The organism is Pontibacter toksunensis (assembly GCF_042686245.1).
GTDB lineage: Bacteria > Bacteroidota > Bacteroidia > Cytophagales > Hymenobacteraceae > Pontibacter > Pontibacter toksunensis.
The window spans coordinates 115343-173013 of sequence record NZ_JBHUOX010000006.1; the positions used below are offsets into that span (position 1 = coordinate 115343).

46 protein-coding genes (2 of these 46 running past the window's edge) are annotated in these 57671 nt (G+C 49.3%); 29 read left to right on the forward strand and 17 right to left on the reverse strand.

Annotation, left to right across the window (positions count from 1 at the left end; all coding sequences use genetic code 11):
- The 14 genes from ACFS7Z_RS09965 to ACFS7Z_RS10030 all read left to right on the forward strand — a co-directional run.
- A protein-coding gene (locus ACFS7Z_RS09965; RefSeq protein ID WP_377483941.1) for a pectate lyase family protein crosses the window boundary here: on the forward strand, nucleotides 1-150 show its 3' end. It extends 1344 nt beyond the left edge of the window; 150 of the gene's 1494 nt are visible here — the last part of the coding sequence; the start codon falls outside the window, past its left edge; it ends in the stop codon at nucleotides 148-150.
- A 99-nt stretch (nucleotides 151-249) separates the two neighbouring features.
- On the forward strand, nucleotides 250-1533 hold the full coding sequence (locus ACFS7Z_RS09970) for a DUF4861 domain-containing protein (protein WP_377483943.1): 1284 nt from the start codon (nucleotides 250-252) through the stop codon (nucleotides 1531-1533).
- Nucleotides 1534-1573: 40 nt separating this feature from the next.
- Nucleotides 1574-2983: a pectate lyase family protein gene (locus ACFS7Z_RS09975; RefSeq protein WP_377483945.1), complete on the forward strand. Its 1410-nt coding sequence runs from the start codon at nucleotides 1574-1576 to the stop codon at nucleotides 2981-2983.
- Complete coding sequence (locus ACFS7Z_RS09980) at nucleotides 2980-3924, forward strand: pectinesterase family protein (RefSeq protein WP_377483948.1); 945 nt, start codon at nucleotides 2980-2982, stop codon at nucleotides 3922-3924. Before ACFS7Z_RS09975 ends, ACFS7Z_RS09980 begins: the two co-directional genes overlap by 4 nt.
- 150 nt (nucleotides 3925-4074) lie before the next feature.
- The gene (locus ACFS7Z_RS09985; RefSeq protein ID WP_377483950.1) at nucleotides 4075-5307 is read left to right on the forward strand and encodes a glycoside hydrolase family 88/105 protein; all 1233 of its coding nucleotides are present in this window, start codon (nucleotides 4075-4077) and stop codon (nucleotides 5305-5307) included.
- Between the two features lie 94 nt (nucleotides 5308-5401).
- Nucleotides 5402-6388 (forward strand): pectinesterase family protein, encoded by a 987-nt coding sequence (locus ACFS7Z_RS09990; RefSeq protein ID WP_377483952.1) that lies wholly within the window; start codon nucleotides 5402-5404, stop codon nucleotides 6386-6388.
- A 62-nt stretch (nucleotides 6389-6450) separates the two neighbouring features.
- Nucleotides 6451-8169, forward strand: coding sequence for a glycoside hydrolase family 43 protein (locus ACFS7Z_RS09995; protein WP_377483955.1), 1719 nt, complete (start codon nucleotides 6451-6453; stop codon nucleotides 8167-8169).
- Nucleotides 8170-8181: 12 nt separating this feature from the next.
- A complete protein-coding gene (locus ACFS7Z_RS10000; protein WP_377483957.1) occupies nucleotides 8182-9954 on the forward strand; it encodes a glycoside hydrolase family 28 protein in 1773 nt (590 codons plus the stop codon).
- A gap of 486 nt (nucleotides 9955-10440) precedes the next feature.
- Nucleotides 10441-11604: a pectate lyase gene (gene pelA, locus ACFS7Z_RS10005; protein ID WP_377483959.1), complete on the forward strand. Its 1164-nt coding sequence runs from the start codon at nucleotides 10441-10443 to the stop codon at nucleotides 11602-11604.
- Between the two features lie 134 nt (nucleotides 11605-11738).
- Nucleotides 11739-12512: a rhamnogalacturonan acetylesterase gene (locus ACFS7Z_RS10010; RefSeq protein WP_377483961.1), complete on the forward strand. Its 774-nt coding sequence runs from the start codon at nucleotides 11739-11741 to the stop codon at nucleotides 12510-12512.
- 22 nt (nucleotides 12513-12534) lie between these two features.
- The gene (locus tag ACFS7Z_RS10015; RefSeq protein ID WP_377483963.1) at nucleotides 12535-13350 is read left to right on the forward strand and encodes a rhamnogalacturonan acetylesterase; all 816 of its coding nucleotides are present in this window, start codon (nucleotides 12535-12537) and stop codon (nucleotides 13348-13350) included.
- Nucleotides 13351-13484: 134 nt separating this feature from the next.
- Nucleotides 13485-14654: a dienelactone hydrolase family protein gene (locus ACFS7Z_RS10020; protein ID WP_377483965.1), complete on the forward strand. Its 1170-nt coding sequence runs from the start codon at nucleotides 13485-13487 to the stop codon at nucleotides 14652-14654.
- A gap of 270 nt (nucleotides 14655-14924) precedes the next feature.
- Nucleotides 14925-15338, forward strand: a complete 414-nt coding sequence (locus ACFS7Z_RS10025) for a VOC family protein (protein ID WP_377483966.1) — start codon at nucleotides 14925-14927, stop codon at nucleotides 15336-15338.
- Nucleotides 15339-15354: 16 nt separating this feature from the next.
- Nucleotides 15355-16806 (forward strand): glycoside hydrolase family 28 protein, encoded by a 1452-nt coding sequence (locus tag ACFS7Z_RS10030; protein ID WP_377483968.1) that lies wholly within the window; start codon nucleotides 15355-15357, stop codon nucleotides 16804-16806.
- 36 nt (nucleotides 16807-16842) lie between these two features.
- Here the strand turns inward: ACFS7Z_RS10030 and ACFS7Z_RS10035 are convergent, their stop codons facing one another.
- Both ACFS7Z_RS10035 and ACFS7Z_RS10040 read right to left on the reverse strand, forming a co-directional pair.
- Nucleotides 16843-17007 carry a hypothetical protein gene (locus ACFS7Z_RS10035; protein ID WP_377483970.1) on the reverse strand — a complete coding sequence of 55 codons (165 nt, stop codon included), beginning with the start codon at nucleotides 17005-17007 and terminating at the stop codon, nucleotides 16843-16845.
- 188 nt (nucleotides 17008-17195) lie between these two features.
- The gene (locus tag ACFS7Z_RS10040) at nucleotides 17196-18059 is read right to left on the reverse strand and encodes an AraC family transcriptional regulator (RefSeq protein WP_377483973.1); all 864 of its coding nucleotides are present in this window, start codon (nucleotides 18057-18059) and stop codon (nucleotides 17196-17198) included.
- A 268-nt stretch (nucleotides 18060-18327) separates the two neighbouring features.
- Between ACFS7Z_RS10040 and ACFS7Z_RS10045 the strand changes: the two genes are divergently transcribed.
- The 5 genes from ACFS7Z_RS10045 to ACFS7Z_RS10065 all read left to right on the forward strand — a co-directional run bounded on the left by ACFS7Z_RS10045 (nucleotide 18328) and on the right by ACFS7Z_RS10065 (nucleotide 27544).
- Nucleotides 18328-19227 (forward strand): 3-keto-disaccharide hydrolase, encoded by a 900-nt coding sequence (locus ACFS7Z_RS10045; RefSeq protein WP_377483975.1) that lies wholly within the window; start codon nucleotides 18328-18330, stop codon nucleotides 19225-19227.
- 608 nt (nucleotides 19228-19835) lie between these two features.
- A complete protein-coding gene (locus ACFS7Z_RS10050; protein ID WP_377483977.1) occupies nucleotides 19836-20840 on the forward strand; it encodes a universal stress protein in 1005 nt (334 codons plus the stop codon).
- A 390-nt stretch (nucleotides 20841-21230) separates the two neighbouring features.
- Complete coding sequence (locus ACFS7Z_RS10055; protein WP_377483979.1) at nucleotides 21231-22589, forward strand: alpha-L-fucosidase; 1359 nt, start codon at nucleotides 21231-21233, stop codon at nucleotides 22587-22589.
- 209 nt (nucleotides 22590-22798) lie between these two features.
- Nucleotides 22799-24058: a Gfo/Idh/MocA family oxidoreductase gene (locus ACFS7Z_RS10060; RefSeq protein WP_377483982.1), complete on the forward strand. Its 1260-nt coding sequence runs from the start codon at nucleotides 22799-22801 to the stop codon at nucleotides 24056-24058.
- 60 nt (nucleotides 24059-24118) lie between these two features.
- Complete coding sequence (locus ACFS7Z_RS10065; RefSeq protein ID WP_377483985.1) at nucleotides 24119-27544, forward strand: family 16 glycoside hydrolase; 3426 nt, start codon at nucleotides 24119-24121, stop codon at nucleotides 27542-27544.
- A 90-nt stretch (nucleotides 27545-27634) separates the two neighbouring features.
- On the opposite strand, the gene fbp is transcribed toward ACFS7Z_RS10065, so the two are convergent.
- From fbp to ACFS7Z_RS10095, 6 genes are all read right to left on the reverse strand, one after another.
- The gene (gene fbp, locus ACFS7Z_RS10070) at nucleotides 27635-28642 is read right to left on the reverse strand and encodes a class 1 fructose-bisphosphatase (RefSeq protein WP_377483987.1); all 1008 of its coding nucleotides are present in this window, start codon (nucleotides 28640-28642) and stop codon (nucleotides 27635-27637) included.
- A gap of 198 nt (nucleotides 28643-28840) precedes the next feature.
- A complete protein-coding gene (locus tag ACFS7Z_RS10075; protein WP_377483991.1) occupies nucleotides 28841-30487 on the reverse strand; it encodes a UxaA family hydrolase in 1647 nt (548 codons plus the stop codon).
- A 494-nt stretch (nucleotides 30488-30981) separates the two neighbouring features.
- Nucleotides 30982-32262: an MgtC/SapB family protein gene (locus ACFS7Z_RS10080; protein ID WP_377483993.1), complete on the reverse strand. Its 1281-nt coding sequence runs from the start codon at nucleotides 32260-32262 to the stop codon at nucleotides 30982-30984.
- Between the two features lie 102 nt (nucleotides 32263-32364).
- Nucleotides 32365-33702, reverse strand: coding sequence for a TolC family protein (locus ACFS7Z_RS10085; protein WP_377483995.1), 1338 nt, complete (start codon nucleotides 33700-33702; stop codon nucleotides 32365-32367).
- A gap of 46 nt (nucleotides 33703-33748) precedes the next feature.
- Nucleotides 33749-36871, reverse strand: a complete 3123-nt coding sequence (locus ACFS7Z_RS10090; protein ID WP_377483997.1) for an efflux RND transporter permease subunit — start codon at nucleotides 36869-36871, stop codon at nucleotides 33749-33751.
- Nucleotides 36872-36957: 86 nt separating this feature from the next.
- Nucleotides 36958-38034, reverse strand: a complete 1077-nt coding sequence (locus tag ACFS7Z_RS10095; RefSeq protein ID WP_377484001.1) for an efflux RND transporter periplasmic adaptor subunit — start codon at nucleotides 38032-38034, stop codon at nucleotides 36958-36960.
- 206 nt (nucleotides 38035-38240) lie between these two features.
- On the opposite strand from ACFS7Z_RS10095, the gene ACFS7Z_RS10100 reads away from it, so the two are divergent.
- A complete protein-coding gene (locus ACFS7Z_RS10100; protein ID WP_377484002.1) occupies nucleotides 38241-38582 on the forward strand; it encodes an MGMT family protein in 342 nt (113 codons plus the stop codon).
- 81 nt (nucleotides 38583-38663) lie between these two features.
- On the opposite strand, the gene ACFS7Z_RS10105 is transcribed toward ACFS7Z_RS10100, so the two are convergent.
- Both ACFS7Z_RS10105 and ACFS7Z_RS10110 read right to left on the reverse strand, forming a co-directional pair.
- Nucleotides 38664-39251, reverse strand: a complete 588-nt coding sequence (locus tag ACFS7Z_RS10105; protein WP_377484004.1) for a DUF1579 family protein — start codon at nucleotides 39249-39251, stop codon at nucleotides 38664-38666.
- A 465-nt stretch (nucleotides 39252-39716) separates the two neighbouring features.
- A complete protein-coding gene (locus ACFS7Z_RS10110) occupies nucleotides 39717-40301 on the reverse strand; it encodes a DUF1579 family protein (RefSeq protein WP_377484006.1) in 585 nt (194 codons plus the stop codon).
- Nucleotides 40302-40987: 686 nt separating this feature from the next.
- Here ACFS7Z_RS10110 and ACFS7Z_RS10115 point away from each other — a divergent pair.
- The 3 genes from ACFS7Z_RS10115 (at nucleotide 40988) to ACFS7Z_RS10125 (ending at nucleotide 44450) form a co-directional block, all read left to right on the forward strand.
- A complete protein-coding gene (locus tag ACFS7Z_RS10115) occupies nucleotides 40988-42091 on the forward strand; it encodes a sensor histidine kinase (RefSeq protein WP_377484008.1) in 1104 nt (367 codons plus the stop codon).
- Nucleotides 42092-42237: 146 nt separating this feature from the next.
- A complete protein-coding gene (locus ACFS7Z_RS10120; RefSeq protein ID WP_377484010.1) occupies nucleotides 42238-42999 on the forward strand; it encodes a LytR/AlgR family response regulator transcription factor in 762 nt (253 codons plus the stop codon).
- Nucleotides 43000-43409: 410 nt separating this feature from the next.
- Nucleotides 43410-44450 carry a hypothetical protein gene (locus ACFS7Z_RS10125; RefSeq protein WP_377484012.1) on the forward strand — a complete coding sequence of 347 codons (1041 nt, stop codon included), beginning with the start codon at nucleotides 43410-43412 and terminating at the stop codon, nucleotides 44448-44450.
- Between the two features lie 6 nt (nucleotides 44451-44456).
- Here ACFS7Z_RS10125 and ACFS7Z_RS10130 read toward each other — a convergent pair whose 3' ends face one another.
- A complete protein-coding gene (locus ACFS7Z_RS10130; protein ID WP_377484014.1) occupies nucleotides 44457-44834 on the reverse strand; it encodes a cupin domain-containing protein in 378 nt (125 codons plus the stop codon).
- Nucleotides 44835-44958: 124 nt separating this feature from the next.
- Between ACFS7Z_RS10130 and ACFS7Z_RS10135 the strand changes: the two genes are divergently transcribed.
- Nucleotides 44959-45312, forward strand: a complete 354-nt coding sequence (locus tag ACFS7Z_RS10135) for a hypothetical protein (RefSeq protein WP_377484016.1) — start codon at nucleotides 44959-44961, stop codon at nucleotides 45310-45312.
- A gap of 192 nt (nucleotides 45313-45504) precedes the next feature.
- Entirely contained in the window at nucleotides 45505-46041 is a 537-nt protein-coding gene (locus tag ACFS7Z_RS10140; protein WP_377484019.1) for a ferritin, read from the forward strand.
- A gap of 57 nt (nucleotides 46042-46098) precedes the next feature.
- On the opposite strand, the gene ACFS7Z_RS10145 is transcribed toward ACFS7Z_RS10140, so the two are convergent.
- From ACFS7Z_RS10145 to ACFS7Z_RS10155, 3 genes are all read right to left on the reverse strand, one after another.
- Nucleotides 46099-46386 carry a (2Fe-2S) ferredoxin domain-containing protein gene (locus ACFS7Z_RS10145; RefSeq protein WP_377484021.1) on the reverse strand — a complete coding sequence of 96 codons (288 nt, stop codon included), beginning with the start codon at nucleotides 46384-46386 and terminating at the stop codon, nucleotides 46099-46101.
- A 205-nt stretch (nucleotides 46387-46591) separates the two neighbouring features.
- Nucleotides 46592-47386 carry a hypothetical protein gene (locus tag ACFS7Z_RS10150; protein WP_377484024.1) on the reverse strand — a complete coding sequence of 265 codons (795 nt, stop codon included), beginning with the start codon at nucleotides 47384-47386 and terminating at the stop codon, nucleotides 46592-46594.
- Between the two features lie 185 nt (nucleotides 47387-47571).
- Complete coding sequence (locus ACFS7Z_RS10155; protein WP_377484026.1) at nucleotides 47572-48435, reverse strand: zinc-dependent peptidase; 864 nt, start codon at nucleotides 48433-48435, stop codon at nucleotides 47572-47574.
- A 100-nt stretch (nucleotides 48436-48535) separates the two neighbouring features.
- On the opposite strand from ACFS7Z_RS10155, the gene ACFS7Z_RS10160 reads away from it, so the two are divergent.
- Together ACFS7Z_RS10160 and ACFS7Z_RS10165 are read left to right on the forward strand one after the other, a co-directional pair.
- A complete protein-coding gene (locus tag ACFS7Z_RS10160) occupies nucleotides 48536-49222 on the forward strand; it encodes a TIGR04283 family arsenosugar biosynthesis glycosyltransferase (RefSeq protein WP_377484028.1) in 687 nt (228 codons plus the stop codon).
- Between the two features lie 90 nt (nucleotides 49223-49312).
- Entirely contained in the window at nucleotides 49313-51397 is a 2085-nt protein-coding gene (locus ACFS7Z_RS10165) for a M13 family metallopeptidase (RefSeq protein ID WP_377484030.1), read from the forward strand.
- Between the two features lie 83 nt (nucleotides 51398-51480).
- Here the strand turns inward: ACFS7Z_RS10165 and ACFS7Z_RS10170 are convergent, their stop codons facing one another.
- A complete protein-coding gene (locus tag ACFS7Z_RS10170; protein WP_377484034.1) occupies nucleotides 51481-52221 on the reverse strand; it encodes a peptidylprolyl isomerase in 741 nt (246 codons plus the stop codon).
- Between the two features lie 461 nt (nucleotides 52222-52682).
- Between ACFS7Z_RS10170 and ACFS7Z_RS10175 the strand changes: the two genes are divergently transcribed.
- Nucleotides 52683-53909 carry a S8 family serine peptidase gene (locus tag ACFS7Z_RS10175; protein ID WP_377484037.1) on the forward strand — a complete coding sequence of 409 codons (1227 nt, stop codon included), beginning with the start codon at nucleotides 52683-52685 and terminating at the stop codon, nucleotides 53907-53909.
- Nucleotides 53910-53982: 73 nt separating this feature from the next.
- Here ACFS7Z_RS10175 and ACFS7Z_RS10180 read toward each other — a convergent pair whose 3' ends face one another.
- Nucleotides 53983-54483, reverse strand: coding sequence for a GNAT family N-acetyltransferase (locus tag ACFS7Z_RS10180; protein ID WP_377484039.1), 501 nt, complete (start codon nucleotides 54481-54483; stop codon nucleotides 53983-53985).
- A 126-nt stretch (nucleotides 54484-54609) separates the two neighbouring features.
- On the opposite strand from ACFS7Z_RS10180, the gene ACFS7Z_RS10185 reads away from it, so the two are divergent.
- Nucleotides 54610-55611: a quinone oxidoreductase family protein gene (locus tag ACFS7Z_RS10185; RefSeq protein ID WP_377484042.1), complete on the forward strand. Its 1002-nt coding sequence runs from the start codon at nucleotides 54610-54612 to the stop codon at nucleotides 55609-55611.
- A 251-nt stretch (nucleotides 55612-55862) separates the two neighbouring features.
- Here ACFS7Z_RS10185 and ACFS7Z_RS10190 read toward each other — a convergent pair whose 3' ends face one another.
- A protein-coding gene (locus ACFS7Z_RS10190; protein ID WP_377484044.1) for a S9 family peptidase crosses the window boundary here: on the reverse strand, nucleotides 55863-57671 show its 3' portion. 405 nt of this gene lie beyond the right edge of the window; 1809 of the gene's 2214 nt are visible here — the last part of the coding sequence; the start codon falls outside the window, past its right edge — the gene reads right to left on this strand; the stop codon is at nucleotides 55863-55865.

Here is a 57671-nt window from a genome sequence, read left to right on the forward strand (position 1 = left end):
GACGGCATGCCGGATGATTGGGAGAAAGCACAAAAGCTGGACCCGGCTAAAGCCAATGCCAATGGCAGAAGCCTGAGCACCGCCTACGATAACATTGAAGTGTACATCAACAGCCTAGTAAAGGACATTGTTGAAGCCCAGGTAAACTAGTAAGGTGGCGAAAAACCTCGCAGCGTGCGCAGCTCCTGCGAGTGTCTGAACAGGAAACCGCTGCTAAAAGAGAAAGAAAAGATTTTCAAATAAAGAATCATGAAAGGAAAGGTAACGTTCTTTTTGTTAATGCTTTCGCTGCTAAGCGCAGGAAGTGTAAATGCCCAAAACCTGAAAAAGGAGTTTCCAAAGTCTTTCACCATCACGGTAAGCAACCCCTTGCATCAACAGCGGGAGGATGTGATGGTAATGGTGGAAGGAGATGAAATAAGCAAGCGCGTGGCTGCTTTCAATCCGCAGGCTTTCATAGTGCTGGATGGTAAAAAAGAAATCCCGAGCCAGTACAACCTGAAAGACAGCGAGAACAAAGGCATTGTGGTGGTGCTCGACAAACTGGCTCCCAAAGCCTCCCAAAAGCTGACCATCCGCTACAACGAAAACGGAGTCTCGAACCGCAACTATACCAAGCGCACGCAGGCAGAACTCTCGCACAAAGTAGCCGGCGAGTTCCGGGACCGCAAATACATTGGAGGCGAGTTCAGGAATGTAGATTCTCTGCGTGTGCCTGCAGAACATACCGACCACTCCAACTTCATACGCTACGAAGGTCCGGGCTGGGAATCAGATAAGGTAGGCTACAGGTTCTACCTCGACTGGCGCAACGGCACAGATGTATTTGGCAAGAAAACCAACGACATGGTGCTGCAGCAGGTAGGGCAGGACGGGTTCGACTCTTACCACAACGAACAGCCCTGGGGCATGGATGTGCTGAAGGTAGGGGAGGCTCTGGGTGTAGGCACCCTGGCCATGTTCCACAATGGAAAGGCAAACCGCATGGCTCAAACAGATAGCATGATCAGCGTGATAACCGAAAACGGTGATGTGTATTCTTCTATCCGCACAGGATACCACGGCTGGAAAATTGCAGGCATGAAGCTGGATGTGAACTCGCAACTGAGCATACCGGCAGGCAGCCGTATGACGCATCACCAGGTTAGAGTAAAAGGAGGGACGCCGGAGAACCTGAGCACAGGTATCATCAAAGACAAAAGAACCAACCTGCATACCAGCCCCGGCTCAGACAATGCCTGGGGCTATGTGGCCAGTTACGGCAAGCAAAGCCTGAACGGAGAAGGGGATAACCTCGGAATAGCCGTTCTGTTCTCCCCGAAGGATTTGATGGAAATCACGGAGGATAAACACAGCCATGTGGTGAAGCTAAAGCCATCGGATAACAAAGTGGAATATTATTTCCTGGCAGCCTGGGAGCTGGAGCCAGAGGGTATAAAGACCGAAGAGCAGTTTAAGCAGTACCTCCAGAAAACCGCTCAGGAACTCGCCAACCCGGTGCAGGTTCGCTTCGCTTCCAGGCCAAAATTATAAGCTCCGGAAGCAGCATTGATAAAGATTTTGCTCAGATAACATGAATAAAAAACACACTGTAACACGTCTTGCTACTTTTTGCCTGGGGCTTCAACTGATAGGTACTTCTGCCTGTTCGCATCAACCTGCCGCAAGTACAGTTGCACCAGCAGTGGAAGCACCTGTTAGCAATCCGGCACAGGCTCTGGCCTTCCCGGGAGCAGAAGGCTTTGGGAAGCATACTACAGGCGGGCGCGGCGGTGAGGTTGTGGTCGTAACGAACCTGAACGATGAGGGCCACGGTAGTTTGCGGGAAGCTATCCGGAAAAAAGGGCCCCGTACAGTGGTATTTGCCGTGTCTGGTTACATCGACCTAAAGTCACCACTGGACATCAACAACAGCGATATTACGATTGCAGGGCAATCGGCTCCGGGTGACGGTATAACACTGCGCTATTACCCCATGAACATCAAGGCGGATAACGTCATCGTGCGTTACCTGCGCTTCCGGATGGGTGATGTGGCAGGCGTACAGGCCGATGCGCTGGGGGCAAACAAGGGGAAAAATAATATTATCGTGGATCATTGCTCGATGGGATGGGCGACAGATGAAAGCGGGTCTTTTTATGAGAATAAAAACTTTACCCTGCAGTGGTGTATCATTTCAGAGAGCCTGAACCAATCCGTGCACGCCAAAGGTGACCACGGCTACGGTGGTATATGGGGTGGCGTAGGTGCATCATTCCACCACAACCTGATAGCGAACCACATGAGCCGTATGCCGCGCTTTAGCGGGTCCAGGACAACCGCAAATTCCCCGGATGAACTTGTCGACTTCCGAAACAACGTGATCTACAACTGGGGCGGCAACAACGTGTATGGGGGTGAAAAAGGCCGCTACAACATGGTGAACAATTACTATAAACCCGGCCCTGCCACACCGGAGTCAAAGAAAGACAGACTACTTGAGCCCTATGCACCTTACGGCCAGTTCTACCTGGCAGGAAACGTGATGGAGGGAAACCCGGAGATTACACAGTATAATGCCCTCGGAGTGAGTATGGAACACCCTGATTCGGCTTTGGTTGGTAATGCATTTGAAACAGCTGCTGTACGCGATCAGACAGCAAAAGAGGCTTATGAGCTGGTGCTGGCAAATGCCGGGGCAAGCCTGAAGCGCGACAAGGTAGATGAGCGCATCCTGCAGGAAGTGCGGGAGAACAATCCGGCAAGCGGCAAAAAGAAGAACGGCATCATCGATTCGCAGCAGGATGTGGGTGGGTGGCCGGAGCTAAAATCTGCAGTAGCCCCGGCCGATAAAGACCAGGACGGAATGCCGGATGAGTGGGAGAGAAAGCAAAAGCTGAATCCTGCCAGTGCTGCAGATGCCGCTGCCAATACATTGGATAAGCAGTACACGAACATAGAATTATACCTGAATAGCCTTATCAACAAAAAAGAGAAAATATGAAGGTATTGGCCACTTTGCTTTTCTTTCTGAGCATGTTGTCTGTTCAGGCACAACAGCAGCGGCTGGTGGTGGCGCTGGATGGCAGCGGCGACTATACTTCGATACAGGCTGCTGTGGATGCGGTGCGGGCTTTCCCCCTGGAGCGCGTTGAGATATTTATCCGGAAGGGCGTGTACCGGGAGAAAATTGTGGTGCCTTCCTGGAAAACGAGCATCTCCTTCATAGGAGAAAGCAAGGAGAACACGATTATCAGGTGGGGCGATTATTCCGGTAAAGGCGATATCAACACCTTCACCTCTTATACCGTGCTTGTGCAGGGCAACGGCTTCAGGGCCAAAAACATTACCTTCGAGAATACTGCCGGCCCGGTGGGGCAGGCTGTCGCACTGCACGTGGAGGCGGACCGCTGTGTGTTTGAAAACTGCAACATCATCGGAAACCAGGATACGCTATATGCGGGAGTAGACAACAGTCGCCAGTATTATAAAGACTGCTACATTGAGGGCACAACAGACTTTATTTTCGGACCTGCCACGGCAGTGTTCGAGAACTGCACCATCCATTGTAAAAAGAATTCCTACATCACAGCGGCCTCTACACCCCAGGGGCAGGACTTCGGTTTTGTTTTCCTGAACTGCACCGTCACCGCCTCTGACGAAGCACTTAAGGTATACCTGGGTCGCCCCTGGAGACCATTCGCCAAAACGGTATTCATCAATACCACCCTCGGTAACCACATCAGGCCTGAAGGCTGGCATAACTGGAGCAAGCCTGAGGCGGAGAAAACGACGTTTTATGCGGAGTACAGATCCAAAGGACCGGGCGCTTCCTCCAAGGCCAGGGTGACGTGGTCGAAGCAGCTGACAGCAAAAGAAGTGAAGAGATATAAGGTCAAACAGATACTATCCGGGGATGACGGGTGGCAGATAAATGGTGAGTGAGCAGTTAAATAACATTTTTTTTATTATATTGTGCAATCGATTGCTCAAAACCTGCTGGCCTATCATCCGGAAGCAAGGGCTTGCTTCCCAAATATGCCTCGGCGCTGTCGGTAACAAACAGAAATATATAGCATACTTAAACACAAGAAGATGCAGCTTACAAAATTCGCTTTACCCATTCTGCTGCTGTTGGCTTCTGCCTGTGGCTCCGGCAAGTCATCAACAGAAACGGCCGGTCAGGAAACAGCTACCGCCACAGAGATACCTTACTCTGTCTGGATGGCAGACTCCGACATAAAACGAAATCCGGAAGGCTGGATGATCGATTTTAAGGAGAAGCCGAAGTGGGACTATACACAGGGCCTGTTCGCCAGTGCCATTGAGAGGGTGTATGAGAAAACCGATGATCAGAAATACCTGGACTACATACAGGCATTTGCCGACACCATGATCAGCGAGGACGGCAGCATCATGACCTACAAAAAGACTGACTATAACATCGACCGCGTGAATCCGGGTAAGTTCCTGATGGAGCTCTATAAGGAGACAGGCGACGAAAAATATAAGCTGGCGGTAGAGAACCTGCGCGACCAGATGCGCACGCACCCGCGTACATCTGAAGGCGGTTTCTGGCATAAGAAAATATACCCGCACCAGATGTGGCTCGATGGCCTGTACATGGCTGCTCCCTTCCTGGCACAGTACGCAGTTGAATTTAACGAGCCTGCTCTTTTCGATGAGGTAGCGAAGCAAATTGTATTGGTGGATAAAAACACCTGGGATGCAGAAGCTGGTCTATGGCGCCACGGCTGGGATGAGAGCAGAGAGCAAAAGTGGGCAGACCCTGAAACCGGACAAGCACCGAATGTATGGGGCCGCGCCATGGGCTGGTATGCCATGGCTTTAGTAGATGTGCTGGACTATCTCCCAAAGGACCATCCGAAGCGTGACGAGGTGCTGCAGATTACACAGAAAATGGCAAAAGCCATTACGCAGTACCAGGACGAGGAAACCGGCGTTTGGTGGCAGGTGGTGAACATGGGCGGCAGAGAAGGCAATTACCTGGAGTCTTCTGCTTCCAGCATGTTTACCTACTTCCTGGTGAAGGCCGCTAAAAAAGGCTACATCGACCAGAAGTACATGCAGAACGCCCAGAAAGCGTATACCGGCATCCTGAACAACTTCATAGAAAAGAATGACGATGGCACTATCAGCATCACGCATGTGTGTGCGGTGGCAGGCCTTGGTGGCGACCCTTACCGGGATGGAACCTATGAATACTACATCAACGAAGAGCGCCGCAACAACGACCCGAAAGCAGTAGCACCGTTTATCATGGCCTCGCTAGAGTTTGAAGAACTGAACAAGACAGCATCGAACTAACTGATTTTTCAGCATGCTTTCTTGCAAGTCCCCTTCAAAAGGGGACAAAGGTGAGTCTTACCAATCATTTTTTGATGTCAGCAACCCAACTACTATGACTATCCAGAAACACACCTCTTTACTTATTTTATTGCTCTGCCTGGTGCTGACAAGTGTGCAGGCGCAGCAGTATGATTTTGTAGTGGCCAAAGACGGAAGCGGTGATTTCAAAACAGTGCAGGAGGCAATCAATGCAGTGCCTGATTTCAGAAAGAACCAAACTACTGTTTTCATCAAAAACGGGGTGTATAAAGAGAAACTGGTGCTGCCACCTTCCAAAACTGCTGTAAAGTTTGTGGGCGAGGATGTTCAGAAAACCATTCTGACGCACGACGACTATGCGGCTAAGAAAAACCGGTTTGGTGAAGAGATGGGCACCACCGGTTCCACCAGTTTCTATGTTTTTGGTGATGATTTTACAGCAGAGAACATCACCTTCGAGAACTCTGCCGGACCAGTAGGGCAAGCCGTGGCGGTACGCGTGGACGGCGACAAGGTAATGTTTACCAACTGCCGCTTTCTAGGTTACCAGGATACGCTGTACCCGCATGGCGAAAAGAGCCGCCAATACTATAAGAACTGCTACATTGAGGGTACCACTGATTTTATTTTCGGCTGGTCTACTGCTGTTTTTGAGAACTGCGAGATCTATTCTAAAGAGGGCGGGAGCTACATTACGGCTGCCTCTACTTTAGAAGGAACACCTTATGGCTTCGTTTTCCTGAACTGCCGCCTTACGGGCAACGCGCCTGCCAACTCATACTACCTAGGCAGACCCTGGAGACCTTATGCCAAAACAGTGTTCATCAACACACACATGGGCAACCACATTAAACCGGAAGGTTGGCACAACTGGAACAAGCCGGATGCTGAGAAAACCACTTTCTACGCGGAGTATAACTCCAGAGGTCCGGGGGCAGCGCCTGCTAAGCGCGTTAAATGGGCGCACATCCTCACAAAAGAGCAAGCCGGGGCTTACACGCTGGAGAAGATATTCGGAGACTGGGAACCGGGTAAGCCGACAGCCTCGGCCAGCAAATAGAAAAGCATCTGCCGTATGCGCAGGAGCTATAGTATGACTAACCATTGCAGAACCCGTTTATCATGACGCACAATCGCTTTTTCCTGTATGCCAGTTTAGCACTTTCCTGCTGGAGCTACTCCTGCTCGTCAGGTATCACGCAAAGCAAGACCACCGGGAATACCACGGCAGCTACCCCCACACAGGCTACGGCAGAGGTTTCTAAAGTATGGGTGGCAGATAAGGGAGATGGTACCTACCAGAATCCGATTATTCACGCCGACTACTCTGACCCGGATGTGTGCCGCGTGGGCGATTACTATTACATGACTTCTTCCAGTTTCAACGCGGCTCCCGGTCTGCAGATACTGCACTCCAACGACCTGGTGAACTGGAAAATCATCGGCTATGCCCTGGACCGTAACACACCCCTTGAGCATTTCGCGAAGCCACAGCATGGCAACGGGGTGTGGGCACCCGCTATCCGGCACCACAACGGCGAATTTTACATTTACTGGGGCGATCCGGACTACGGCATTTACATGGTCAAGACCAAAGACCCGGCAGGGCAGTGGGAAGAGCCGGTGCTGGTACAAGCGGGCAAAGGCCTCATCGACTCCTGCCCACTGTGGGATGAAGACGGTAAAGCTTACCTCGTGCATGCCTATGCAGGCAGCCGCGCAGGCATCAAAAGTATACTGGTGGTGCACAGAATGAGCCCGGATGGCACAAAGCTGCTGGATGATGGCGTGATGGTATTCGACGGGCACGACAACCACCCGACAGTAGAAGGCCCTAAGTTTTACAAGCGCAACGGTTACTACTATATTTTTGCCCCGGCAGGAGGCGTGTCCACGGGCTGGCAACTGGTGCTGCGCTCTAAAAACGTGTATGGCCCTTATGAGGAGAAGATTGTGATGGACCAGGGCAACACCAGTATCAACGGTCCGCACCAGGGGGCTTGGGTGAACACCCCAACAGCTGAAGACTGGTTTTTCCATTTCCAGGATGTGGAGGCTTACGGCCGCATAGTACACCTGCAGCCCATGAAGTGGGTGAACGACTGGCCGGTGATTGGCGTGGACAAAGACGGTGATGGCAAAGGCGAACCGGTGATGACCTATAAAAAGCCGGATGTGGGCAAAACCTATCCTGTCGTGACGCCGCAGGAATCGGATGAGTTTGATGGGAACGGGCTGGGCCTGCAGTGGCAGTGGCATGCAAACCCGAAAGCGACCTGGGCTTTTGCAACAGGAAGCAAGGGAGCATTGCGCCTGTTCACAGACCAGCTCCCGGAAGACTACAAGAATTTCTGGGATGTGCCGAACCTGCTGTTGCAGAAGTTCCCTGCCGAAACCTTCACCGCGACCACTAAACTCAAATTCACTCCTAATCCAAAGCTGGAGAACGAGCGCACCGGCCTGCTAGTGATGGGCGAAGACTATGCGCACCTCTCCCTTGTGAGTAAGAAAGACGGCATCTACCTGGCCTACACTACGGTAGACGATGCGCACAAAGGCACACCGGAAAGTGAACAACTCCTGGGGAAACTGAACGGCAATGAAGTATACCTGCGGGTAAATGTGGACAAAGGCGCCCAGTGCCAGTTCAGTTACAGCGAAAACGGAAATGACTTCAAAAAGGTAGGTAGCCCCTTCACGGCTGTTCCGGGCCGTTGGATAGGCGCCAAAGTTGGCATTTTTGCCACCCGGAAAGATGTGATCAACGACGCCGGCTACGCTGATTACGATTGGTTCAGAATTACTCCAAATACATCCTCTACCTTCCAAAGCAAGAAATAAATACAATAGCATATGAATAAGAAGAAAATATCCGTAAACCGGCTGTTCCTGCTGATTGGCCTTACTGGAGCCCTCCAGTTCTCCTGCCAGCGCCAGCCTTCCGCACAGCCTGAAGCAGCTGTTGCAACAGCAAGCACTGCGACTACTGCAACAGGTGCCAACGCGAATAACAATGTGGAAGCCACTCTCTATGAGGGGCTGGAGTTTGACATGCCGCGTGTGCAGGAGCCTAGCTTCCCGAACTATAGTGTCAGCATTACAGATTTTGGTGCCGTAGGAGATGGCCTTACAAAGAACACGCAGGCCTTTGAGAAAGCCATTGCGGCAGCCGCTGCCAAGGGCGGAGGCAAAGTAACCATACCACGCGGTATGTGGCTGACAGGCCCTATTGTGTTGCAGAACAACATTAACCTGCATGCAGAAGCCGGAGCCATGGTTATCTTCAGCGAAGATTTTGATGATTACCCGCTCGTGAAAACAAGCTTTGAGGGCCTGGAAACCTACCGTTGCCAGTCGCCGATATCGGGCAGAGGTTTGACGAACATTGCCATAACAGGCAAAGGGACTTTCGACGGTTCCGGCGATGCCTGGCGGCCTGTGAAGAAAAGCAAAATGACGGATGCGCAGTGGAAGACCCTGGTGAAATCAGGAGGGGTACTGAGCGATGATGGTAGGATATGGTATCCCTCTGAAAGCTCTAAAAAAGGAGACAGCACCGGTAACTTCAACGTGCCGGACTTTGACAGGATAGAACAGTTTGAAGCCGTGAAAGACTTTATGCGCCCGGTGATGGTGAGCTTGATAGACTGCAAGAAAGTAATGCTGGACGGCCCGACTTTCCAGAACTCACCGGCCTGGAACCTGCACCCGCTCATGAGCGAGGACGTGACCATTCGTAACCTGAATGTGCGCAACCCCTGGTACTCCCAAAATGGTGACGGCCTGGACCTGGAGTCTTGTAAAAACGCTGTTATCTACAACAATACTTTCGATGTGGGCGACGATGCTATCTGCATCAAATCCGGTAAGGATGAAGACGGACGTAAGAGAGGCATGGCTACAGAAAATGTCATCGTGAAGAACAACACCGTGTACCATGGCCATGGTGGCTTTGTGGTCGGCAGCGAGATGTCGGGAGGTGTGAAAAACGTGCATGTGTCTGACTGTATCTTTATGGGCACGGACATCGGCCTTCGCTTTAAGAGCACACGCGGTAGAGGTGGTGTGGTAGAGAACATCTACATCTCCAACATCGATATGATCGACATCCCCACGCAGGCCATCAGCTTTAACCTGTTTTATGGCGGCAACTCGCCTGTGCTGGAAGAAGACCAAAGCGCAGAGACCGAAGCCAGAGTAGAGAAATCTGTTCCGGTAACAGAAGAAACGCCTTCCTTTAAGGACATCTACATGAAGAACATCAGAGTAGCCGGAGCCGAGCAGGCGATTGCTTTGCAGGGCCTGCCAGAAATGAACCTAAAGAACGTAAACATAGAAAACGCTGTCCTGAAAGCGAAGAAAGGCATCACGGCGGTAGACGCTGATGGTATCAACCTGAAGAACGTGAAGGTGATAACCGAAAGCGGCCCTGCCCTCACGATTTACAACAGCAAGAACATTGATGTAAAGGGTCTAACTTATGACGAGAAACAAGGACCGGTAGTAAAAGTGCTGGGCCCACTCACAAAGAATGTAAAACTCGAAAGCAAAGACTTCAAAAACGCGTCGCAGCAGGTATCCAAAGGCAAAGACCTAAGCACCACTGCACTCACAATGGAGCAGTAACATAAGAAGCATAAAGCAGCCTGTGGCTAACTGCTTTCTGTGTATAAGCCTGCTAGCTACTCAGTCAGTTGATATTATACCAATGCATATAAAGCTCCTTTCATAAAGCCAAGCAATTTCTAATGGTTGGCACGGAGTGAATATGTTTCCAGTCTTTGTGTTGAGCGCCTTGTAGATGTTCCGGTGACGAACGCAGTGAGGCAGCCCGAGCAGAGCGAGGGCAGGTTCAGCTACACAGCGCGATGCACAAAGACGAGGCCTCTCGGCCTTGAGAGCACCGACCAAGACAATGAAACGTTAGGTTAGCTGCCGCTGGAAAACCGGTTACAACGGCAGCTTAAACAATCTTACATATTGCCAATTCTGTTACTGTTATGAAATAAGGTGTATGAGAAAAAGTATAAAGGTTATGAAAGTGTTATGAACAGGACTCGCGGTAGGAGAAACCAGAATACTCATAGGCCAGTAAGCCTGGGACAACTGTTTATGTATGTCAAATCAATTGGCGTTTTAAAGCAAGAACTCCGTTCTCTGAAAATCACCGTCATTCCACTAGCATTTTACCTGCTATGCTGCATCTGCTCTACCCCTTGTGCCGGACAAACACAAACTGCGCGTGCTACTGAGTCCATCAGGTGGAGTAGAGAAATATTACAGCAGAAGCCGGACTGGTATTCCGGTTCTGAAGCTGTTCGCATTGCCGATAACCTCCTCTTATATCAGCGCGATAACGGTGGCTGGACTAAGAACACAGATATGGCGAAGGTCTTGTCTGATGAAGAGATAAAGGTACTCATGTCCAAAGCAGAGAAGGAAGACGTTTCGACCATTGACAATGGTGCCACCTTCACGCAGTTGGAATACCTGGCGCGGGTGTATGAGGCTACGGAGCAGAAGAAATACAAGGAAAGCTTTCTGCGGGGGATAGACTACTTGTTGGAAGCTCAATACGAGAATGGCGGGTGGCCCCAGTTCTATCCAATTCGGAGAGGCTATTATGAGCACATCACATTTAACGATGGGGCTATGATCGGAGTGATGCAGCTGTTACGCGATGTAGCGCAGAAAAAGAATCCTTACACCTTTGTAGACCCTGCACGAAGAAACCGGGCAGCTAAAGCCATCGAAAAAGGTTTGCATGTTATTCTGCAAACACAGATAAAAGTAGGTGGCAGATTGACTGCATGGGGTGCACAGCACGACCGCTTCGACTTTAGCCCCCAGAAAGCGCGAGCCTATGAGTTACCATCCATCAGCGGTGGAGAAAGCGTGGGCATTGTAAAATACCTGATGGCAATCGAGAACCCAAGCCCAGATGTGATACGGGCTGTGGAGGGGGCCGTGTCGTGGCTGGATCGGGTGAAGATAACCGGAATCCGGGTGGATAGGGTAAAGGATGCTTCCATGCAGAAAGGCTATAATAAAGTGGTGGTAAAAGACCCCTCGGCACCTCCGCTGTGGGCACGATTTTATGCTATCAAAACAAACCAGCCGATGTTTGTAGGCCGTGATGGAATTGTGCGGGACAAGGTCTCAGAGATAGAAGAGGAGCGAAGAAATGGCTATAGCTGGTACGTCAGTTCCCCGCAGGAGCTGTTGGAGAAAGATTATCCTCAGTGGAAGCGAAAGTGGGGGACAACACAGAAATAAATTGCTTCATGAAATTAAATCCGCTTGCCTTCGCTCCAAAGCAAATGGTAGCGGCTGATAAATAACTCTAAAGCCGCTGGCAGCACAGGTTTAAAAGCTAATCGCTTGATCAACTGTTAACAGGTATGTATGGTATGAAAAAGAAGAACGCAGTAATTTTTAAATACGCTTCAAGATGGGGACTGCTTGTCCTCCTGATGCTCCCGCTGCTAAGCTACATTCAGAAGAAAGAAACCACCATCTTCCTGATAGGAGACTCTACGGTAGCCGACAAGCCTTATAGCAAAGGAAACCCAGAGAAAGGGTGGGGGCAGGTGTTCCCGCTGTACCTGCAGGAAGGCGTGAAAGTAGAGAACCATGCGGTAAACGGCCGGAGCACCAAGAGCTTCCGTGACGAAGGCCGCTGGGACAAAGTGCTGCAAAAGCTGAAGAAGGGCGACTATGTCATCATCGAGTTTGGCCACAACGACCAGAAAAACCAGGACCCTAGCCGTTATGCGGCACCTGAAACAGATTTCCGCCAGAACCTGGAGCGCTATATTTCCGAGACACGGGCAAAGGGAGCCATACCTGTGCTGGCCACGCCCATCGTGCGCAGAAAGTTTGAGAATGGAAGCCTGGTAGACACTCACGGAAAATACCCGGAAGTGGTAAGAGCGGTAGCTGCAAAGCAAAACGTGCCGCTCCTGGATTTAGAGAAACGCACAAGGGAACTGTTGTCCAGGTATGGCGAAGAAAAGTCAAAAGCGCTGTTCCTGCACCTGGAGCCAAACGAGTATGAGTCGCTGCCGGAAGGCCGTTCAGACGATACCCACCTGTCGGCTTATGGCGCTTTTCGGGTAAGCGATTTAGTGGCCGAGGAAATGCAGACAGCCCTGCCTGAACTGGCCAAAAAGCTGAAAAAGTAAGCCCTAATCAGAATACATTCCTATGAAAAAATATATCGGAATTCTACTCCTGCTCATAAGTATAACCTTTGTTGCTTTCGCGCCTTTAAAAAAGAAGCCGGTTAGCGTATACCTGATCGGTGACTCCACGGTAGCAGATTATACCGGCAGCTATGATGAGAAAGATTACATGAAGGAGCGGTTTCCAATAGCAGGATGGGGACAGGTGTTTCAGCCCTTTTTAAGCTCCGATAGCCTTTCTAAAATCAGGAATATCATCAAAACAGACAGTGCCATCGTCGTTAACAAAGCGAGAGGCGGCCGCAGCACGCGTACTTTTTTTGAGGAAGGCCGTTGGGAAGAAGTATACAAAGCACTGCAGAAAAACGATGTGGTGATGATGCAGTTCGGGCACAACGACGCCGCAGAAAACAAACCGGAACGCTATACCAACGTGCAGGCCTACAAAGAGTACCTGCGCCTGTACGTCAAGCAAACCCGTGAAAAAGGAGCATTGCCTATACTTCTCACACCGGTAAACAGAAACTACCCATGGAAAGACGGCAAACTCAGCAATGTGCACGGCGAGTATCCGCAGGCGGTGAAGGAGGTGGCAAAAGAACTGCAGGTGCCGCTTATCGACCTGACACAACGCTCTATTGATGCCTTTACGGCAAAGGGACAGGAGTATGTCACCAATAACTATTTTATGAACCTGCCTGCCGGTAAGTATGAAGCGTATCCGGAGGGGCAAAATGATAATACGCACTTTCAGCCGGAGGGTGCCAAAGCAGTTGCGCAGCTGGTGTTTAACGGATTGAAAACGCTGGATTTGCCTGCCTCATCTGCTAAGAAATAGAAAGCGCTTTTAAAGAATAGTTAATTAGGCCGCATCAATTGAATCTGGTCCTGTACAAATACTTTGTTCAAGAATCTGTGTATAAAACCCATTATCTTTTACATTCCGCTCTAAAGGCAATTTGTCTTTCTCTTTTGCTGACCTTTGCCAGTGTTGCTGCCTATGCACAACAGCCTGCTTCTGATGTAGGTAACTTTTATCCTTTATTGGATGCCTACTCCAGCAAAAACAACAGCCGCTTATCGTATCTGTCCAGGAACTGGAGGAGTGTGGAGAAGTGGCGAAAAACTGCCAAAGCACAGCTGAACGAACTGCTTGCTTTCAATCCTGAACCTGCACCCCTAAATTCAGAAATTTTAAGCACGATCAAGCGGGACGGTTATACGCAGTACCTGGTGCGGTATAACGTGAATGCGCTACAGAAAACTGAAGCCTTCCTGCTGGTGCCTGATAACCTAACTAAACCAGCACCTGCCGTAATAGCGCTTCACGACCATGGCGGCTTTTACTTCTTCGGGAAAGAGAAGCATACGCTGACCGATAACCAGCCGGAGATACTGGTGGAGTATGTGCAGAACCTGTATGAAGGGCGCTACTATGCAAATGAACTGGCGAAGCGGGGATTTGTCGTGCTCTGCCCCGATGCCATTTATTTCGGCTCTCAGAAGCTGGACCCGGAACAGTTGATAGCCCCGAAAGGGTACTTTGAGGCTATTGAAGAGGCTGACAGAAGTGAACGCATCAAACTCTTCAACAAGCTGGCCGGACCGAACGAAATAGCCATGAATAAAACGATACTGACCTCGGGTACTACCTGGCTTGGCATCATCGCCCAAAACGACAGAGTGGCCATAGATTATCTTCTGTCCCGGCCAGAGGTAGACCCGGAGCGCATCGGTTGCATCGGCCTTTCCTTGGGCGGCTTGCGCAGTACTTATTTGTTCGGCCTCGATTCAAGGATAAAGGCAGGCGTGATAGCGGCATTTTCTACTACGTACGAGCAGATGCTACAGCAGCACGCGCACCATACCTGGATGATGTATGTGCCGCGGCAGTACCAGTTCCTTGATTTGCCTGATGTTGCCTCGCTGAATGCGCCCCGCCCCCTGATGGTGATGAACTGCAAGCAGGACAAGCTTTTCAGTATAGCCGGAATGCAGGCTGCCGAAGAAAAGCTATCGGGCATCTATGGAAAAATGAAAGCCGCGGATAAGTTCGCGTGCAAGTACTATGATGTGCCGCATTCCATGACCATCGCGATGCAGGAAGATGCTTTTGCGTGGTTGGAGAAGTGGTTGAAATAATAGAATAAAAACAAACTGTGTGTTGTAACTTCGTAGGCGAGGTTCTTATGAAAATCAACTTGTAGGATCTTAGAAGCTTTTCGCCTCGCCGGCGGGGCCTTACTTTTCTCCTTGATGAGAAAAGTAAGCAAAAGAATCAAGACCCTCCAAACTCGCTGAACGCTCGGACAGTGGAGTGTCATAATGTGCACCTGGCAAAATGGTCTGCTGCGTGGCATTAAGAGGGAATTTAAATTAGGTTATCATTCAATCATATTACCGTCAATAAAAATGAAACTAGAACACTTTGCGCTGAATGTGGAAGAGCCCTTGGCTATGGCGGATTGGTATGTAGAGCACCTGGAGCTGAAAGTTGTGAAGCAGCTACAGGATCCACCTTACATGACGTTCCTGGCAGATAACAGCGACCGGATTATGATTGAAATTTACCGGAACCCTGCTGATGAAGTGCCGCTGTACCGCGAGATGAACCCGCTGCTGGTGCACCTGGCTTTTGTTTCGGAAGACCCTGCCCACGACAGAGCGCGGCTGGAAAAAGCAGGAGCCAGTGTCGTTTCCGATCAGCAGTATGAGGATGGTTCACACCTGGTGATGCTCCGCGACCCATGGGGGCTGTCCCTACAACTGTGCAAACGAAGCACGCCCATGCTGGCTGAAACCGAACGTAAAGCAGGTAATCAATAGTATAAAGCTCTTTCTTATGAACACCAACCGCGTTATCTACTTTTTCTTGTCCTTAGCCTGTTTCTTTGTTTTGCTCTCTTGTAACAGGGGCGGCACAGTAGCAGAGCAACCTGTTTCAGAAACGCTGGATGCCTGGGAAAACGTAGACGAAATTATGCAGCAGATAAACCCACCAACCTTCCCGGACAAAGACTTCCTGGTAACAAACTATGGCGCAGTAGGGAATGGAACTGTAGATGCATCAGCCGCTATCCGAAAAGCCATTGAAGCCTGTAGCAGTGAAGGCGGCGGACGTGTGGTGGTGCCAGCTGGTAAGTACCTGTCAGGGCCCATATACCTGGAGAGCAACGTAAACCTGCACCTGGAGAAAGGAGCAACCATCTTGTTCTCAACAAACCCGAAGGACTACCTGCCTTTGGTGTATACCCGCTGGGAGGGTGTGGAACTGATGAATTATTCGCCCCTGATTTACGCTTTTGAAGAAAAGAACATTGCCGTAACGGGTGAGGGTACTCTGGATGGACAGGCAAATGAGTCGAACTGGTGGCCCTGGAAAGGAAGCAAAAAGTATGGCTGGAAGGAAGGCACTCCGAATCAGACAGATGGCGACAAAAGAGCCGCCTTGTTCGAAATGGCGGAAAACAATGTGCCTGTCAGCGACCGAAAATTTGGAGATGGCTTCTATCTGAGGCCACAATTTGTGCAGCCTTACCGCTGCGAGAATGTATTGATAGAAGGAGTTACTATTATCAACTCACCTATGTGGATACTCAACCCGGTGTTATGCACCAATGTAACCATACAGAAGGTAACCGTTGAGAGCCAGGGACCAAATTCAGACGGCTGTGACCCTGAATCCTGCAAAAATGTGCTCATTAAAGACTGCTATTTTAACACGGGAGACGATTGCATTGCCATAAAATCTGGCAGGAATGCGGACGGCCGCCGCATTAATGTGCCGAGTGAAAACATCATCATACAAGGTTGCTCTATGGCAAACGGACATGGTGGCGTGGTTATCGGAAGCGAAATTTCTGGTGGTGTCCGGAACGTGTTTGCAGAGAACTGCACCATGAACAGCCCCTTACTTGACAGGGCCCTGCGAATTAAAACAAGCTCAATGCGTGGCGGCGTGGTGGAGAATGTTTACCTGCGCAACATAGAGGTGGGACAGGTAGCAGAGCAAGTGATACGCGTCAACATGTTTTATGAAGACGAAGGCCCGTACCTTCCTACTGTCCGCAACATTGAAGTGAGGAATATGACGGTGAAGAATGGCGGCAAAGTGGGCGTGCTGCTGGAGGGTTATGAGCAGTCGCCGGTAAAGAATATCCGCCTGATAAATGTAAAGATAGACCAGGTAGAAGTGCCTTTTAAGTTCTCCAACGTAAAAGACGTGCTATTCAACGACGTCATCATTAACGGCGAAGGAATTGAACTAGAAGATTTGCCCGAAGTACAGGACTAGAGGCTATTGGCCACCATCCATACTTAGAATTTACTATCAAATCACGGAACTGATTATAACATAAATTCCGACTGCAAGGCCTAAAACAGTTTCAACTCTGAGTAGTGCAAATCCAAATCCAGGCTTCCATATATTTTTTACCAGTGCATATCCAAAACCCGCAGTAACAAGTATGCCGAGTATTAATTCAAAAAGATTCATAGTCTTTCAAGTTTGATTTCTGCTTGCTTTAGAATTTTACTAAGCTTTCATCAGCCACACGAAAGCATAGCCAAATCCAGTTGAAGCAATCTGTAATTCAAGATAATCCATTTACGCTAAATTTCAGATAAATCACTTTATATCAACAGGAAATATTAAAGACACATAAAATATTGAAGTCGTAAAAATTATTTGCTTTTATCATTCATCTGAGTGCTTCTAAAAGCACCCGGTGCAACGCCATAATACTTCTTAAAAAGCTTGTTCAGATGGCTTCCGTCTGTAAAGCCAAACTCGTATGCCGTCTGCGAAATGCTCCTGTCTCCGGATTGCAGGCGGCTTTCAATCATCTTCAGCTTATACTTTAAAATGTACTGCTGCAGCGACTCACCGGTTTGCTTTTTGAAGAAAACGCTGAGGTAACTGTGTGAGAAGTTGAATCTTTCCACCAACTGCTCCATCCGCAGCGCGTCAGGTTCATAAATATGCTGGCTGATGTACAGCATAATATCCTCAATCAACCGAGAACTCTTCGTCTTTTTTTTGTCGATTAGTTTCTGCCGCACCATGTTCCTGGCCAAGATGCCCAGCATGCCATTCATAATGCTGTGCATGATGAGTTCATAAGAGCTTTCTTCCTGGTTGTTGTATTCATAAAGCAGCACCGAAAGCAAACGGTCGAGGTGCTCCTTTTCTTCCGCATCCGTTACAATTGTTCCTTCGCATTGGTAGGGCGAGTTCAGGATAAACTCAATCGTCCGCATCCAGTCTGGCACCTTCTGTACGTCCTGGTCTTTTATATATACTTCTGTAAACCGGATATAGCAAAAGGTGGTGTGCTCCTGGATGTCGAAATAATGGTAGTCTTCCGGCCCGAGCAAAAACACATCGCCAGCGGTGTATAGCACGGTATTGTCGTTGATGACATGGAGACCACGCCCACTCCTGATAAAAATAATCTCGAAGTAAGAATGTTTGTGAACCGGATGCTGCCATTCGCTGGTGTCGAACAGGTAAATATTAAATGGTTCGTACTGGATATAGCGCTTCATAAAATGAAAGTACAAAAAACGAGGCAGTTTTACCATAAAACAGCAGATTTATACCATACTACGGCACCCTCCTTAACTTAATTTTGAGGATACTTACCTGCTCCCTGACAAAGCAGCTCTTTACCTGGCGCTGAAGTATGTCCCGCCAGGCAAAGTGTGTGGGGCTTTGAACTCACTTACAGTAGTAAGGAGGTTGTTATATTCTGCTTCAAAGGGAAAGGTGCTATGGGAATGCTTCAAATCTGTTTAATCATATTAAAAATAAACCATGAAAAATTTACCTAAAGTTACCAAAGCGCTGGCAGTCTGTGCTGTTGTCTTTGTCTCAGTGTTTGGCATCAGTTCCTTCTCTGCAGAAGAGAAGTGGGTGCCTTTGCTCGACAAAGACTTATCTAAATGGGAGATGTACCTGAGTTACCGACACAAGGATGGTTACAACGGCGAAGCGCCAAAAGAAGCAGACGGAAGGGCAATAGTTCCTATCGGGTACAACAAGAACGTAAACAATGTCTTCTCCATAGTGGAAGAAAAAGGAGAACCTGTTCTGAAGGTAAGTGGCGAGATCTATGGGTGTGTTTTTACGAAGCAGGAGTTCGAAAACTACCACCTGAAGCTGAAGGTAAAGTGGGGCGAGAAAAAGTGGGTGCCACGCATGGATAAGCTGAAGGACTCTGGGGTGTTGTACCACTCCATTGGCGAGAGCGGGAAAGACTACTGGCGTGCCTGGATGCTTTCTCAGGAGTTTCAGATCATGGAAGGGCATATGGGTGACTACTGGACCATTGCTAACTCTGCCATAGACGTGCGCGCCTTCATACCAGAAGGAGACATGAATACAGTGGCAAGCACCAGGCAGCCTTTCCTGCCGCTGGGCGCTGGCACCAACAACAGCGGGTTTGCCCTGCGCAGCGAAGACCATGAGAGTCTGGAAGGGGAGTGGACAGACATAGAACTGGTTTGCTTTAAAGACAAGAGCCTACACATCGTGAACGGGCATGTCGTGATGGTACTTCAGAACTCCCGCTATGTAGAAAATGGCAAATCAAAGCCCCTCACCAAGGGAAAGATACAGCTACAGAGCGAAGCCGCAGAAGTATACTACAAAGATGTTAAGATAAGGAACCTGGAGGAGTTGCCGGAAAAGTACGCTGCCTATTTTAGCAAATAAACAAGTTGCGCTTTATTTCATGCCTATAGAGCCTTAGTCTCAGCGGGCCGGCCCGCTGAGACTAAGGCTCTATAGGCTCCATTACGGGCAATAGAGAGCTACTGCTGCCGTTGTTGTGTGTTTTCACCAACAACTTGTTTACTGATCGAAAGCAGAACATAGTGTTGCTTTACTTCAGCCAGTTCCCACCATCCCTTACCCCTCCTTATCTAAAGCGGGGAACTTTACTACATGCTTTAGGTTGCGTAACTATGGAGCTGCAGTTTCAAGATTGATGAAGAATGGAGTACTAAGGATGAAGGTACTGAGTGTTAAAGTATGGTCGACAAGGAAGGGCAAATTCTGTTGTTGGTGAAAACACACAACAACGGCAGGAGTTCTCAAGGCGGTTGATTCCCTTCCTTATTTCTAAGGATTAGAGGGTGGTTTTTCGTCAGGACTCCTTTCATTAGTTTACAAATGTTATACTCCTCTGGAAAACTGATGAACTTCCTGCTCTCAACTGATGCATATCATCGAAATCTTATATGTTGTTCTATATCTTTATGTTGAGAGTCAGCGTCTTATATGTAAGTTCGCTATAGGTGTTTCACATAAAATCAGCATCGATGAAAACTATCCTGGTACCGGTCGATTATTCTCCGAATTCAAAAAGCGCTCTTTTATATGCGCTGAAACTGGCGCAAAAGGCAAATCTGAACGTGGTTGTGTTTCACGCCTTTCAGCCTATCGTGTCTCCTCCTGCTGCCTACGATATCCCAACCTTCATACCTGAGCTGGAAAATGAAAAGGTTCAGGAACTGGAGCAATATGTGAAGGCATGCAAAAGCACCCTGCCCGACGATGTAGTCATCAGCTACACCAGTGTGGAGGGGGCAGAGCAGACCTTTGGCTTAGCGGCCCATGCAAAAAAGGCTTTTCATACTGCTGCAGTAGACTACGTACCGCGTGGAAAATATGCGACACATGTTACGTATGTGGCTAAGATGGGTCCTGTTTACGGGCACATCATCAAGCTGGCAGAAGCCAACAAAGTGGATCTGATTGTGATGGGCATGCAGGGTGGAGGTGCCCTGAACCAGGTCCTGATTGGCAGTACGACCCTATCTGTGATGCGCAACAGCAAGTTTCCGGTGCTGGGAGTGCCACTGGGCGCGAAGTTCTGCGGAGTTAAGTCAGTGGTCTTTGCCTCAGACCTGTCCAGACAGCCCGATAAGCTGTTGCTTACAAAGCTGCGTGAGTTTGTGAAAACGTTCCGTGCAGAGCTTCAGGTGCTGCACATAGATAAACAGCAAGATCCTGTGGCAAATGATGAACGATTTAAGTCTGCCCTGGAAGTGCTGGATAAGCAACTGTACGATATGAACTATAAGGTGGTATTGCAACAGCGACCAGATGTAGCAACAGGTATTCAGGAATATCTGCAGGAGCGTAAGCCGGACTTGCTCATACTCAGCCCACAGAAGCATAACATCCTGGAAAGACTTTTGGATAGAAGCGTTACGTCTAAAATGGTGGCCTATAACCATCTGCCGCTGCTCACCTTGCCTCTCTCTACAACAGACAATCAACATAAAGTAGAAGAGGAGATGGAGAATATGGAAGAACTCTGAGCTTAGTTGCCCGAAAGTGGTAGCTGCGCTACATAAGGCAGCCACTGCACCATCGCATTAAACAAACTTAATACTTATAAAGAGAAAGCCCTGCCTTAAACCGCAGGGCTTTTTTTACGGCCATAAATTAATTCAGCAGGAGAAGGCTCAACTTCAAAAAGACTCTAAAGAAGACTGCTGTTCTTGCAAATGATTAATAAAGTGAGTATTATGTTGTACAAAAACTATAGCTGCGGTGCTTGAAGTGCAAAGTGTACAAAAGCCAGAGAGCACTAAAGCAATTTCCATTTACAATCTCTGACATCGGATGCTTAAGTTTCGGGTGCAAAGGAGAAAGACAGAACAGTGCCAGCCATGAGTGGCTGGCTATACCATACATCATAAGAGCTTATGAAGAAGCATGCTTTGCTCACCCTTTTAGCTGCTGTAGTAGCTACCTCTTCCATTGAAGCACAAGACCTGCCAAAGCCTGACCCCCGGCAGGTAGAGTGGCAAAAGCTTGAAACCACTGCTTTCCTGCATTTCACGGTAAACACCTTTACCGGAAAAGAATGGGGCGATGGAACAGAAAGCCCGCAAATATTTTATCCCACAGATTTTGATGCGCGAAAGATGGTGAAGACCCTGAAGGATGCGGGATTTAAAATGGCCATCATCACGGCCAAGCATCATGATGGCTTCTGTCTCTGGCCATCTAAATATACCGACCACACCGTTGCCAGCAGCCCCTGGAAAAACGGACAGGGCGATGTGGTAAAAGAAATCGCAGAGGCCTGCAGGGAATACGGGATAAAGTTTGGCTTTTACCTCTCCCCCTGGGATCGGCATGAAGAACAGTATGGCACCCCATCTTATAACGCATTTTACAAGAACCAGCTTCGCGAGTTACTGACCAATTACGGAGAGGTATCGGAGGTATGGTTTGACGGTGCCAAAGGCGAGGATGCCAAAGACATGGAGTATGATTTTGACGGATACTGGCAGTTGGTGCGCGAGTTGCAGCCAAAGGCGGTTATGTTCTCGGATGTGGGGCCTGATGTGCGCTGGGTAGGAAATGAATCCGGCAACGCAGGCGAAACCTGCTGGTCCACGATAGACACGGTAGGCATGGCACCTGGAGTAGCGGACCCGAAATATCTGAACGTGGGCGACCCTGATGGTAATCTATGGATTCCGGCTGAGACAGACGTTTCAATACGGCCGGGCTGGTTCTATCATCCTGAAGAAGACAGCAAAGTGAAATCAGGAAAGCAGCTGGTGGACCTGTACTATAAATCGGTTGGCAGAAACAGCTTATTGTTGCTAAACATTCCGCCTACTCCAAAAGGCCAGTTTGCGGAGCAGGATGTCCGTAACCTGCATGATTTCAGAAGTATTCTGGACGAGACTTTCAAAACAAATCTGGCTTCTGGTAAAGTCAAAAAACAATTAACAGACCAGCAACTCACCACTGCTGTCACCTTGAAAGAAAAGCAGCCCCTGGTACTGGATTTCAAAAAAGAAATTGCCTTCGACAGGGCCATGTTTCAGGAGAACATCGTGGAGGGGCAGCGGAACGTAACGGCGCTGCTGGAATACTGGGATGGGAAGGCATGGCAGAAAGCAGATGAGTTTACCACTATCGGGTATAAAAGGCTGTTGCGGCTTCCGCTGATAAAAACCTCTAGAGTACGGGTAACCGTGCTGGAAGCAAAGCAGCCGGTGCAGTTAGCTGAAGTTGGCTTTTTTAAAGCATCGGCAAGAGAGTAGCTTTCTGAGCATGTTTGAATTTCGTTTTTGCAAGCGAAAGTTTAACAGAAAGGGTTCTGGCGAAGTGGTTTTTGAGCTTCATAGCAGCGCTATGGAGCGAGAAAAGCATGAAGGCAGGTTCCTTTATGGGAAACTTGCAGCGCAAAAGATGAATTTTAAACATGCTCCTAAGTATAATGATTTAGTTCACCCTGTAAATTTCCCTTTTCATGAGTTCAAGAAGAGATTTTATAAAGAAATCGGCAGCCACTATTGCCGCTTTCACCATTGTGCCACGCTTTGTGCTGGGGGGCAGGGGCTACGTGGCACCCAGCGACCAGTTGACCAAAGGGGTAATAGGCGTTGGTGCTATGGGGCGCAACCACTTTCCCTACGGCGACACCCGTGTGGTAGCCGTGTGTGATGTGGACCAAAACCATCTGAAGAAAGCAGTGGAAATGGTGGGTAAAGGAGTGAAGACGTTTGCGGACTACCGCGAGCTGATTCAGCTGCCGGAGGTAGACATCGTGCACATCGCCACGCCGCCGCACTGGCACGGCCTGATGGCAGCGGACGCAGCGAGAGCCGGCAAGGACATCTGGTGCGAAAAGCCTATGACCCGAACCATCGGGGAGGGTAAGCGCGTGGTGGAGGCGGTGCAGCAGCATGGCCGCATCTTCCGGCTGAACACCTGGTTCCGGTTCGAAGATATCTTCTACGGTATGGGTACAACCGTAAAGCCTATCAAAAAGCTGGTGGAAAGCGGTATGCTCGGCTGGCCCCTGAAAGTAACGGTGGGCCGCGGCACGGGCTACGACTGGAAATTCTACTGGGTAGGCCAAACCAATTTAGACCCGATGCCGGTGCCGCAGGAACTGGACTATAACATGTGGCTGGGCCCAGCGCCTTACAGGCCTTACAACCCGCACCGGGTGCACGCCACCTTCCGGGGTTACTGGGACTATGACGGCGGCGGCCTCGGTGACATGGGACAGCACTACCTGGATCCGATTCAGTACTTCCTTGGTAAAGACAATACCAGCCCCGTTTCCGTGGAGGTTGACGCCCCGCAGCAACACACAGACGCAGTGGGTACATGGCGCCGGATCACCTATACCTATGACGACGGTTGTCAGATTGTGCTTGACGGGGAGGGTATAGAGGAGAACATCCCTTACATCGAGGGACCGAACGGCAAGCTGTATCCCGGCTTCCGTTCTGACATCCCGGACCTGCAGCGAAAACTGGCTGCCTTTCCTGATCCGGAGCCACAAGTGACGGACTTTATAAGGGCGGTAAAAGAACGCAAGAAGTTCGCACTCAATGAGGAAAACGGCCACCGGTCCTGCACGCTGGTTAACATGGGCTTGGCTGCGCTGCGCCTGGGGCGCTCTCTCAAGTTCGACCCGGTAAAGCAGGAGTTTATAGGCGATGAGGCAGCGAACCGGTTGGTTTACCAGCCCATGCGCTCAGACTGGACAATGGTTTAGTTGCATTTAGAATCATCAAATGCAGGTAAATGTAAATCAGAATTCCCTTAAGCCAACTATATGAAAAAAAATATACTACTGCTCTTTGTCCTGCTTACAGTTAGTACGGCAGGCTTTGGGCAACGCAAAAATGACCAGCGTACCCTAAACACCCGCATCGCCGACCTGCTGGCCGAAGTGCCCGCCCGTGACAAGGAGCAACTGGAAGCTAGTATGAGCGAGTTAGCAGCCATGGGTCGGCAAGGCATCGTGGAAATAGCCAGCATGCTCACTGCGCCCGGAAAAGGAGATAACACAAAAATTGAGTATGCCCTTGGCGGCTTCTCCTATTATGTGATGCAGTCGGAAAGGGAGGACTGGAGAAAAATGAGCGTCGATGCTTATTGTGAGTCCCTAAGTAAAGTCGATAACGCAGAGAATAAAGCATTCCTTATCAGGCAGCTGCAGGTAGTGGGCAAAGACGACGCCGTTGCCTGCCTACAGCCTTACCTGGGAAATGAGCGGTTGTGTGCTCCTGCTGCAGGTGCCTTCACCAACATCAACACGCCAAAAGGCAACAGTGTCCTGCTGCAGGCATTGCAAACTGCACAGGGAGACTGCCGCCTGTCGTTGGTGGAAGCCCTTGGAAACAACCGCTCTACCGCGGCAGTGGCTACTCTGGCTCCCTTCGTTACCAGCCAGGATGCGAAGCTGAGGAAGCTTACCCTTTTCGCCCTTGCCAACATAGCAGACCCGGCTTCAGAAGCCGTGCTGGCGAAGGCTGCAGAGGAGGACCGGTTAACTTATGATAATGACAACGCCGTTGCTGCCTATCTGCTGTACGCCAGGCGGCTGGCAGAAGGCGGACACCAGCAGCAGGCAGAGAAGATAGCGCAGTCGCTGCTACAGGGAGCTGGCCAGCAAAGGCAAACACACACCCGCACAGCTGCTTTAAAACTACTCGCTGGTATACAGGGTGAGAAAAGCATGCCACTGCTTGTGAGCGCGGCTGGTGACATTGATCCGGAATACCGTGCTGCTGCGCTGCGTTTCGCTTCTCCCTATGTTACCCCCGCCACTACGGCCATGCTGGTAAAAGAGCAAAAGAAAGCGAGTGCATCGGTGCGTGCAGACATCCTCACAATGCTGGGAGACAACAGGGCAGAGGCCGCCTTGCCAACTATCAACAGAGCGCTGCGGAACAAAAACGACGAAATAAGGCTGGCGGCAGTAGCCGCAGCCGGTAAAATCGGACAGGAAGAGGCGCTGCCCCAACTGCTCAGAGTCATGCGGAAAGGGAATGAACAGGACGCCGTTGCCGTAAAAAATGCTTTGCTTACTATGAAAGGGGAGGGTATGACAAATAAAGTAGCTGATGCCCTGCCTAAAATGCCTGCAGTAGCCCAGGCGGAGCTGCTGACTGTGTTAGGCGCCCGCGCTGCGCATAACAGGATAAATAACGTGTTCTCCTATACGGAGAATAAAAACCCGGCCGTGCGCCTGGCCGCGCTGTCGGCACTTGGGCAGATGGCCCGAAAGGAGGACCTCCCCCGGCTGTACACCTTACTGAACAACACCTCGCAGCCGGAGGAACTGAAGGCAGCGCAGCAGGCCGTTATAGCGGCCGTACGGGAGTATGAGTCGCAACAGCAACAGGCTGAGCTGGTACTGCAGCAAATGGAGAAAGTGCCTTCGGAGAAGAAGTCAGCCTATTATGATGTGCTGGCGGGCATTGGCGGTGAGCAGGCGCTTGGCGCCGTTGCAGAAGGTTTTCGTGCCGGAGATGCAGCCACCAAACAAGCCGCCATCACGGCCTTGTCTTCCTGGTCTGATGTAAGCGCGGCTAAAGAACTGTACAGCATCAGCAGTGACCCTGCCAATGCTGCTTACCTGGACCCGGCACTCAAAGGATACATCCGCACGGTGAGCCTCTCTAAATACCCTGCCGACCAGAAGCTCCTGCTATTGCGCAATGGCATGGACCTCGCCAAAACCACAGAGCAAAAGAAACTGATACTGCAGCAGGTGGAACGAAACAGAACCTTTCCTGCCCTGGTCTTTGCCGCAAAGTACCTCGATGACCCTGAACTACAGCAGGAGGCCGCTATTGCAGTAATGAACATCGGGCTTTCCAACAAAGAATTTTACGGTGATGTGGTGCGGGAGCACCTGAACAAGACAGTACAGGTATTAAAAGGGCCGGACAATGAATACCAGAAGGAGTCTATCAACAAGTTCCTGGCTGAAATGCCGGAAGGCCCGGGCATAGTATCCCTGTTCAACGGCAAAGACCTGACCGGCTGGAAAGGTCTGGTGGAAGACCCCATCAAGCGCGCGAAGATGGATGCCAAAACACTGGCACAGAAGCAGGCCGCCGCCGATGAGGAAATGAGAAGGGACTGGAAAGTGGAGAACGGCGAGATAACGTTTGTAGGCAAAGGATACAACAACCTCACGACAGAAAAGAAGTACGGCGACTTTGAGATGTTCGTGGACTGGAAGATATATGACGACGGCAACAAAGAAGGGGACGCGGGCATTTATCTGCGCGGCACGCCCCAGGTACAGATGTGGGATACCTCCCGCGTAGATGCAGGGGCACAGGTAGGCTCTGGTGGTTTGTACAACAACCAGGTAAACCCCAGCAAGCCGCTGAAGGTGGCCGACAACCCGCTGGGTGAGTGGAATAACTTCCGGATACTGATGCAGGGCGACCGCGTGACGGTATACCTGAACGGGGAACTGGTGACAGATAACGTGATACTGGAGAACTACTGGGACAGGGGCATGCCCATTTTCCCTGAAGAGCAGCTGGAACTACAGGCGCACGGTTCCCGGGTAGGTTACCGGGACCTCTACATACGGGAAATCCCCCGCAAAGAGCCTTTTGAGCTGAGTGCCGCCGAGAAGAAAGAAGGTTTTAAAATATTGTTTGATGGCACCAACATGCATAGCTGGCAAGGCAACACAGCAGACTATGTGATAGAGGACGGGGAGATGGTGGTGCGTGAGCCAAAATTCGGCAGCGGGGGAAACCTGTACACAAAAGAGGAGTACGGCGATTTTGTGTTCCGCTTCGAGTTCAAGCTGACACCGGGCGCCAACAACGGCCTGGGTATCCGGACTCCGTTGGAAGGAGATGCTGCCTATGAAGGTATGGAGATCCAGATACTGGACAATGATGCTGATATCTACCGAAACCTGAAGGAGTGGCAGTACCATGGCTCTGTCTACGGCGTTATACCGGCCAAGCGTGGCTACCTGAAGCCGGTAGGGGAGTGGAATTACGAGGAGGTGACAGTGAAGGGTAATAAGGTGAAGGTGGTCCTGAACGGTACAACCATCCTGGAGGGCGACATCGCAGAGGCGAGTAAGAACGGAACCATAGACGGCGAGAAGCACCCTGGCCTGAAACGGGACAAGGGCCACATCGGCTTCCTGGGCCACGGCTCCACCGTCTTTTTCAGGAACATCCGGGTGAAGGATTTGGGTAAAAAGAAATCCTAAGCCAATCAGTTTAGGATGATGCTTAAAAATACTGAAGCCGGAGCAGTCTTATCTGCTCCGGCTTCAGTATTTTTAAAAGATAAGATTCAACTAAACAGCAACAAACTCAGCTGCCATAAACTCCTCTACTTTATCAACCATGTCCGGCGAACCGATAACCAAAGGGCAACGCTGGTGCAGTTCCGTAGGGGTTTTGTCCAGGATACGCTCCGAACCATCTGTTGCCTTGCCACCCGCCTGCTCAATGATCATGGCCAGCGCGTTGCACTCATACACGAGGCGCAGTTTACCGTTCGGCGATTTGGCTGTTGGCGGGTAAAGGTAAACGCCGCCTTTCAGCAGGTTCCGGTGGAAGTCTGCCACCAGCGAGCCGATGTAGCGGGCAGAGTAGTGCTGCTCTTTGCAGTAACTCAGGTAGGCTTTTACACCGTCCGGGAAGCTGTTAACGTTTCCTTCATTACAGGAGTAGATTTTACCATCCTGCGGCGTTTTAATGTTCGGGTGCGACAGGAAGAACTCACCAAGCGACGGTTCATAGGTGAAGCCATTCACACCGCAGCCCGTCGTGTACACCAGCATCGTAGAAGAACCATAGATGATGTAGCCAGCAGCTACCTGCTTTGTTCCATCCTGCAGGCAATCCTCCAGCGTACCGTCCTCGCCGGTGTCAGACAGCCTTCTGTAAATGGAGAAGATGGTGCCGATAGCCACATTCACGTCGATGTTAGACGAACCATCGAGGGGGTCCATCGCGACAACGTATTTGCCTTTGGTGTTACCTGTCTGAATGACATGGTCTTCCTCTTCCGAGATAACGGTACACACTTCTCCGCCATTGCGCAAAGCCCTGATGAACCGAATGTTGGCGATCACATCCAGCTTCTGCTGTTCTTCGCCCTGCACATTCTGCTGCCCAAAAGTGCCTGTTACTCCCAGCAAACCCGCGCGGTTTATTTCGCGGTTCACTATCTTGGTTGCAAGGGCAATGTCCCGGAGCAACTGCGACAGTTCGCCGGTAGCATAAGGGAATTCTTCTTGTTTGCGCATGATAAACCTGTCGAGGGTTGTTCCTACAGGTAATGCTAATTGATCATCCATAAGTTGTTTTTTTGAGCTATCTACTGGTTATTACTAAAGCACAATGCTTAAAGTATCACAGGGTTGTCTGTTCAGCTGCCGTTTGCTGTTGTCTGAAACAGTGGGTTTCGGGTTATGTTCCGGGCATTCCTGCCGCTTTTTGAATCAAGGTGTTGACTCTATACTTAATTCAATAGAATAAGGATACCTGAATATTCACTAAAGTGAGATACCTCTTTTCCATGGTATAAAATCATCCTGCCCAAGCTGCATGGCTTTGGTTTGTAAATTGCCACTAGCTACATCAATAATCAGATCCAGCATCTCGGCGCCCATCTCTTCTATGTTTTTCTCACCTGCTATAACAGGTCCTGTATCAATATCAATGATATCAGGCATGCGCTGCGCTAACTTGGTGTTAGACGATACCTTGATGACTGGTGTAACAGGGTTTCCCGTTGGTGTGCCCAGGCCAGTAGTAAACAGGATAATATTGGCACCGGAACCAGCCATAGCCGTGGTGCTTTCCACATCGTTTCCGGGAGTGCAGAGGAGTGTGAGCCCTGGTTTGGTGGCATACTCACCGTAGTCCAATACGTCTGCCACAGGAGAGGTGCCTCCTTTTTTGGCTGCTCCCGCTGATTTGATGGCATCCGTGATCAGCCCGTCTTTAATATTTCCCGGGCTTGGGTTCATGTCGAAGCCAGAGCCTACTGCCTCTGCGGCATAAGCGTAAGCCCGCATCAGCTGCACAAAGCGGTCTGCCGTTTTCTCGTCCACACAGCGGTTTATCAGCTCCTGTTCTACACCGCAAAGCTCCGGAAACTCAGAAAGCATCGACTTGCCACCCAGCGCCACAACCAAATCAGAAGCATGGCCTACAGCAGGGTTCGCCGATATGCCGGAGAACCCGTCGGAGCCGCCACACTCCAGGCCCACCACCAGCTTACTTAGCGGGGCAGGCTGGCGTTGCTGTTTGTCTGCTTCTACAAGGGCAAGAAAGGTCTGCTTGATTGCCTTTGCCAGCAGCTCGTGCTCCGTACCCTCTTTCTGCTGCTCCAGCACAATCAGGGGCTTCGTGAAATTTGGATCGAGTGCCCGAAGCTTTTCCTCCAGGATGCTCACCTGTGCGTTCTGGCAACCCAGGCTCAGAACAGTGGCACCTGCCACGTTCGGGTTGTGGATGTAGCCGGCCAGCAAAGCGCAAAGTGCTTCAGAGTCTTGGCGTATACCGCCGCAGCCACCCTCGTGCGTCAGAAACTTGATGCCATCAATATTCTCGAAAATGCGTTTGTGCCCGCTGGCTTTATGGCTCTGCAGCGGTAAAGTGGCAATAGCCTCTGTGTTTCCTGTCTGGTAAAGCTCCACCATCTGCTGCACATAAGACTTGTAGATGTCTTGGCGGCCAAAGCCCAGTTCTTCCAGAAAGGCCTGCTTAATAATATTTACATTCCTGTTTTCGCAGAATACCAGGGGTATCACCAGCCAGTAATTGGCTGTGCCAACCTGTCCGTCAGCACGGTGGTAGCCCTGAAAGGTTTTGTTTGCCCACCTGGACACATCGGGTGCCTGCCAGCCAGTGGTTTTAGTTTTTCCAGTGAAAGTGGAGGCCTTGTGTTTTACGTTTTCGGTGGATATTCTGCCTCCTGCCGGAATCACCGTGACGGCTTTGCCAACCAGGGTGCCGTACATGATTATCTCCTGCTCCGGCAGCATTTCCTGCTGCGTGAACTTGTGCTTGGCCGGCACATTCTCCACCAGAGTAACAGTTTTGTTTTGGTAGGTTACGGTGTCGCCTGCACGCAGATCGGTGAGCGCAACCAGCACATTATCATTGGGATGTATTTTGAGAATCTTCTGAGACATATAAAAAGGCTTTCCGATTTGCGCAATCGATTGCGCATGAGCAATAAACAAATTATTTCTAAAAATAAGAAATTATTTATGATATTTTAACAGAGGTAAGTAAGCCCTTAGTTACAATACCCCAGAAGAAAGCTAAGCACTACGCTTATTGCTTCTCCAATAAAACACCTATTTCCTGCTTTCCTGTAGTAAAACTTCTGGAACAAAAGACTGTCGTTGTGTTACCCGCTTAAGTTATTTTCTTAATGAGAAGCAGGCCTGTATGAGCCTGTAGTGAATTGATAAAAATATATTATCTATATATAACTTTACTATATATGCCACCGTAAAAGAGCGTAACCCTTTAGTTTGTTAGGTTAGTTGAATTTGGTTTGTTTTGAAAGTCCCTGGTAGTGAACTACCAGGGACTTTTGATTTCATCGTTTCTATCAGGGGAAACAATCGTTTCTATCAGGGGAAACAGGAGGGATGCACGTAAAGCCGACTGTAGTATGTTATGCCACTGATGGAAACAGGTTTGAAAAAAGCTGCAGGTCTGAAGGCCACAGCCACAGTACGAGCAGACCACCTGCCAGCACCACGCCAAACAGCACGGCTACTTTCCCGAACGCGGCTCTACTGCCTAATACTCCAACCATGGCGCCTTTAAAAACGAGATTTGACAAAGCAGCCACCAGGATCACCCGCCATCCATTGCTCATTTCCAGGGCTCCCGTGTTCATCAGGCGGGCAGTAGACAGGGTAATGGCATCTACATCTGTAAGACCGGAAATAACAGCCACAATATACAAGCCTTCTTCTCCGAACTGGTCTTTTGCAAAAGCAGTGGCCAGCACTACAGCGGCATAAATCAGCCCAAAAACCAAAGCAGTCTTTAGTTGCGCGGGGTTCTGCTGCTCAGGCACGTGGTCATGGCCCTTCTTCTTGAAGAAGAAAGCAACCGTACCAAGCAGCAGCATCAGTAAAAACACAGCGGCCAAAGGCGGCCCTACCGTGGCAAGCGTAGCCGGCGCAACTACCGCCACTTCTGTTATAACTCTGAAAACAGACACGGCTGATGCAATGAAGATAACGATGGCCGCCAGCGTGGTATTTGTTGCTTCATTTTTAGTGCGCCGGGCGTACGTAACGGTGGTAGCAGTACTGGAGATGAGACCTCCTAATATACCGCCCAAAATAGTGCCCGCCTTCTTGCCAAAAACCTTGTAGGCAAAGTAACCCAGCAACCCGATACCTACAATCAGCACCACCATCAGCCAGATATTGTGCGGGTTAAGCACATCGTACGGGCCGTATGTCTCGTTGGGCAGCACAGGCAGTATCACGAGCGATATCACCACAAACTGCATGATGGCCTTGAGGTCTTTCTCACCAATCCGGGAGACAATCCGGTGTAGCGGTTCTTTCAGCTGCAGCAGCACGGCCGCTGTGGCGCCTACAGCCACAGCCACGGTGGTGTTTCCTAGTACCAGGTAGGCGCCCACGGCATATAAAAGAAGCACAGATGCTTCAGTGGTTAACCCTACATTGAAGGGCGGTGTTTTGCTTTTCAGCACATTACCCGCTACGGTGAGGGCTGCAACACTCAGGAAACCTGCCGCTATTACCCAGCCGCCAAACTCCCGCGCCAGTAATCCTGTAATGGTGCCGAAGAGGGTAATAAGGGGAAAGGTGCGGATACCTGCCAACTCAGACTGGTCGTACTGGCGCTGCAGCCCAACCAGAAGACCGAGCCCCAGTGAGATTCCCAATAGCTGGAAGAGTTCATACTCCATTGGAAAGTAACTTTATTCGTTGGAGGTACGGCTACAAAGACAAAAGGATAGCAATATTGCTATCCTTTTGTCTTTGTAGTATAGGCGGCGCTTATCAGTATCTTATTGCTGGTCTTCCTGTATCAGGGACCTGGTCAGCCGTTTTATTTCAATCTCGGCAGTTTTTGCCTGGTATTGAATATCGATCAACCGGTTTGAGGCTACCAATTCATTTCGTTGTGCCTCCCTTAGCTCAATAGCGGTTAGCAATCCCAGCCTGAATCGTTCCAGTGCTATTTTGGAGTTCTCCTGGGCCAGTTTCACATTAAATTCCTCCAGTTTTAGAATCTCAAGGCGGTTCAGGTAAAGGCTGTAAGCACGTGCCAGTTCTGACTCCAGCCTGATCTGTTCCTGCTGAAACTCCAATTCTACCACTTCCTGGTTTATCCTTGCGTTCTGTGACAGGCGGTTGATGTTGAAGCCATTGAAAATGGGCAAGCTTACCGTTAAGCCATAGTTAAAGCCATAGTTACGGCTAAACCTTGACATGAAATCATTGAGTGGCTCAGACTGTGAACGGGAGAAGTTATAGGCACTTGTCACACCAACTGTAGGAAAGCGGCTGGCGCGTATCGACCTGACATCAAGCATAGCTATCCTGCGGTTTAGTTCAAGGCGCTGGAGCAGTGGGTTAGAGGCAAGCAGGCTGTTGCTGGACTCTCCAAAGGTGAGAGTCGGATCTACTACAATGGAGTCTGTCACGACAAAGTTAATGTTAGGATCGCGGCCAAGCAATTGGTTTAAATCAATTTTGGCATTCTGCAGCGCCTCCTGTTGCAGCAGCAGCTCAGAGCGGTCAGCATTGTAATCAACCTGGGCCCGCAGAATCTCCACCTTCGGGCTTACACCCACCTCATACTGCGCCTCTGCAATTTCTACACGAGCCTCCGAAATAGCAATGGCATCTTGCAGGGCCTCTATCTTTTGTGCCTGCTGTACTACCTCGAAGTAATTGACTGCTATAGCGGCCAGCGTATTTTCTACCACCTGCTTTGTGAACAAGTCGCCCGATTTTTCAAGCGCTTTCAACCGATCATAGTTGATAAACATACCCAGGCCGTCAAAAATAACCCAGTTCAGGTTAACGCTGGAGTTCAGGTTATTTGAGCTGGCGCCTTTGCGAATCTGGTCCGGCCTTGCGACAAACTCCTGCTTGGAGTTGTTCTCACTAAAGACACGCGTTGCCCTGGCATCTACTGCAGGTAGGAACCCGGCATTACCGAGGGTTACGTTATTAGAAGCTATGTCCTCCTGCCTGTCGGCTATTCTGATATCATAATTCTTCTCTAATCCGATGCGGATAGCCTCCTCCAGGGTTAGCTTTTCCTGGCTAAAGGTTCTTTCTGGTAATAGCAGCGCTGCCATAGCAAGCAGAAGCGCTGCGGTTTTAAATGGAAACATGAATTGTTTATCCAATGGTTGTATTTAGAGTCTCTGAAGGAATCGTTTACTTGATGAGCACAGGGTCCTGCTGGCGTGCTGGGACTTTCTCATTTTCCTCTTCATCGTCCTGCAGGTGCGAGATGTTAGCCTCTGCTGATGAGAAGTATGAGTAGATAGCCGGAATTACGTATAGTGTCAGCCCGGTTGCGAAGATAAGACCTCCCACCACGGCAATACCCATGGATACACGACTCTCTGCTCCTGCACCCAGTGCAAGAGCGATAGGCAAAGTACCAAGTATGGTAGACATAGACGTCATCAGGATAGGGCGGAAACGTTGCACGGCTGCGTCGGTAGCTGCCTCAAGTTTGGTTAAACCTGCTTCTTTCCGCTGGTTGGCAAATTCCACCAGCAGGATACCGTTCTTTGTTACCAGGCCAACCAGCATAATCATACCAATCTGGCTGAAAATGTTAAGTGTTTCGCCGAAATACCAGATACTCAGCAGGGCGCCTGCTAGGGCTAGCGGTACGGTGAACATGATGATGACCGGGTCCCTGAAGCTTTCGAACTGGGCTGAAAGCGCCAGGTAAATCAGGCCGAGGGCGAGCAGGAAGGCAAATAGCAAGCTGCTGGAGCTCTCTGAGAAGTCGCGCGACTGGCCTGCCAGTGATGTCTGATACGTCTCGTCCAGCACTTTGTCTGCGATTGTCTCCATAGCCTCTATACCATCGCTTATGGTTTTTCCTTTTGCAAGCGAGGCGCTGAAGGTAGCAGCGGCAAAGCGGTTGAAACGGTACAACTGCGGAGAAGCACTTTCCTCGCTCAGTTCTATCAGGTTATCCAGCTGAATCAACTGGCCGGTATTGCTCTTTACATAAAGGCTGCGCAGGTCAATAGGGGCAGACCTGTCTTCGCGGGCTACCTGACCCAACACCTGGTACTGCTTTCCATCTTTGATAAAGTAGCCAAAACGCTGTCCGCTAAGGCCTGCCTGCAGTGTCTGGGCCACGTCACGCACACTCACACCCATAGCCTGCGCTTTTTCACGGTTGATGTCTACCCGTAGCTCAGGCTTATTGAATTTAAGGTTCACATCCACAAAGCCGAACGTAGGGTTTACGCGTGCTTCCTCCATTATCTTCGGGATGACATCCCGCAGTTTGGAGCCGTCCGGTGACTGAATCACGAACTGTACAGGCTGACCTGATCCGCGTCCGCCACCCAGGCCTTTGTCTCCGGAGCCAAAAGCACGTGCGCCGGGAAGCTGGGCAGAGAGCCTGGAAATCTCATCCACAATCTCCTGTTGTGTCTGGTTACGCTTATCCGCATCAACTAGCTTTACTCTTAGGAAGCCTGAGTTAGAACCTCCACCGCCAAAGCCAGGGGAAGTCATGGCTACCATGTTGTCTATACCTTTAACGGAGTCATTCACAAGCTGCGTCAGCTCACTCATGTACTCATCCATAAACTCATAAGAAGCTCCTTCCGGTCCTGTAACGCCTATGCGTAAACCACCTCGGTCTTCGTCCGGGGAAAGCTCGGACGGAAGGGTTTTGATGAACAGGAAAATAGCGCCCGCTGCCACAAGAACGATGACAAAAGCTACCCATCTCACGCCCATAAAGCTTTCCAGGCTGCTTCTGTATCCGTTTGTCAGGGAGGTGAAGAAAGGCTCTGTTTTGCGGTAGAACCAGTTTGGCCTCTCGCGGTGCTTCAGCATGCGGGAGCACATCATCGGTGTCAGCGTCAGCGAAACAAACGATGAAATGATAACAGCACCTGCCACCACTATACCGAATTCACGGAAAAGGCGGCCGGTTATACCATCCAGGAAGATCACAGGCATAAATACAGCAGCGAGCGCGACCGTAGTAGAGATAATGGCAAAGTAAATCTCTTCAGAACCTTTTTTTGCAGCTTTCATCGGCTGCTGACCACTCTCAATCCGGGAGTAAATATTCTCCAGCATTACAATGGCATCATCCACAACCAGACCAATAGCCAGTACGATACCCAGCAACGTCAGCACGTTAATGGAGAAGTCCATCAGGTACATGATAAAGAAAACACCTATGAGGGAAACCGGAATGGCTACAACAGGTATAACTGTGGAACGCCAGTCTCTCAGGAACAGGAAAATGATGATAACAACCAGTCCGAACGCCACGAAAATAGTTTCATTCACTTCGGCAATAGAAGCTTTTATATAAGTCGTGTTATCGAAGCCAATCACAACCTCTATGTCTTCCGGAAGATCTTTCTTGATTTGCTCCAGGCGCACGTAAAACTCATCTGCAATTTCTACCTGGTTAGAACCAGGCTGCGGAATCAGTACAATGCCCACCATCGGAATGCCATCGCGGCGAAGGATGGATTTCTCATTTTCAGGAGCGAGTTCGGCGTAGCCTATGTCGCTGAAACGGATCAACCTGTCGGCATCTTCCCGAACAATTAGTTGATTGAACTCTTCTGCAGTAGAAATACGGCCCATGGTACGCACCGAAAGCTCTGTCGTGGCTCCTTCTATTCTGCCAGAAGGCAACTCCAGGTTCTGCCGAACCAGAGCATTCTGAACTTCTATAGGCGTTACCTGAAGTGCTGCCAGCTTGTCGGGGTTCAGCCAAAGGCGCATGGCATAGCGTTTCTCCCCCCAAATGTCGACAGAGCTTACACCTGGTATAGTTTGCACACGCTCTTTGAAGACGTTCTGGGCGATAGCCGAAAGGTCCAGTAAGGAGCGGGTGGCACTTTTGATACCCACAAATATGATAGGGTTGGCATCCGCATCCGCCTTTGAAACCGTGGGCGGGTCGGCATCATCCGGTAGCCTGCGCTGCGCACGGGCTACACGGTCACGCACATCATTCGCTGCGGCCTCCATGTCCACACCCAGATTAAACTCAACCGTAATATTGCTGCTACCTTCCCGGCTGGAGGAGGTCAGGGTGCGGATACCCGCAATACCGTTAATCGATTCCTCGAGCGGTTCCGTAATCTCCGATTCAATTGTTTCGGAGTTGGCTCCAGGGTAACTCGTGGAAACGTTCACAACAGGAGGGTCCACACTTGGGTATTCACGCACACCCAGCATAGAAATACCTATAATACCGAATACGATAATCGTGATACTCATCACGATTGCCAGCACCGGACGTTTTATACTGATGGATGATAAGCTTGCCATACTTGTTCTGATTCAAAATTTTCTTTGTGGATGAACCACTGTACCTGCTCCGGCAGATACACTTACACGCTTTGCGTTATAATAAACTACTCTGGCACCTGCACCTTCCGTATGGTCAGGTCGGCACCCGGACGTGCCTGTAGCACGCCAGACTGAATGATGGTATCTCCGGGCTCTATGCCCTCCAGGATTTGGATCTGCTTTTCAGAGCGCTGGCCGATTTTAACCATCTTTGGCACTGCTTTTCCGCTTTTAACAAGGAAAAGCTTGTGGCCGGCAGCCTCCGGTATGATGGATTCGGTAGGAACAAGTATAGCCTCCTCAACCTCTTTCAGTCCCAGGTTAATTTTCACGAAAGCGCCTGGCCTTACCTCTTCATTCTTATTTTCAAACAAAGCACGCACCTGCAGTGTGCGCGTGGCTGGGTCAATGCTGGGTTGGATCGCGTAAATTTTTGCTTCGTACGTTTCCGGGCTACCCTCCGCTGTAAAGGTTATTTTATCGCCTGCTTTTATCATCTGGCTGTAACGGCCAGGTATAGAGAACTCGATTTTTACAGGGCTGATGTCTACCATGCGGGCGATAGGCGTGGCGGCAGTTACAAAGCTGCCTTCACTTACCTGGCGCAGCCCGACAACACCATCAAAGGGAGCTCTTATATAAGCTTTATCAAGGGTGGCTCTCAAAGCCTGTATATCTGCGGTGGCAGTAGCCAGTTGGTTGTTTACCTGATCGTACTCCTGGCGGCTGATGTAGTCTTTCTCCAACAGGGTGCGCTGGCGCTCCTCCATGTCGCTGTAGAGTTTCCTGTTAGACTGCAGCTTCTGCAACTGGGCACGCATATCGGCGTCGTTGACCGTAAGCAGCAGCTGGCCTTTTTTTACACGCGTGCCTTCTTCGAAATTAATGTTGGTCACGCGGCCGGAAATCTCGCTGCGCAACTCTACGTCTTCGTTTGGGAGCACTGTACCGGTAGAGGTAATCTGGTTTTGGTAAGCAGTAGGTGTAACAACATACACGTCTACGGCCACCTTTTCTGCCATTGGCCCGGCTACCCCACCGCCTTCCAGTTTCTCGTCCCCGGAAAATGCTTTTGTTACAATTAAATAGGTTACGGCTGCCAGGGCTACCAGTACTAGAAGGGTTTTAACAGTTTTGTTCATGTATGTTTAAACACAGGTTTGGAAAGTGTTTGCAAATTATATAAATAAACAGTCTGCTACACCTTAAGTTCATGCTGTAGCAGCTTTAAAATTACGTCCTTTGCATAATATATTAAAAGATTGCGTAGTTAATATCTGCAGACAGACGCTTTGGTAAGACAGAAAGCCTGTTTAAAGGTTTAATTAATGCAAAAAGATTTTTTTTAATGACGGAGAAGCCGGAGAAAAAGAACTTTTTTCAGGATGTGTACCAGGTGGTGGAGCAGATACCCGCCGGGCGCGTTACATCCTATGGTGCCATCGCAAGTTATTTAGGTTCGAAGGGATCGGCGCGCATGGTGGGCTGGGCGCTTATTGCCTCGCATCCTGCCATACAAATTCCTGCTCACCGGGTAGTAAACCGGGTGGGCATGCTGACGGGAAGCCAGCATTTTGATTACCCTGACGCCATGCAGGAGCGCCTCGAACTGGAGGGGGTTAAGGTAGAAAACAACCAGGTGGTGGAGTTTCAGAAGCTGTTCTGGGACCCGGCAAAAGAGTTACTCTAAATACTATACAGCACAAAAAACAGGAGCATCACGGGTGACTAATGTAAACCACCCGTGATGCTCCTGTTTTTCTTGTGAAAGCTATCGCAAATCCGCTACCTCCGGGTAAGAGTAATGGTCCTGAGAAAGGACGATGCAGTTTCCATTCTTATCGATGGTGCGGTTCACTCTCAGGAAAGTGCCATCATCCTTGAATAGGTAGAGGCAATGCATATTCGGGTCGTTCTTCTTGCTCCATTGTTTGTCACCTTTTACGTGAGTGAACAACAGCGTATTATAAAGGGGGTACCATTTGCCTGCCATCAGCACGATGCTCTTGCCTTTTTTGTCAAGCTGTACCAACTCAAACTGGCTGTTTTCTTCTGAATACCGAATAAAGCCGTCACCTTGCAGTATGCTTCCATTGGGTTGTTCAAGTTCAAACTGCTCATGTACATAGTCTCCCTGGAAAGCCTTCCCGAAACTGGCGGTACCTTTTGTCTCTACCAACTTGCTTTTCTCGAAATCATACTCTGTTACAAAGTGGCTCACCTGCCATTTCCCAACAATGCGCTGCAGTATCTCGTCTGCCTCTTTGCTGGTGAGCGTTTTACTTTTCTGTGCCTGAGTTTCGGGCGCGGCTCCCATCAGCAGCACTACTGCCAATAAGAATGTCATTACTTTTTTCATGGTTTTATTTTGTTAGATTGAAAATGGGTCGATGCTCTGCTTGTGAGAAATGCAACAGAACTATACAAGTATAATCAATATTTAAAAGCCCATTTTGGCTTTTGGACCAATCCGGTTAAGTAGTAGCTATAGAGAAAAATTATGTATACTAATGTGGCTCAACACAAACATTTTGTCGACGAACGTCCTGTGTTTTTGCCTGTACAGAGAGCGGAGTGGCAGCAAAAGCAGAAGCTGCTGAGAGAAAGGCTCTACTACATGCGGAGTAGAGCAGGGAAAATTTTAAAGCAACTGCCTGGAGCAGAGGATAGGGTTTGGAAGTGATTTTTTAGGTCGAATATCAGGAGTGTTTCTGAGATTCATCGATAGAGATCCATGGCTGCAAACGGCTTAAATGTGCAGGTGCATCACGGGTAGCGGATGTGAGCGCCACCTGTGATGCACCTGTTGTGAAATAAGTACGCTCTATAAACTTGCTACACTAGAGTTGGAGTAATGGTCCTGGGAGAGGATGGTGAAGTTGCCCTGCTGGTCTAATGTGCGGGTAACTCTTATGAAAGAGCCATCATCTTTGAACAAGTACACGCACTGCATGTTCGGGTCGACTTTGCTGCTCCACTGGCCTTCCCCTGTCAATGGTCTGAATGTTAGTGCATTGTACTTTGGAGACCATTTGCCCACCATCACGACAATGCTTTTGCCATTTTTGTCGACCTGTACATGTTCATAGCGTTTCATGGTTTCGGAGTATCTGATAAAGCTTTCGCCTTCTACACTACTGCCATCCGTGTTTTTGATTTTTGAGAGCTCATGCACATAGTCACCTTCTAAGCCCTTGGTGAATTTAGTATTTCCTTTTGCTAACTTAAGCTCCTTGCTATTGTGTTGCTTCTCATAACGGCTGACCTGCCAGTTACCCACAATTCTTTGCAGCAATTGGTTGGCTTCTGCTTGTTTGGCAGTAAGTGGGGTGTTGTTCTGGGCCTGAGTAACAGGCGCTGCTCCTACCAGCAGCGCTGCTGCAAACAGGAAAGAGATGATTTTTTTCATAATTTTATTTTTGTGAGGTTGCTATTTGTTCATTGCTCTGCTTGCAAATGGTGCAACAGAACATGACAAGTATAAAGAGATTTTTAAAGCACGTTTTGGCTTTTAGACCAACGCAGCATAGACGTAGCCATAGCGATAGTTTGTTTGTACCAAGATGGATGAGCAGCAAGAATTTGTCGACGAATGACTGACACAGGAATGGAATAAACCGCTGGGAAGGGGATTTACAAAGGAGGTAAAGTGAGGCTATTGAGGCAGGTAAGTCCTGTTTTGAAGGCTGTAATATGAAGTCAGCAACAGGCGATATTAAATATAATGCAGGAATAAACTGAGCGAGGGTGTATTTCGCTTCACCCTCGCTCATGATCATAGTTTAGAGAATTATTTAATGCTTGTAGATTGAAAAGTGATGGGTAAAAGTATAAGAATTTAAAAGAATCAACAGCGCACTACTCGTTGCGACTGTAGAGCGACATAAAAACTGGAACAGCGTTGAAAACTTTTCTGTACCAAAAGAAAAAACGCAATATGAGAAACGAGTATAGTGATACCGGCACATCTGTAATCATTTTGTGCCCGAAGCTGTTGAGGGGGAAACGTGAACAGTTGAGGAGGCAGGCGCAGGCTATCGTCTAAAAGAACGGGTAGCATGTGTAAAGCGTCTTCATAAATCGTAGTTTTGTAACATGGAAGTTAAATTGAGTCCGGCGGGCACTTTGAATGCAGGCACTGCGCTGAGCCTGCCAGAGGTGCGGAATATCACGCAGAACCGGTTGCTGCTGCACCTGGTTTTCTGGACGATGTACCTCGTTTTCTTCGGTTTGCTGTACGGCAGCTACATCGATGATTACTACAACGCCTTTATGGTGGAGCTGGTGGAACTGCCTTTTAAGATGGGGCTGGTATACTTTAATATGTATTACCTGATGCCGCGCTACCTGCTGCAAAAGCGTTACCTCGAGTTTTTCGTGTACTTGCTTCTGCTGATGGGTATGATTGGTGCCCTGATGCAGTTTGTGCTGATACCTTTCCTGATTCACCCCCTTTTTTGCCCTACCACTTTCGCAGAAGATAACCTGACATTTTACCGCTTTACCAGGAACATCGTCAACATCAACTATGTGGTGGCCATTACGGCGGTTATTGCATTGCTTAAGAACTGGTACAGCCACCAGCAGGCGGCCCAGAACCTGGCAAAAGATAAGCTGGAGGCGGAGCTGAAATTCCTGAAGGTGCAGATTCACCCGCACTTCCTTTTCAATACCCTCAACAGCCTGTATTCCCTCACGCTCAAAAAGTCTGATAATGCGCCGGAGGTGGTGCTGAAGCTGTCGGGTCTGATGGACTACATGCTGTACGATGCAAATGCGGCTATGGTACCGCTTCAAAAAGAGCTGGACTATATTCAGAACTATGTTGCCCTGGAGCGCATCCGGTATGGAGAGCGGGTGGATGTGAGCTTTACCCAGTCCGGAAGCGTGGCAGGCAAGCAGATTGCACCCATGATTCTGCTGCCTTTTGTAGAGAATGCCTTCAAACATGGTGTGAGCACAGAAACAAAGAATGCCTGGGTGCGCATAGATGTGAAAGTGTCGGATGAACAACTGGTATTGCTGGTGGAGAACTGCAAATGTGGCGACCGCGCCAGCAGGAGCACCCGCGATATGGCCTCCGGCATCGGCCTGAAAAACCTGCAGCGCCGCCTCGAGCTATTGTATGAAGGGCAGCATAATCTGGAAATTGAGGATGAGCCGGACAGCTATGCAGCCAAGCTGGAAATAAGATTTTGACTTGGACGCTAGACGTTAGGGTCTAAACGTTAGACTTTAGTAATAAACCTGACCTGATAAATGACCTCTGCGTTTGCATGTGCTTTTAGTACAGTATCTAACGTCTAAAATCCAGCGCCTTTATACCATCGTCTAAATAAAGAAGTATGAAACTACGATGCATGATTGTCGATGATGAGCCGCTGGCACTGGATGTGCTGGAAACGTTCATCGAGCGCCTGGATAGTCTGGAACTGGTCTGCCGCTGCCATAATGCAGTGGAGGCTTACGACTGCCTCCAGGAGGAGCACATCGACCTGATGTTCCTGGACATTCAGATGCCCAAGCTCACCGGCATCGATTTTCTTAAGTCATTGGCGCATCCACCAAAAGTTATCTTCACCACCGCCTACCGCGACTATGCTGTGGAGGGCTTCGAACTTAATGTGGTAGATTACCTGCTCAAGCCTATTGCATTTGAACGCTTTCTGAAAGCGGTATCCAAGGTGTCTGCAGCCGAACAGCCTATACCTGTTAATCCGGTTCCTTCACCTGAATCTGTACCAGCACCCGTTGCTGTCCCTTCTTCAAATGATTATAAAGAAGCCTTTATCTACCTGAAAGCCGATAAGAAAATGGTGAAGGTAATGCTGTCTGACATTCTGTACATCGAAAGCTTAAAAGACTATATCCGGGTCAAAACAGAGACGAAAGAGATTATCTCGTACCAGAAAATCAGTTTTCTGGAGGAGAAACTGCCAACAGACAAGTTCTTGCGCATTCACCGTTCCTTTATTGTGGCGCTGGATAAAATACAGGCTTTCTCCGCCAGCGCCGTTGATGTTGGTAAATCTGAAATTCCTATCGGCCGTTTCTACAAAAACGAAGTCCTGCAGATTCTGAACCAGAACAACCTGTTGGAAGCCTAGGGCTTCAATTACGAATTATAAATTACAATTTATGAATGAGGAGTAGGAGAGAGGGTGCGCTTGTGCAACGCCACTATTCTTTATTTCTAATTTCATTCTTTTAGTCCCAGCGGGACGACCTGTTGATAGCCTGAAATCCTTTAAGCATCCTTAGCTCCAGAGGAGCGGCCTGTAAGATATCCTGAACAGGGCGCTCCTCTGGAGCTAGTAACGTAACGTTTTTGTTACTATCAACAGGTCGTCCCGCTGGGACTTTGCCTAACTTCCGTTATGAATTTGGGTTAAAAAATCAGAAATTGAGGAGAGGCGCCTGTGATAGCTTTTTTGTATTGCTTATGCTGCTGATTGAATATGAAGCTGGCTCAGGCATTCACTCGTAATTCGGAATCCTTAATTTGTAATTAAAAAAGGTGTACATCTCTAAGAAGAAGCTTTTCTACCCCATTTCTAAGCGCTTGCGGAAGTACCTGCACCACTACGATCGCGAGACAAAGCTGCCTTTGCGCTACGAGGATCTGCTTCATTATTCTGATGCTTACCCGTACTTCGATAAAAAGGGCAAGGATACGCTTTGGGAATCAGTGGTATATGACCAGCATATACAGCAGGACCTGAAGAATGGCCTCGCCATGATTTATGCATTGCTGAAGACAGACGGGGATATGTCGGTGATGGAGCATGTGTACGTGTCGCGTGTAGATTACTGCACCTTTGGTAACTCCAACCCTTTTCGGGTGCAGGTAATGAACCACCTGAACGACAACTACGACTACTTTTATGTGAAGCGCGCCGATGCCTCGCGGGTGTATGGCCTGGAACTGGAGCACATCCTCTCCCCAAGCCGCATCAACTACCTGGCTGACGGCGACACGCTGATAGAGGAGCACATTGCCGGAATACCTGGCGATGTTTTCATCAAAGAGTACCTGGACCGGCCCGCCTCCAATAAAGTGCGGATTGCAAAGGAGTTTGTGAAGTTTAACGAGCGTTGCTTTATGCGGCTGCTCGGCGACATGCGCTCCTACAACTATGTGATTGACGTTACCCCTGACTTTGAGGATGAGCAGTACCGGGTACGGCCTATCGACTTTGACCAGCAATCCTACGAAGGCCGAAAAAGGATGTACCTGCCACAGTTTTTCAAGGGCAACAACCTGATGGTGGCGCTGGTGCAGAAGCTGTTAAAGCCGGAAGCCATTAAACAGTACCAGAATGAGGAGCGCACGCTTATGTTCCGTCGCCTGCGTGCTGCCCGCTACCGCCTCAAAGACCTCATCGACTGCATGCGAAAGGATACAGTGTCTACCCCCGAGAAAATCGCAGAACTGCGGACCGAACTGGCCGAGCACCATCATTCCGAGGAGTTTCTGAAGTGCCGGAACATGGGCGATCTGGTGCGCCTCCACCTTAAAACCGTTATCGCCAAGGCTCCCGGGGCAGCCAAGGTCTAAACTTCCCTATAGCCGCTCCAGGTTCTTTCTGGTGCGTTCGCTGTTTTCGAGGTTGCCGGTGTTTACGGTAGAGGCGGGTTCAAACATCAGCACCTCCGCCTCCTCGTTTGCTACCGGGCGATGCTCTACGCCACGCGGCACAATCAGGAATTCTCCTGGCTGCAGCGTCACCACCTTGTCGCGGAGGTGCATCTCGAACTGTCCTTTTACAACCAGGAAAAACTCGTCTTCATGCTCGTGGTGGTGCCATTCAAAAGGGCCCTGGAATTTAGCGAGTTTTACCTGCTGTCCATTTAACTCACCAGCGATGCGCGGGTTCCAGTAGTCGTTTATTTGATCGAATTTCTCGGCTAGGTTTACTTTTTCTAGTGCTGGCTTCTCCATGTTTAGATGATAGATGTTATTAAATTAAAGTAAAATGTGTTATGTTTTTATTTGGACTTATTCTAAATAGGGCTTAGCTTTGTATTGTTCGTAAGAAGCTATAACAGCGAAGTTAGAATAGAAGATGCAAACAGCCACTCCATTAGTTGAAATATTTACTTCCCATGCAGGATCTGTTTACCAGTGCGACCGCCGCAACCGTGTACTGGTACATTTTGCCGGGCAATTAACCGCGCTGAAGATTGAGGCTTTCCTGCGGTTGAAGCAAGCGGTGGATAGTATAGATTTAGAAGAAATGGCAGCCAGCACAGCGCGATCTTCTGATTTTGAAGTTGTTTCAGTGAGTGGTTGCGAACGCTGTTATGTACTGACCTTGCCGGAGCTTTGTGTTTTCAAAGAACTCCTGGGGCAGGCAAAATTTGTCATGTCGCTGAACAGTATGCTGCACGAGTGCCTGAACTCAGAACTGGCCTGGTAGAGCGCTTTAAATCAAGCATATTCATTATCGAGCACAGCCCCTATGCTGTGCTTTTTTAATTTAGACTGGTTCCATATTTGTACATGCTATATACAATCTGTATACAAAACTCGTAGATTAGAATGTATAAAAGAGAGGCAAAAAGAATGGCTTCTCTGTTTTTGACGAACCAACTAAGACCTTATACCTACAATGAAGGATTTATTAAGATTAAGAACATCCCTCACCGAGGAGATGGAACAAATACTAAATGACCAGATAAAGATGGAGGCAGAAGCCTCGGCCATGTACCTGGCTATGTCGGGCTGGTGCGACCGGAATGGCTTTGACTATAGCGCAGGCTATTTTAAGAAGCAGTCGGATGAAGAGCGGGAGCACATGCTGCGCCTGTTCAAGTACGTGTCTGACATGGGCGGCCGTGCCGTATCTCCGAGTGTATCTAACGTGCCACTTGAGTTTGAGTCTTTTAGAGGCATTTTTGAGCTGGCACTGCAGCAGGAGATTGCCGTAACGCAGTCCTTTAACCGCATTGCAGACAAATGCCAGAAAACGAAAGATTACGTTACGTTCTCTTTTTTACAGTGGTTCCTGCAGGAGCAGATTGAGGAGGAGTATGTAGCCCGCCGTGCCCTGGAGCTATTCGAGCTGATAGGAGAGGATGGCACAGGCCGCTACGAAATTGACAAGCGTGTGCCGAAGATTACGCACGAAAATACTTACGAAGACTAAGTATAGCGCACCGTGAACACAAAAAATCCTTAGGAGCATATCCTAAGGATTTTTTGTTTACTGCCTTTCGTTAGTGGTGTTTAAGATATGCTCCTGGAAAGCTTGCTGTGCTTTTATTTCATTCATCTGGGGCATCCAGTGGTTGTCAGGCTGCATACACACGACGGGGGCAAAGTCGCAGCGATCGGTACATTCGGTTTTCACTATCTCCACCTGTCCCTTTAGCCCCATGTCTTTTATCATTCCTCTGAAAAACTTGCCTAAATCCTTGCCGCCTTTCTTCTTGCACTTGCTGCCTGTGCACACGTAAATTACTTTATCGGGCGTATTAAAATGTTTACTCATGTAGGGGTTTACGGTTTAATTAGTAGCAAAAGCCTAAATCCGGAGAAATAGTTTAAACAGATAATCCCAAAGATATGACTCATAGCCTTGTTAAAACAAAAAAGCAAAAGTCCGCCAGCTTCGCTAACCTTGCCTTTTATTTTATATGTGTGGTTCTGATACAACTCATGACGAGGTGTGCTGAGGTAGCAGGGTAGTTACAGCGTTAGTTGCTTTGCCTGCTGGTTTCCGATTTTACGTCTATCAGGGTAATGCTGCCATGTTGTGCAAAGTCAGGTTCTTTATTTTTGTAAATTACTACTCCGTCCTGGCTCTGTATGCCTCCTGTACCCGGTATTCCTGCTGCGCCATTTGCGCCTGCTGTATGCAGAATGGTAATGCTGTTGTGCGCATTTGAATTGTTAAAAACCGGAATGAAATCGTCGGCGTTGTACACCAGCATCAGATTGCCGCCATTGCCACCTCTGCCGCCGCCAGTTGCGTTTCCTCCGGGTGTGCCGTGCTCACCAGGTCTGGTAACTGTTTTCGTTACAGTGTTACCGGCGGCATCAGTAGTCGTTATGGCTGTCGTAAAATCATTAGACCCCATCCGCCCGTTCTTTCCGTTCACACCTCTTCCTCCGTCTCCTCCTCGTGTGTCAATAGTCAAATCATCAAGTTCTTTGAAGTTCAGTGTCAGCGTAAGGCTTCCTCCACCCGTACCATCAGTTCCAAAGTTATTCCTGAAGCCGTCTTTCCCGTTCTTTCCTCTCGATGTGATGAGGCACCTCTTGCCAATGTATACTGCCTTCGCTTCGAGCACCCCGTACTGCGACGGGTCGAACGCGATGGTGGATTTGTCATGCATGATGAGCGTGTCTACAAAAAGCTGGTTTCTGTTTTCTACCACATATGTTTCGCCTCTTGCTATTTCAAGTTTTGGAATAGTTTTCTGTGCCAGTAGAGACACAGAAAGCAGGCAGGAAAGAGCAAAAACAAGAGAGGTTAATACTTCTTTCATAATTTAAATAAATTTTAATGGAGTTGTGCTTAAATGAAAAATAGAAGTTTTAGTTATCTCTATATTCCAAATCATTTAGGATGAGCAGGAACAGAAAGTGTTTAGGAAAACAGGAGAAACCTGTGGGGGTTATACATCCACTATGCAGAAAAGAAACTATAGAATCTGACCACTGCCTTCTGCCCTTACATCTGGTATACCTCCCTCGCCGGGTCCTGCTGTAAGAGCGCAGTAAGCGCCTGGTACAGTTTCGGGTGATGGTTGCTGAACTCGTGCGGGCGCTCGAAAAAGGACTCTACACTTACCGCAAAGAACTCATGCTCATCGTGGCAGGCCTGCAGGCGGAGAAAGCCGTCGGCGCTTTTCTGCCTCAGTTGCATTTCCTGGGTTGCCAGCCTGTTCCATTGCAGGAGGTGTTGCTGGTCCAGAAAATTATGTTCATTGTTTTGGATGATGTTTTCAAGGTGGAGTGCATGCGCCATTTCGTGCAGGCCCAGGTTAAAGCCGTCGGTGTGCTGGCGATATCCTGCCTCAAAGTCTTTCCAGGACAGCACAATGTAGCCGTGCGTGTTAACCTCGCCGCAGTGGTAGCGCTTGGAGATGGTGGAGTAGTAGCGGTCCGGATACAGGAGTACCTTGCTGAAATGGGAAAGGTAGACAGGCTCAAGCCCAAACGTGAGTTGTACGGCAGCGGCAGCAACGTGCACCTGCATGGCTAAGGTCACTTCAAAGTTATTCCCGCGCGCGATAAATGTTTTCCGGAGCAGGAAGTTCGCCACCCGCTTCTCAAATTTGCGCTGCAGGTGCGGCGGCAGGGATGCATAATAAGTTGGTGGCTGCCGCCGCAACGCCTTCACGAAGGGGCGCAGGCGCAATTGCCTCATGCCGTACTGAGCCAGTTGCATGAGGCAGTACACCAACAGCACCATCAGAATAGCTTCCACAGGTGTTAGCTCAGCCAGTTCCATGGAATTCGTGCGGGCGCCAAAGAGCACACACAGCGGAGGATGCGGCAGGCCAGAAGCAGAAGAAATAAAGTGTACGTTCAAGCAGGTGCAGTTAATACTACCTCAATATATATCTTTTTAAATTATAGACGTATTCTTAGCCATCCTTTATGATTTAGTGAATAAAACAGGAACAGTAACCTTGAAGCTGAGCATCATCATACCCACCTTAAATGAGGCCGACGCCATAGGTCCCTTGCTGCAGTATCTGCAGCGGAATACAAGCACGGGTACAGAAATTCTGGTAGCTGATGGAGGAAGCGGGGATGAAACCTGCGCCATTGTGCATCAGATGGGAGCCCGGGTACTGCGTTGCAGGCAGAAGGGGAGAGGCCCACAGATGAATGAAGGGGCCGCTGCCAGCTCAGGCAACATCCTGTATTTTCTGCATGCCGATACTTTTCCTCCAGCAGCTTTTGAGGCACAGATAAGGCAGGCTGTGCAGCAGGGCATAGGCAGTGGCTGCTTCAGGCTCCATTTTGATTTTAAGCACTGGTTTCTGCGGTTAAATGCCTGGTTCACCAGGTTTGATGTGGATGCCATCCGTTTCGGGGATCAGAGTCTTTTTGTGCAGCGGGATGTTTTCTTTAAAGCAGAGGGTTTCAACAAAAAGCTGCTGTTATTAGAGGATCAGGAGATTATCAGAAGGCTGAGGAGTATAGCTCCCTTTGTGGTACTGCCCCAGCAGGTGGTTACCTCAGCCAGAAAATACAGAGAAGTAGGCATGTACCGGCTGCAGGCTGGCTACTTTCTTGTGTATGGCCTGTACCGTATGGGAGTATCGCAGGAAAAACTGGTGCGGGTTTACAAATGGCTGCTGCGGCAGTAACTTTTTCGTAAAGTAACCATAAACATAAGATGTATTACTCATTTTGAACCTAAGGTTAACTCAAAAAAGATAAGAACAAATAATATCAGTATGTTGAAACAAAAGTATACAGTGCCTTTTTCAGTAGTGCTTGCAGGTCTGCTGCTGGGAGGTTGTAGTTCGTCTACCTCAACCGAAAATGTTGTAACGGCAACAACGGAAACTACCGAAATGAACATGGGCCGGGGCCTGGATCTGGCCAATATGGACACAACTTCGGACCCTTGTGTTGACTTTTATCAGTATGCTAACGGAGAATGGGTAAAAAACAACCCTGTTCCGGCATCTGAAAGCCGTTGGGGATCTTTCAATGAGCTAGCTGAACGCAACAATGCCGTACTGCGTGAGCTCTTAACCGAAGCAGCCTCTAATACTACTGCTCCTAAAGGATCAGCCAGCCAACTCATCGGGGATTTCTATGCGGCTGGTATGGACTCCGTAGCGGCAAACAAGGCAGGCATTACGCCAATCAGGCCCGAGTTAGATAAGGTTGCGGCTGCTAAGTCTACATCTGACTTGCTAAGCACTGTTGCTGAACTAAAAACCAAAGGTATAAGCGGGTTCTTTAGCATGTATGTGTCACAGGATGACAAGATAAGCACACAGTACGCGCTGCAGGCAGGACAGGGCGGCCTCGGCTTGCCTGACAGGGATTATTACCTGAAGGATGACGAGCGCTCTGAAACTATCCGAACAGAGTACCTGAAACACCTGCAGAACATGTTTCAGCTGATGGGAAATGATGCGGCTACTGCTCAAAAAAAGGCGCAGACAGTGATGCTCATCGAAACAAAGCTGGCACAGGCATCGCGCGCCAGGGTTGATCTGCGCGACCCGTACGCCAACTATAACAAGATGACGGTGCAGGAGTTTGCAAAGCAAAATCCTAACCTGAGAGTAAGCCAGCTGCTGACAGGCATGGGCGCAGAGGCGGCAAAAGAAATTATTATCGGGCAGCCAGATTTCTTCATGGAATTAAACAGCATGCTGAAGAGCGTACCACTGGAAGACTGGAAGACCTATACACAATGGCACGTGGCCCGTACTGCAGCGCCTTACCTGAGCCATGACTTTGTGCAGGAGAACTTTAACTTCTATGGCAGGGTACTGAGCGGTGCAAAAGAAATGCAGTCCCGCTGGAAGCGCGTTTTACGGGCCACAGACAGTGCTTTAGGAGAGGCTTTAGGACAGCTGTATGTGCAGGAAACGTTTTCGCCGGAGGCCAAGCAAAAAGCTATTCAGATGGTGGACAACCTGCAGGAGGCTTTTAGAGAGCATGTGCGCGACCTGGACTGGATGAGCGAAGAGACGAAAGCACGCGCCCTGCAGAAATTAGGTGCCTTTGCCGTAAAAATAGGCTACCCGGACGTGTGGGAAGATTACCAGGGCCTGAACGTTAGCCGTGACTCTTATGCTGCCAACGTGATGCGCGCCAGCCAGTTTGCCTTCCGCGATAACATTGGTAAAATAGGGCAGCCAATAGACCGGAAAGAGTGGTTTATGTCGCCGCCCACAGTCAATGCTTACTACAACCCAAGCATGAACGAGATTGTGTTCCCGGCTGGTATCCTGCAGCCCCCGTTCTTCGACCCACAGGCCGACGATGCAGTGAACTATGGTGGCATGGGAGCTGTTATCGGGCATGAGCTAACGCACGGCTTCGACGACCAGGGTGCCAAGTATGATTTTGAAGGAAATCTGAAAGACTGGTGGTCTGAAGCAGACCTTGAGCAGTTTAACGCCCGCGCAAATGCCGTTGCCGATCAATACGATCAATATACCGTGTTGGACAACCTGCACGTAAACGGCAGGCTAACCTTAGGGGAAAATATCGCCGATATCGGGGGATTGAACATTGCCTACACTGCCTTGCAGAAAGCGCTGGAGAAGAGCAACCCGGGAAAAATAGCCGGTCTGACGCCGGAGCAGCGTTTCTTCCTGGCCTGGGCTCAAATCTGGCGCGTGAACATGCGGGATGAGGCACAGAACCAGCAAATCCTGACAGACCCGCACTCACCGGGCCGCTTCCGCACAAACGGGCCCGTAGCGAACATGCCCGAATTCTACAAAGCCTTCGGCTGCGATGAAGAAGACCCTATGGTGCGTAGTGAAGAAAGCCGCATCAAAATCTGGTAAGTCTAGAGCATATACTATCATCAGGAAGAGCAAAGGCGCTGCAGTATTTTCTGCAGCGCCTTTGCTATTTGTATAGAAACGTACTATTCGTTTACTACCTTCACGGTGTGTTTCACCACGCGCCTTGGCCAGTCAGAGGCATCCACGGGCTCCTGCTCAATTTTTTCGACGACATCCATTCCTTCCACCACCTCGCCAAAAACCGTATACTCTGTGTCAAGGCCTGGTTCTCCTCCAACCTCTAAATAGGTTTTGATCTGTTCCGGCGTATACTGTATATCATGCTGTGCCTCAAATGCTCTTAGCTCATCCTCCGACACAGGTTGTCCGGTCACGATATAAAAGTTATGAGAGGAGGACTCTTTATCAGGATTACGCTCATCGCCATAGCGCGCCATGGCCAGTGCACCCCGCTTGTGGATGTGCCTGGGGTTAAACTCTTGAGGAATTTTGTAAGGCCCTTGCTTCATTTGCCGCTCATCAGAGTCACCTCCCTGTATGGCAAAGTCTTTCACTACCCTGTAAAACTCTCCTTCGTTGTAGAAACCTGCTTTTGTTAGGCGAACAAAATTAGCGCGGTGTAGCGGGGTATCCTTATACAGCCGCACCTTAATGTCTCCGTGGCGCGTGCTGATAACAGCAAGACTATCCGTATGCTTCTTTTCGTAGGCGGTGAGTACCTCCACTACATTATCAGTGGTAAGTGGAACCAGTTGCTGGTCCGTTTCATCTGGTGTCTCAGTCGTTGCCACAGTTGTGCCATCAGAAGCCTGGTTGCAGGAAACTGTCGCCTGTAAAAAGCCTGCTAGCAGGAATAATCTCATGTTAGGAATTGAGAATATGCTGTGTTTCATGTCTTTCGCTTTTGCATTGTCTTTCAATATACAAAATCCTAAATAGATAAGAAAAGCATTGTTTTTATTTATTATATATTTAATTATAAATAGTATATTTTAAATATTATTAATTCTTATGTATCCTTTGGTAAAATGATAAACGTATAGGACAGACTACCATTTAGGAACATGAGTGAGTAAATACTTTCCTATGATTTCCTCTGCTTTGTTTGAGGCTGTGAAAGCTGAAATTCACTTTCATCGGCTGTACGTACATAGTATATTTTAACATGAGACATCAGTTTGTCTGGTATATAAGTTGACCTCGTAATCTTGATAAATAAAAAAAGGGAATATATTGCATTGTTAAATCTTATGCTATACATTAGAATTGCGTTACTTGAAAAAATTTAATTTCATTCATTTTATCTAGCCCCCTTTCAATGCTTATGAAGAACACTATACACTTCCGTGGTTTAATGCGATCCCTTATGTTTAGTGCTGCGGCTTCTGTAGCAGCCTGTACCTTTACAGCATGCGATAACGAAGCAGTAGATGTTGCTGAACCTCAGGCTATTGTACAGACAGACGGCCAAAATGGTGCTATTATCAAAGGCCAGTACATAGTTGTATTTAAGAAAGACGAGACACTGCGCATCGACCCAAGTGTTACCTATGCACAGCGAACTGAAATGGTACGTGAAATGGGACAGAGCATCATGGCCGAGAACGGAATATCCGGCTACCAGATAGAGCAGGCTTACGGAGTAGCCATAACAGGCATGGCCGTAAAAATGTCAGACGAGGAAGCTGAAACGCTTAAAAGCGATTCCCGTGTAGATTACATTGAACCAGACCGTATTGTAATGCTGGCTAAGCCGGGATCAGGTGGCAGCAGTTCTCCAACTCAAGTGACACCTTATGGTATTGCACGGGTTGGCTCTGCAGATGGTACAGGTAAGACTGCCTGGGTAATTGATACAGGTATTGATTTAGATCACCCGGACCTGAAAGTAGACGCAACCCGGGGTTACAACGCATTCACAAGTGGCAGAGATGCTGGATCACTTGACGATGGAAACGGACACGGTTCTCACGTAGCAGGTACAATAGCGGCGTTGAACAACAGTATTGGTGTTATAGGCGTAGCCTATGGTGCCACTGTAGTGCCTATAAAAGTTCTTGATTCCCGCGGTAGTGGTTCTTATTCTGGCGTTATTGCCGGTGTAGATCATGTGGCGGCAAAAGGTAAAGCTGGAGACGCCGCCAACATGAGTTTGGGCGGTCCCGTTTCACAAGCACTGGATGATGCCGTCGTTGCTGCAGCCTCCAAAGGCATTTATTTCGCAATTGCAGCAGGTAACGATGGCGTACATGCGAATGAGGCATCCCCTGCCCGTGCAAATGGAACATACATTTTTACCGTGTCTGCTATGAATAATACAGACACCTTTGCCAGCTTCTCCAATTTTGGTAACCCACCAGTAGACTATTGTGCTCCGGGTGTTAGTATCAATTCTACGTGGAAGGATGGGGGCTATAATACCATTAGCGGTACTTCTATGGCATCGCCACACGTGGCAGGGATATTATTGTTAACTGGTGGTAAGCCTGCCACAAGTGGGTATGTTAAAGGAGACCCAGATGGGAATGCAGATCCAATAGCACATAATTAATTTGAGAGTTTAAAATGAGCATATAAGAAAGGGCAGCCATGTGGCTGCCCTTTTTCTTTTGTAGCTGATGAATTTAAAGTTCTTTGCGCATCACATAGTCGTTCATCCAGTAGGGGCCGATTGGAATGTCTTCCTCGAGGTGCACGTGGTAATTTAAGCGCTCATAAAACTGCTTTGCTTTGTTGTAGCGGTTCACGTTCAGGTCAAGGGCGTTGGCGCCGAGCTGCTTCACCTCGTTCTCTACAGCTGAAAGTAAGCCTTTCCCGTAGCCTTTCCCTTGCTTCCCTGGTAACAGGTAAATTTTGTTCAGTTTATAAACACCCCCAGGCTCGTCTTTTAAAGAATAAGCAGCAAAGCCAACAGGTTCGTCTTCCTCATACAGCAGCAGGAAAGTCTGTTCTGTCTGCATCTGCTTTGCCAACTCATCTTCCGCATAAATCACCCCAAACATATAATCAACCTGTTCCTGGCTCAGAATACTGCTGTAGGTAGGTGCCCAGATGGCTTCGGCGAGTCGATGTATGGTCTTTATATCTGCTTCGGTGGCGTGCCGTATACTATAGCTCCTGTTCATAAAGTATGTGTTGTCCTGCCGAAAGTTAAGAGCAATGCTTTAAAATGCAAATGCCCCTGCATTCGGTCTGGTGCAGAAAGTATACTTTTGTTCATAATGTTTAATTTGTTCAACCCATAAAGATTAATGAGAGCAGTTACACTGAAAGAGATAAGGAAACCACTTAAGATAGTAGAAAAGGAAAAGCCTGAGCCAGGTGAAGGAGAGGTGCTGGTGCAGGTAAAGGCCGCAGCCCTTAACCACCGCGATGTCTGGATTCAGCACGGGCAGTACGCTAACATTCAGGTACCTGCAGTGCTAGGTTCTGACGGAGCCGGTGTGGTGACAGAAACAGGCGCCAAGGTAGACAAGAGTTGGATAGGGAAGGAGGTTATGATAGACCCTTCTACCGGTTGGGGGAACAACCCGCGCGCGCAAGGGAAAGATTTCAAGATACTGGGCATGCCGCAGCAAGGTGCCTTTGCGGAATATGTAAAAGTGCCGGTTGCGAACCTGCATGACAAGCCGGAGCACCTGAGCTTTGAGGAAGCCGCAGCCATTCCACTGGCAGGTGTCACAGCCTTCCGCGCCTTATTCACGCGGTGCGACTTGCAGCAAGGCGATCGTGTGCTGGTAACAGGTGCCGGCGGCGGCGTAGCGCTTTTTGCAGTGCAGTTTGCCGTGGCGGCAGGCGCCGAGGTATGGGTAACCTCCAGCTCAGAAGAGAAGATAGAAAGAGCTAAAGCATTAGGAGCCAAGGGAGGCGTCAACTATAAGTCAGAAGATTGGGGTAAGCAGCTGAAAGAACAGGCAGGTGGCGGTTTTGACGTGATGATTGACTCTGCAGGAGGAGAAGGGTTTGCACAACTCATCCGGTTGTCTAACCCCGGCGCACGCATCGGGAACTATGGCCGTACGGCAGGCACTATAAAAGAACTGAACCCTGCAGAGATATTCTGGAAACAGATTTCGATAAACGGCAGCACGATGGGCACTGCACAGGATTTTGCCGACATGGTCAGGTTTGTGAAGGATAAAGAGCTGAAGCCTGTCGTAGATGAAGTCTTTCCACTGGAAGAGGCTGAGCAGGCTTTCAGACGTATGGACGAAGGTAAACAGTTTGGTAAGATTGTGCTGAAGGTTAGCTGATTGTTGATTGTCTATTGTTTATCCTGTTGATGTAGAGATGGCTGCGTTACGTGCTGTTACTGGCGCGGGTAAGAGTCTATAGACTCGTTTTGCAGTTGATTTGATAGATTACGTTTTAAACCTCTTCTCCGAGTTATGGGTAAGTTATAAATCAGAAAGCTACAAAAAAGAAGAAGCGGGCTCAACAGTCCGCTTCTTCTTTTTTGTACTGGAAATTGTTTGCAAATCAATCAGCAACTAACAATCACCACTTACTGATTTTGCTCCAGCAGGTTGAGCAGGAAAGCGTATTGCAGGGCTGTCTCTTTGTAGCGCTCGAAGCGGCCGGAGGCACCGCCGTGGCCTGCTGCCATGTTGGTGTGCAGCAGCAGCATGTTATCATCTGTTTTCATGTCGCGGAGCTTGGCTACCCACTTGGCCGGCTCCCAGTACTGCACCTGCGAGTCGTGGAGGCCGGTGGTAACAAGCATGTTAGGGTACTCTTTGGTTTCTACATTATCGTATGGCGAGTAAGACAGCATGTAGTCATAGTACTCCTTGTTAGCAGGATTGCCCCACTCGTCAAACTCGCCTGTTGTTAGCGGTATGCTGGTGTCCAGCATGGTCGTGATAACATCCACAAAAGGCACAGCGGCCAGCACGCCCTTAAACAGGTCTGGGCGCATGTTCACCACTGCACCCATTAATAAGCCACCAGCGCTACCTCCCTGGGCAAACAGCTTGTCAGGGTTCGTGTACTTCTGCTCAACCAGAAACTCGGCGGCATCTATAAAGTCGGTGAAGGTGTTTTTCTTCTTCAGCAGCTTTCCATTCTCGTACCACTGGCGGCCCATGTCCTGGCCCCCGCGTATGTGGGCAATGGCGTACACAAAGCCCCTGTCCAGCAAACTGAGGCGCACAGAATTAAATCCAGGATTTGTGCTGATGCCGTAGGAGCCATAAGCGTAGAGCAGTGTTGGGTTATTGCCGTTCAGCTGCGTTCCTTTTCGGTATACCAGCGACACCGGGATCTTTGTGCCGTCGTCGGCGGTGGCGTAAATGCGCTTCGCCTCGTAGTTCTCCGGGTTAAAGTCGCCCACTACCTCCTGGCGCTTCAGCAGCTCCTGCTCCTTGATTACCATGTTATAATCATAAGTGGAGCTTGGGGTAGTGAGGGAACTGTAATTGTACCGCAGCACTTTGCTGTCGAAGTCAGGGTTAATGCCGATAGAAGCGGTATAGGCTTCTTCCCCGAAATCAATGTAGTAGTCGGTCTTGGGGTCACTCCACTTCTTCACGCGTATCTGCGGCAGGCCATTCCTGCGCTCCTGCAGTGTCAGGTAATCCTTGAAAATTTCAATGCCTTCCAACAGTACGTCCTCGCGGTGCGGCACCACTTCTTTCCAGTTAGCTTTTCCGGGTTTGCTCACCGGTGTCTGCATCAGCTTGAAATTGGTGGCGCCGTCTTTGTTCGTCACCATGTAAAATTTGTCGCCGAAATGGTCTACGCTGTACTCCAGCCCCCGCTCACGCAGTTGTATCACCTTAAAGGTGCCATTTGGTTTATCTGCATCCAGGTAGCGGTACTCGTTCGATAGGGTGCTGCCGCTCCCGATGATGATGTATTTGTCTGACTTGGTTTTGTAGACAAAGGTGCTGAAGGTTTCGTCTGCCTCGTGATACACCTCTTTGTCCTGCGAGGTAGGTGTACCCAAGGTATGCTTGAAAATCTTGAAAGACCGCAAGGCCGGGTCCTTCATCGTGTAGAACACTGTTTTGTTGTCGTTCCCCCATACAGCACCGCCGGTTGTGTTTGGAATAGCGTCTGACAGCAGTTTGCCTGTGTTCAGGTCTTTAAAGCGAATGGTATACTTGCGTCGGCTCACAGTATCTTCGCCAAAGGCTAGCAGTTGGTTGTTGGGGCTCACGTTCATGCCAGCGGCGGAGTAATAGTCCAAGCCTTCCGCACGCTCATTGGCATTCACCATCACTTCCTCCTGAGCCTGTAGCGTACCTTTCTTACGGGCATAAATCGGGTATTCCTTGCCTTCTTCGTAGCGGGTATAATACCAGTAGCCATC

Coding starts and splice junctions, on each gene's coding strand:
- ACFS7Z_RS09970 (WP_377483943.1), top strand. CDS start 250: ATGAAAGGAAAGGTAACGTTCTTTTTGTTAATGCTTTCGCTGCTAAGC.
- ACFS7Z_RS09975 (WP_377483945.1), top strand. CDS start 1,574: ATGAATAAAAAACACACTGTAACACGTCTTGCTACTTTTTGCCTGGGG.
- ACFS7Z_RS09980 (WP_377483948.1), top strand. CDS start 2,980: ATGAAGGTATTGGCCACTTTGCTTTTCTTTCTGAGCATGTTGTCTGTT.
- ACFS7Z_RS09985 (WP_377483950.1), top strand. CDS start 4,075: ATGCAGCTTACAAAATTCGCTTTACCCATTCTGCTGCTGTTGGCTTCT.
- ACFS7Z_RS09990 (WP_377483952.1), top strand. CDS start 5,402: ATGACTATCCAGAAACACACCTCTTTACTTATTTTATTGCTCTGCCTG.
- ACFS7Z_RS09995 (WP_377483955.1), top strand. CDS start 6,451: ATGACGCACAATCGCTTTTTCCTGTATGCCAGTTTAGCACTTTCCTGC.
- ACFS7Z_RS10000 (WP_377483957.1), top strand. CDS start 8,182: ATGAATAAGAAGAAAATATCCGTAAACCGGCTGTTCCTGCTGATTGGC.
- pelA (WP_377483959.1), top strand. CDS start 10,441: ATGTATGTCAAATCAATTGGCGTTTTAAAGCAAGAACTCCGTTCTCTG.
- ACFS7Z_RS10010 (WP_377483961.1), top strand. CDS start 11,739: ATGAAAAAGAAGAACGCAGTAATTTTTAAATACGCTTCAAGATGGGGA.
- ACFS7Z_RS10015 (WP_377483963.1), top strand. CDS start 12,535: ATGAAAAAATATATCGGAATTCTACTCCTGCTCATAAGTATAACCTTT.
- ACFS7Z_RS10025 (WP_377483966.1), top strand. CDS start 14,925: ATGAAACTAGAACACTTTGCGCTGAATGTGGAAGAGCCCTTGGCTATG.
- ACFS7Z_RS10030 (WP_377483968.1), top strand. CDS start 15,355: ATGAACACCAACCGCGTTATCTACTTTTTCTTGTCCTTAGCCTGTTTC.
- ACFS7Z_RS10035 (WP_377483970.1), bottom strand. CDS start 17,007: ATGAATCTTTTTGAATTAATACTCGGCATACTTGTTACTGCGGGTTTT.
- ACFS7Z_RS10040 (WP_377483973.1), bottom strand. CDS start 18,059: ATGAAGCGCTATATCCAGTACGAACCATTTAATATTTACCTGTTCGAC.
- ACFS7Z_RS10045 (WP_377483975.1), top strand. CDS start 18,328: ATGAAAAATTTACCTAAAGTTACCAAAGCGCTGGCAGTCTGTGCTGTT.
- ACFS7Z_RS10050 (WP_377483977.1), top strand. CDS start 19,836: ATGAAAACTATCCTGGTACCGGTCGATTATTCTCCGAATTCAAAAAGC.
- ACFS7Z_RS10055 (WP_377483979.1), top strand. CDS start 21,231: ATGAAGAAGCATGCTTTGCTCACCCTTTTAGCTGCTGTAGTAGCTACC.
- ACFS7Z_RS10060 (WP_377483982.1), top strand. CDS start 22,799: ATGAGTTCAAGAAGAGATTTTATAAAGAAATCGGCAGCCACTATTGCC.
- ACFS7Z_RS10065 (WP_377483985.1), top strand. CDS start 24,119: ATGAAAAAAAATATACTACTGCTCTTTGTCCTGCTTACAGTTAGTACG.
- fbp (WP_377483987.1), bottom strand. CDS start 28,642: ATGGATGATCAATTAGCATTACCTGTAGGAACAACCCTCGACAGGTTT.
- ACFS7Z_RS10075 (WP_377483991.1), bottom strand. CDS start 30,487: ATGTCTCAGAAGATTCTCAAAATACATCCCAATGATAATGTGCTGGTT.
- ACFS7Z_RS10080 (WP_377483993.1), bottom strand. CDS start 32,262: ATGGAGTATGAACTCTTCCAGCTATTGGGAATCTCACTGGGGCTCGGT.
- ACFS7Z_RS10085 (WP_377483995.1), bottom strand. CDS start 33,702: ATGTTTCCATTTAAAACCGCAGCGCTTCTGCTTGCTATGGCAGCGCTG.
- ACFS7Z_RS10090 (WP_377483997.1), bottom strand. CDS start 36,871: ATGGCAAGCTTATCATCCATCAGTATAAAACGTCCGGTGCTGGCAATC.
- ACFS7Z_RS10095 (WP_377484001.1), bottom strand. CDS start 38,034: ATGAACAAAACTGTTAAAACCCTTCTAGTACTGGTAGCCCTGGCAGCC.
- ACFS7Z_RS10100 (WP_377484002.1), top strand. CDS start 38,241: ATGACGGAGAAGCCGGAGAAAAAGAACTTTTTTCAGGATGTGTACCAG.
- ACFS7Z_RS10105 (WP_377484004.1), bottom strand. CDS start 39,251: ATGAAAAAAGTAATGACATTCTTATTGGCAGTAGTGCTGCTGATGGGA.
- ACFS7Z_RS10110 (WP_377484006.1), bottom strand. CDS start 40,301: ATGAAAAAAATCATCTCTTTCCTGTTTGCAGCAGCGCTGCTGGTAGGA.
- ACFS7Z_RS10115 (WP_377484008.1), top strand. CDS start 40,988: ATGGAAGTTAAATTGAGTCCGGCGGGCACTTTGAATGCAGGCACTGCG.
- ACFS7Z_RS10120 (WP_377484010.1), top strand. CDS start 42,238: ATGAAACTACGATGCATGATTGTCGATGATGAGCCGCTGGCACTGGAT.
- ACFS7Z_RS10130 (WP_377484014.1), bottom strand. CDS start 44,834: ATGGAGAAGCCAGCACTAGAAAAAGTAAACCTAGCCGAGAAATTCGAT.
- ACFS7Z_RS10135 (WP_377484016.1), top strand. CDS start 44,959: ATGCAAACAGCCACTCCATTAGTTGAAATATTTACTTCCCATGCAGGA.
- ACFS7Z_RS10140 (WP_377484019.1), top strand. CDS start 45,505: ATGAAGGATTTATTAAGATTAAGAACATCCCTCACCGAGGAGATGGAA.
- ACFS7Z_RS10145 (WP_377484021.1), bottom strand. CDS start 46,386: ATGAGTAAACATTTTAATACGCCCGATAAAGTAATTTACGTGTGCACA.
- ACFS7Z_RS10150 (WP_377484024.1), bottom strand. CDS start 47,386: ATGAAAGAAGTATTAACCTCTCTTGTTTTTGCTCTTTCCTGCCTGCTT.
- ACFS7Z_RS10165 (WP_377484030.1), top strand. CDS start 49,313: ATGTTGAAACAAAAGTATACAGTGCCTTTTTCAGTAGTGCTTGCAGGT.
- ACFS7Z_RS10170 (WP_377484034.1), bottom strand. CDS start 52,221: ATGAGATTATTCCTGCTAGCAGGCTTTTTACAGGCGACAGTTTCCTGC.
- ACFS7Z_RS10175 (WP_377484037.1), top strand. CDS start 52,683: ATGAAGAACACTATACACTTCCGTGGTTTAATGCGATCCCTTATGTTT.
- ACFS7Z_RS10180 (WP_377484039.1), bottom strand. CDS start 54,483: ATGAACAGGAGCTATAGTATACGGCACGCCACCGAAGCAGATATAAAG.
- ACFS7Z_RS10185 (WP_377484042.1), top strand. CDS start 54,610: ATGAGAGCAGTTACACTGAAAGAGATAAGGAAACCACTTAAGATAGTA.